The sequence below is a fragment of the Thermomonas sp. genome (genome assembly GCF_047606765.1).
Lineage (GTDB): Bacteria > Pseudomonadota > Gammaproteobacteria > Xanthomonadales > Xanthomonadaceae > Thermomonas.
Window position 1 is genome coordinate 1 of the sequence record NZ_JASGED010000006.1, and the last position, 45,496, is coordinate 45,496.

At 64.6% G+C, this 45,496-nt stretch carries 44 protein-coding genes, 1 pseudogene and 1 riboswitch; of the genes and pseudogenes, 31 read left to right on the plus strand and 14 right to left on the minus strand.

Translation table 11 applies throughout. The features are described from left to right. The coding region (hrpA, locus tag QM612_RS00430) for an ATP-dependent RNA helicase HrpA (RefSeq protein WP_415251925.1) at window positions 1-1,707 on the minus strand (1,707 nt) is incomplete at its 3' end. 100 nt (window positions 1,708-1,807) lie between these two features. On the opposite strand from hrpA, the gene QM612_RS00435 reads away from it, so the two are divergent. After that, window positions 1,808-2,365: a Dps family protein gene (locus tag QM612_RS00435; protein WP_415251926.1), complete on the plus strand. Its 558-nt coding sequence runs from the start codon at window positions 1,808-1,810 to the stop codon at window positions 2,363-2,365. Between the two features lie 43 nt (window positions 2,366-2,408). On the opposite strand, the gene QM612_RS00440 is transcribed toward QM612_RS00435, so the two are convergent. The 3 genes from QM612_RS00440 to QM612_RS00450 all read right to left on the minus strand — a co-directional run bounded on the left by QM612_RS00440 (window position 2,409) and on the right by QM612_RS00450 (window position 4,291). Then, on the minus strand, window positions 2,409-3,197 hold the full coding sequence (locus tag QM612_RS00440) for a cobalamin-binding protein (protein WP_415251927.1): 789 nt from the start codon (window positions 3,195-3,197) through the stop codon (window positions 2,409-2,411). Window positions 3,198-3,456: 259 nt separating this feature from the next. Further along, window positions 3,457-4,101: a pyridoxamine 5'-phosphate oxidase gene (gene pdxH, locus QM612_RS00445; protein WP_415251928.1), complete on the minus strand. Its 645-nt coding sequence runs from the start codon at window positions 4,099-4,101 to the stop codon at window positions 3,457-3,459. Next, window positions 4,088-4,291, minus strand: coding sequence for a dodecin family protein (locus QM612_RS00450; RefSeq protein ID WP_187571279.1), 204 nt, complete (start codon window positions 4,289-4,291; stop codon window positions 4,088-4,090). The genes pdxH and QM612_RS00450 overlap by 14 nt, the downstream gene beginning before the upstream one ends. A gap of 96 nt (window positions 4,292-4,387) precedes the next feature. Between QM612_RS00450 and QM612_RS00455 the strand changes: the two genes are divergently transcribed. The 4 genes from QM612_RS00455 to hemE all read left to right on the plus strand — a co-directional run bounded on the left by QM612_RS00455 (window position 4,388) and on the right by hemE (window position 7,589). Continuing rightward, window positions 4,388-4,921, plus strand: coding sequence for a shikimate kinase (locus QM612_RS00455; protein WP_415251929.1), 534 nt, complete (start codon window positions 4,388-4,390; stop codon window positions 4,919-4,921). Next, the gene (gene aroB, locus QM612_RS00460) at window positions 4,918-6,015 is read left to right on the plus strand and encodes a 3-dehydroquinate synthase (protein ID WP_415251930.1); all 1,098 of its coding nucleotides are present in this window, start codon (window positions 4,918-4,920) and stop codon (window positions 6,013-6,015) included. Before QM612_RS00455 ends, aroB begins: the two co-directional genes overlap by 4 nt. 223 nt (window positions 6,016-6,238) lie before the next feature. Next, entirely contained in the window at window positions 6,239-6,493 is a 255-nt protein-coding gene (locus QM612_RS00465) for a hypothetical protein (RefSeq protein ID WP_415251931.1), read from the plus strand. Window positions 6,494-6,515: 22 nt separating this feature from the next. Next, window positions 6,516-7,589 carry a uroporphyrinogen decarboxylase gene (gene hemE, locus QM612_RS00470; RefSeq protein WP_415251963.1) on the plus strand — a complete coding sequence of 358 codons (1,074 nt, stop codon included), beginning with the start codon at window positions 6,516-6,518 and terminating at the stop codon, window positions 7,587-7,589. A 97-nt stretch (window positions 7,590-7,686) separates the two neighbouring features. On the opposite strand, the gene QM612_RS00475 is transcribed toward hemE, so the two are convergent. Next, the gene (locus tag QM612_RS00475) at window positions 7,687-11,211 is read right to left on the minus strand and encodes an ATP-binding protein (protein ID WP_415251932.1); all 3,525 of its coding nucleotides are present in this window, start codon (window positions 11,209-11,211) and stop codon (window positions 7,687-7,689) included. A 155-nt stretch (window positions 11,212-11,366) separates the two neighbouring features. On the opposite strand from QM612_RS00475, the gene QM612_RS00480 reads away from it, so the two are divergent. Genes QM612_RS00480 through QM612_RS00490 form a run of 3 tightly spaced genes read left to right on the plus strand, consistent with a single transcriptional unit; the run spans window position 11,367 to window position 13,079 of the window. Next, entirely contained in the window at window positions 11,367-11,963 is a 597-nt protein-coding gene (locus QM612_RS00480) for a YceI family protein (protein WP_415251964.1), read from the plus strand. Continuing rightward, window positions 11,944-12,522, plus strand: a complete 579-nt coding sequence (locus tag QM612_RS00485; RefSeq protein ID WP_415251933.1) for a cytochrome b — start codon at window positions 11,944-11,946, stop codon at window positions 12,520-12,522. Before QM612_RS00480 ends, QM612_RS00485 begins: the two co-directional genes overlap by 20 nt. Then, on the plus strand, window positions 12,519-13,079 hold the full coding sequence (locus QM612_RS00490; RefSeq protein ID WP_415251934.1) for a YceI family protein: 561 nt from the start codon (window positions 12,519-12,521) through the stop codon (window positions 13,077-13,079). The genes QM612_RS00485 and QM612_RS00490 overlap by 4 nt, the downstream gene beginning before the upstream one ends. 135 nt (window positions 13,080-13,214) lie before the next feature. Here QM612_RS00490 and QM612_RS00495 read toward each other — a convergent pair whose 3' ends face one another. Continuing rightward, entirely contained in the window at window positions 13,215-13,448 is a 234-nt protein-coding gene (locus tag QM612_RS00495) for a glutaredoxin family protein (RefSeq protein ID WP_415251935.1), read from the minus strand. 69 nt (window positions 13,449-13,517) lie between these two features. Here QM612_RS00495 and QM612_RS00500 point away from each other — a divergent pair, with 69 nt between their 5' ends. Together QM612_RS00500 and QM612_RS00505 are read left to right on the plus strand one after the other, a co-directional pair. Next, complete coding sequence (locus QM612_RS00500; RefSeq protein ID WP_415251936.1) at window positions 13,518-14,900, plus strand: L-serine ammonia-lyase; 1,383 nt, start codon at window positions 13,518-13,520, stop codon at window positions 14,898-14,900. 89 nt (window positions 14,901-14,989) lie between these two features. Next, on the plus strand, window positions 14,990-17,179 hold the full coding sequence (locus tag QM612_RS00505; RefSeq protein WP_415251937.1) for a putative bifunctional diguanylate cyclase/phosphodiesterase: 2,190 nt from the start codon (window positions 14,990-14,992) through the stop codon (window positions 17,177-17,179). Window positions 17,180-17,197: 18 nt separating this feature from the next. Here QM612_RS00505 and QM612_RS00510 read toward each other — a convergent pair whose 3' ends face one another. The 3 genes from QM612_RS00510 to metX are packed head-to-tail and all read right to left on the minus strand — an operon-like array spanning window position 17,198 to window position 20,645. Continuing rightward, window positions 17,198-18,283: a homoserine dehydrogenase gene (locus QM612_RS00510; protein WP_415251938.1), complete on the minus strand. Its 1,086-nt coding sequence runs from the start codon at window positions 18,281-18,283 to the stop codon at window positions 17,198-17,200. Then, a complete protein-coding gene (locus QM612_RS00515) occupies window positions 18,280-19,500 on the minus strand; it encodes an O-succinylhomoserine (thiol)-lyase (protein WP_415251939.1) in 1,221 nt (406 codons plus the stop codon). The genes QM612_RS00510 and QM612_RS00515 overlap by 4 nt, the downstream gene beginning before the upstream one ends. Then, window positions 19,497-20,645, minus strand: coding sequence for a homoserine O-succinyltransferase MetX (gene metX, locus QM612_RS00520; RefSeq protein ID WP_415251965.1), 1,149 nt, complete (start codon window positions 20,643-20,645; stop codon window positions 19,497-19,499). Before metX ends, QM612_RS00515 begins: the two co-directional genes overlap by 4 nt. Window positions 20,646-20,679: 34 nt before the next feature. Further along, a riboswitch (SAM riboswitch) is annotated at window positions 20,680-20,808 on the minus strand. 102 nt (window positions 20,809-20,910) lie between these two features. Between metX and QM612_RS00525 the strand changes: the two genes are divergently transcribed. Then, the gene (locus QM612_RS00525) at window positions 20,911-21,699 is read left to right on the plus strand and encodes a M23 family metallopeptidase (RefSeq protein ID WP_415251940.1); all 789 of its coding nucleotides are present in this window, start codon (window positions 20,911-20,913) and stop codon (window positions 21,697-21,699) included. A 9-nt stretch (window positions 21,700-21,708) separates the two neighbouring features. Here the strand turns inward: QM612_RS00525 and QM612_RS00530 are convergent, their stop codons facing one another. Then, window positions 21,709-23,796: a tetratricopeptide repeat protein gene (locus QM612_RS00530; protein WP_415251966.1), complete on the minus strand. Its 2,088-nt coding sequence runs from the start codon at window positions 23,794-23,796 to the stop codon at window positions 21,709-21,711. A gap of 265 nt (window positions 23,797-24,061) precedes the next feature. Here QM612_RS00530 and QM612_RS00535 point away from each other — a divergent pair, with 265 nt between their 5' ends. The 4 genes from QM612_RS00535 to QM612_RS00550 all read left to right on the plus strand — a co-directional run bounded on the left by QM612_RS00535 (window position 24,062) and on the right by QM612_RS00550 (window position 26,417). Further along, window positions 24,062-24,487: a hypothetical protein gene (locus tag QM612_RS00535; protein ID WP_415251941.1), complete on the plus strand. Its 426-nt coding sequence runs from the start codon at window positions 24,062-24,064 to the stop codon at window positions 24,485-24,487. Between the two features lie 361 nt (window positions 24,488-24,848). Further along, complete coding sequence (locus QM612_RS00540; RefSeq protein WP_415251942.1) at window positions 24,849-25,379, plus strand: antirestriction protein ArdA; 531 nt, start codon at window positions 24,849-24,851, stop codon at window positions 25,377-25,379. 254 nt (window positions 25,380-25,633) lie between these two features. Next, a complete protein-coding gene (locus QM612_RS00545; RefSeq protein ID WP_415251943.1) occupies window positions 25,634-25,849 on the plus strand; it encodes a transcriptional regulator domain-containing protein in 216 nt (71 codons plus the stop codon). A 91-nt stretch (window positions 25,850-25,940) separates the two neighbouring features. Next, complete coding sequence (locus QM612_RS00550) at window positions 25,941-26,417, plus strand: DUF2285 domain-containing protein (protein ID WP_415251944.1); 477 nt, start codon at window positions 25,941-25,943, stop codon at window positions 26,415-26,417. A gap of 26 nt (window positions 26,418-26,443) precedes the next feature. On the opposite strand, the gene QM612_RS00555 is transcribed toward QM612_RS00550, so the two are convergent. Beyond that, window positions 26,444-26,827, minus strand: coding sequence for a cytochrome c (locus QM612_RS00555; protein ID WP_415251945.1), 384 nt, complete (start codon window positions 26,825-26,827; stop codon window positions 26,444-26,446). A gap of 89 nt (window positions 26,828-26,916) precedes the next feature. After that, window positions 26,917-27,204, minus strand: coding sequence for a DNA -binding domain-containing protein (locus tag QM612_RS00560; protein ID WP_415251946.1), 288 nt, complete (start codon window positions 27,202-27,204; stop codon window positions 26,917-26,919). Between the two features lie 457 nt (window positions 27,205-27,661). Between QM612_RS00560 and QM612_RS00565 the strand changes: the two genes are divergently transcribed. The 9 genes and pseudogenes from QM612_RS00565 to QM612_RS00605 all read left to right on the plus strand — a co-directional run bounded on the left by QM612_RS00565 (window position 27,662) and on the right by QM612_RS00605 (window position 35,607). Continuing rightward, the gene (locus tag QM612_RS00565) at window positions 27,662-27,934 is read left to right on the plus strand and encodes a helix-turn-helix transcriptional regulator (RefSeq protein ID WP_415251947.1); all 273 of its coding nucleotides are present in this window, start codon (window positions 27,662-27,664) and stop codon (window positions 27,932-27,934) included. Then, window positions 27,935-28,768, plus strand: a pseudogene (locus QM612_RS00570) (replication initiator protein A); the annotation flags it as partial. It abuts the gene before it with no gap. A gap of 239 nt (window positions 28,769-29,007) precedes the next feature. Then, window positions 29,008-30,492: a DNA cytosine methyltransferase gene (locus QM612_RS00575; RefSeq protein WP_415251948.1), complete on the plus strand. Its 1,485-nt coding sequence runs from the start codon at window positions 29,008-29,010 to the stop codon at window positions 30,490-30,492. After that, the gene (locus QM612_RS00580; RefSeq protein WP_415251949.1) at window positions 30,489-31,007 is read left to right on the plus strand and encodes a DUF2840 domain-containing protein; all 519 of its coding nucleotides are present in this window, start codon (window positions 30,489-30,491) and stop codon (window positions 31,005-31,007) included. The genes QM612_RS00575 and QM612_RS00580 overlap by 4 nt, the downstream gene beginning before the upstream one ends. After that, a complete protein-coding gene (locus QM612_RS00585; RefSeq protein WP_415251950.1) occupies window positions 31,004-31,549 on the plus strand; it encodes a S26 family signal peptidase in 546 nt (181 codons plus the stop codon). Before QM612_RS00580 ends, QM612_RS00585 begins: the two co-directional genes overlap by 4 nt. Window positions 31,550-31,587: 38 nt before the next feature. Further along, the gene (locus QM612_RS00590) at window positions 31,588-31,920 is read left to right on the plus strand and encodes a DUF736 domain-containing protein (protein WP_415251951.1); all 333 of its coding nucleotides are present in this window, start codon (window positions 31,588-31,590) and stop codon (window positions 31,918-31,920) included. A gap of 3 nt (window positions 31,921-31,923) precedes the next feature. Beyond that, the gene (locus QM612_RS00595) at window positions 31,924-32,730 is read left to right on the plus strand and encodes a lytic transglycosylase domain-containing protein (protein ID WP_415251952.1); all 807 of its coding nucleotides are present in this window, start codon (window positions 31,924-31,926) and stop codon (window positions 32,728-32,730) included. Then, window positions 32,727-33,305 carry a hypothetical protein gene (locus QM612_RS00600; RefSeq protein ID WP_415251953.1) on the plus strand — a complete coding sequence of 193 codons (579 nt, stop codon included), beginning with the start codon at window positions 32,727-32,729 and terminating at the stop codon, window positions 33,303-33,305. The genes QM612_RS00595 and QM612_RS00600 overlap by 4 nt, the downstream gene beginning before the upstream one ends. A 1,069-nt stretch (window positions 33,306-34,374) precedes the next feature. After that, window positions 34,375-35,607, plus strand: a complete 1,233-nt coding sequence (locus QM612_RS00605; protein ID WP_415251967.1) for a DUF3363 domain-containing protein — start codon at window positions 34,375-34,377, stop codon at window positions 35,605-35,607. On the opposite strand, the gene QM612_RS00610 is transcribed toward QM612_RS00605, so the two are convergent. Further along, entirely contained in the window at window positions 35,604-36,065 is a 462-nt protein-coding gene (locus tag QM612_RS00610; protein ID WP_415251954.1) for a MarR family winged helix-turn-helix transcriptional regulator, read from the minus strand. The genes QM612_RS00605 and QM612_RS00610 overlap by 4 nt on opposite strands. Window positions 36,066-36,164: 99 nt before the next feature. Here QM612_RS00610 and QM612_RS00615 point away from each other — a divergent pair, with 99 nt between their 5' ends. Then, window positions 36,165-37,370, plus strand: coding sequence for an MFS transporter (locus QM612_RS00615; protein WP_415251955.1), 1,206 nt, complete (start codon window positions 36,165-36,167; stop codon window positions 37,368-37,370). A gap of 55 nt (window positions 37,371-37,425) precedes the next feature. Further along, on the plus strand, window positions 37,426-38,346 hold the full coding sequence (locus QM612_RS00620; RefSeq protein WP_415251956.1) for a LysR family transcriptional regulator: 921 nt from the start codon (window positions 37,426-37,428) through the stop codon (window positions 38,344-38,346). Between the two features lie 15 nt (window positions 38,347-38,361). Here the strand turns inward: QM612_RS00620 and QM612_RS00625 are convergent, their stop codons facing one another. Then, entirely contained in the window at window positions 38,362-39,240 is an 879-nt protein-coding gene (locus QM612_RS00625) for a LysR family transcriptional regulator (RefSeq protein ID WP_415251957.1), read from the minus strand. 173 nt (window positions 39,241-39,413) lie between these two features. Here QM612_RS00625 and QM612_RS00630 point away from each other — a divergent pair, with 173 nt between their 5' ends. From QM612_RS00630 to QM612_RS00650, 5 genes are all read left to right on the plus strand, one after another. Beyond that, window positions 39,414-40,940, plus strand: a complete 1,527-nt coding sequence (locus QM612_RS00630; RefSeq protein WP_415251958.1) for an MFS transporter — start codon at window positions 39,414-39,416, stop codon at window positions 40,938-40,940. 37 nt (window positions 40,941-40,977) lie between these two features. Further along, window positions 40,978-41,652 (plus strand): NADPH-dependent F420 reductase, encoded by a 675-nt coding sequence (locus tag QM612_RS00635; protein WP_415251959.1) that lies wholly within the window; start codon window positions 40,978-40,980, stop codon window positions 41,650-41,652. Between the two features lie 16 nt (window positions 41,653-41,668). Then, window positions 41,669-42,637, plus strand: a complete 969-nt coding sequence (locus QM612_RS00640) for a LysR family transcriptional regulator (protein WP_415251960.1) — start codon at window positions 41,669-41,671, stop codon at window positions 42,635-42,637. A gap of 179 nt (window positions 42,638-42,816) precedes the next feature. Beyond that, a complete protein-coding gene (locus QM612_RS00645) occupies window positions 42,817-44,805 on the plus strand; it encodes a conjugal transfer protein TraG (RefSeq protein WP_415251961.1) in 1,989 nt (662 codons plus the stop codon). A 10-nt stretch (window positions 44,806-44,815) separates the two neighbouring features. Further along, complete coding sequence (locus tag QM612_RS00650; protein ID WP_415251962.1) at window positions 44,816-45,277, plus strand: CopG family transcriptional regulator; 462 nt, start codon at window positions 44,816-44,818, stop codon at window positions 45,275-45,277. Window positions 45,278-45,496 lie beyond the last annotated feature (219 nt).

Sequence of the window (45,496 nt, forward strand, 5' to 3'; positions counted from 1 at the left end):
CTGCGACTGGGTCATGTCCTCGTGCGCGGTGCGGTAGGCCTCCCACAGTTTGAGGATGCCGACGAACTCCGATTTGCCATCGGCAAACTGCGCATGCGCGGCATCGGCGGCGGCGCGCGCGTCGGCCGGGCGTTCGCGCGGGTCGGCGATGCCGAGGAAGCTGGCGATCACCAGCACCTCGCGCAGCACGCCGTGCGCCTGCGCGGCCACCAGCATGCGCGCCAGCTTCACGTCCACCGGCAGCTTCGCCATCGTCCTGCCGATGGCGGTTAGCTTGCGCTGTGCATCGACAGCCCCAAGCTCGCTCAACTGCTGCCAGCCATCGGCGATCGCGCGCGAATCGGGCGGTTCAAGAAAGGGAAACTTTTCGATTTCGCCCAAACCCAGCGCCAGCATGCGCAGGATCACCCCGGCCAGCGCGGCGCGGCGGATTTCCGGATCGGTGAACGCCGGCCGCGCGAGGAAATCGGCTTCGGCATACAGGCGGATGCACACGCCCGGCGCGATGCGCCCGCAGCGGCCCGCACGCTGGTTGGCGCTGGCCTGCGAAACGTCTTCGATGTGCAGGCGGTCGAGCTTCTGGCGCGGGCTGTAGCGCTTGACCCGCGCCACGCCGGGATCGACCACGTAGTGGATGCGCGGCACCGTCAGCGAGGTTTCCGCCACGTTGGTCGCCAGCACGATCCGCCGCTGCGGGCCGGGATGGAACACGCGATCCTGGTCCTTCGCCGACAGCCGCGCGTACAGCGGCAGCACTTCGGTGTGGCGGTATTTGCGTTTCTCCAGCGCTTGGTGCGCGTCGCGGATTTCGCGTTCGCCGGGCAGGAAGATCAGGACATCACCGATGCCCTTTTCCCGCTGGATTTCGTCGCAGGCGGCAACGATGCCGTCCAGCAGCGTGCGCTCGCCTTCTGCCTCACCCTCGCCTTCCAGCGAGCGATAACGCACCTCGACCGGATACCCGCGCCCTTCCACGCTGACCACCGGCGCGCCGCCGAAATGCGCGGCGAAGCGGGCGGTATCGATGGTGGCCGATGTCACCACCAGCTTCAGGTCGGGCCGCCTTGGCAGCAGTTGCTTGAGGTAGCCGAGCAGGAAGTCGATGTTGAGGCTGCGCTCGTGCGCTTCGTCGATGATGAGGGTGTCGTATTTCGACAGCCAGCGGTCGTTCTGAATTTCCGCCAGCAGGATGCCGTCGGTCATGAACTTGATCGCAGTGCTTTCGCCCACCGCGTCATTGAAGCGCACCTGATAGCCCACCGCGCCACCCAGCGGCACCTGCAATTCCTCCGCCACGCGGCGGGCGACGGAGCGCGCGGCGATCCGGCGCGGCTGGGTGCAGCCCACCATGCCTGCAGCGCCGCGTCCGGCCAGCAGGCACAGCTTGGGCAATTGCGTGGTCTTGCCGCTGCCGGTTTCGCCGGCGATCACCACCACCTGATGTTTGCGGATCAGCGCGACGATTTCCTCCGCATGCGCGGCGATGGGCAGGGATGCATCCACCGTGGCCGTTGGCAATGCGGCGGCGCGGCGCTCACGCTCGGCAATGGACGCCTGCAATTTCGACAGGAAGGCATCGCGCAGGGCGGCATCGGCAGGCTTCGTGTTCCATTTCGACCACAGGCCCAGCAGCCGGCCACGGTCACGCGCCAGCGCGCCATCGATGGCACGCCGGGCTTTTCCGGGACTGTTGGTTGGTAACTCCATGGTCATCGTGGAAGGCAACACTCGATCTTCATTTCCCGCACACACCCAAGCCCGTTATTGTCACCGTTTCTCCCACGCAACACCTGCACAGGAGCCTGCCATGGCCAAGAAAAAGTCCGCCGCAAAACCTGAAAAGGCCACCAAGCCCGCAGCCGCACCCAAGGCGAAGGCCGATGGCGCGCCCGCCATCGACATCGGCATCAGCGCTGGTGACCGCGCCAAGATCGCCGCCGGCCTGTCGCGCTTCCTCGCCGACAGCTACACCCTGTATCTGAAGACCCACAACTTCCACTGGAACGTCACCGGGCCGATGTTCAACGCCCTGCACACCATGTTCGAAACCCAGTACACCGAGCAGTGGCAGGCGCTGGACGAGATCGCCGAGCGCATCCGCGCGCTGGGTTTCAACGCACCCGGCAGCTATGGCGAGTTCGCCAAACTCACCTCGATCCAGGAAGAGCCGGGCCTGACCGATACCGCCGACTGGCGGCAGATGGTGGAGCAACTGGTCGCCGGCAACGAGGCCGTTTGCCGCACCGCGCGCAAGGTGCTGGACGAAGCCGACGATGCCGAAGACGCGCCCACCGAAGACCTGCTGACCCAGCGACTGAACATCCACGAAAAATATGCGTGGATGCTGCGTTCGCTGTTGCAGTAACCGATGCCTGCGTGCGGGCGATCCATCCGGGTCGCCCGCTTTCTCAGCCGGCCCAGTTCCGCACGATCCGCGCGATTTCCGCCACGCCTTCGGTCAATGCCGCAGGGCCGGGCTGCAGGATCACCGGCGACTTGATTTCAAACAGCTGCCCCTCGCGCACGGCGGGGATCGCGTCCCAGCCGGGGCGCGCGGCCACTTTTTCCGGGCGAAACTTCATGCCGCACCACGAGCCCAGGATGATGTCCGGCGCGCGGCGGATGACTTCGCCTGCATCTTCGAGGATGCGCGCCTTCGCCAGCGGCTGCGCGGCGCGCTCCGGGAAAATGTCGTCACCACCTGCGATGCGGATCAGCTCGGCCACCCAGCGGATGCCGGTGATCGGCGGTTCATCCCATTCCTCGAAATACACCTTGGGCCTGCGCGGCAGCGTGGCGGCATCGCGTTCGATGGCGTCCAGTCCGCGCCGCAGTTCATCGGCATAGGTGTTTGCGCGTTCGCTCGCGCCAACCAGTGCGCCCACCCGACGCACGTAGTCGAGGATGCCTTCGACACTGCGATGGTTGGAAATCCACACTTCCACGCCACGCCGCACCAGTTCGGCGGCGATGTCGGCCTGGATGTCGGAAAAGCCGACCACGAAATCCGGCTGTAGCTTCAGGATTTCGTCGATCTTCGCGCTGGTGAAGGCGCTGACTTTCGGCTTCTCCCTGCGCGCCTGCGGTGGCCGCACGGTGAAGCCGCTGATGCCAACGATGCGATCCTGCTCGCCCAGCGCGTACAGGACTTCGGTGGGTTCTTCGGTCAGGCAGACGATACGCTGGGGGCCACTCATTCTCTTTGCTCGTCATTCCCGCGAAGGCGGGCATCCATGGACTTTGATTCGACAGGAAAGCAAAAGCTAACGTCCTTGGATTCCCGCCTTCGCGGGAATGACGTTGACCAGGGAAGGTCTGAACAAGCCGTCATTCCGGCGAAAGCCGGCCGCTTCTGACAAACGAATGTTTGTCCAATCCAGCTGTTTGGTAAGTCACTGAAAAAGCTGGATCCCGGCTTTCGCCGGGATGACGTTTCGAGAGTTGTTCAGAGCTTCCCTAGGGGTACAACATCCGCTTCGACCACGTGCCGTTTGCATCGCATGCGTGCAGCCAGCGCTCATGCAGGCGGAACTGCGCGCCGTACCAGAACTCCACCGCACGCGGCAGCACGCGCAAGCCTGTCCAGCGCGGCGGGCGTGGTACGTCGCGCCCTTCGAACTCGCGTTCGTAGTTTGCGATGCGTGCCTCGAACGTCTCGCGTGCATCAAGCGGTTCAGACTGGATCGACGCCCATGCACCGATCTGGCTGCCGCGCGGACGGCTGGCGAAATAGGCGTCGGCTTCAGCGTCAGGCACGATTTCGACCGCACCTTCGACGCGCACTTGCACGCCATCACGCACGCGCGGCCAGTGGAACAGCAGCGCGGCCTGCGGATTGGCCTGCAACTCGCGGCCCTTGCGCCCGTCCATGTGGGTGTAGAACACGAAGCCGCGCGCATCCAGCGATTTCAGCAGCACGGTGCGCGCCGACGGACGCCCATCGGCACTGGCCGTGGCCAGCGTCATCGCGGTGGAGTCCGGCTCGCCGGCGGCTTGCGCCTCGGCGAACAGGGCATCGAATGTGGCAAGGATCTCGTCAGGCAGCGTGCTCATGCGCGCATTGTCGCGCGCATGAGGCGCACGCGCATCACTCCACCACAAAGCTGACCCGCAGGTTGACCCGCCATTCCTGCACGTTGCCGGCGTCGTCGGTGACCACCTTGATTTCGTTGACCCACGCGCCCTTGATGTTCTTGACCGATTCTGCGCACTTCTTCAGGCCGTGCTTCACGGCGTCTTCCATGCTGGTTTTCGACGAAGCGTTGAGTTCGATGACCTTGGCGACGGACATGGCGTATTCCTCCTGGTGATCCGGCGCGAAGTGGCCGGAATGACCAGCTTCGCGCCGCGCCGGTTAAGGTCGCGCAACGGCTGCTAGCATGTTGCGATGCGCAACCGCAGGCACATCGTGTTGATCGGCCCCATGGGCTCGGGCAAGAGCACGCTCGGCCCGGCGCTGGCCGCGCGGCTGGAGCTGGGTTTCGTCGATCTGGATGCACGGATCGTGGCGGATGCCGGTTGCAGCATCGCCAGGATTTTTGCGGACGAAGGCGAGGCCGGTTTCCGCATTCGTGAATCCCGCGCGCTGGCCGAAGCCCTGGCCGATGCGCCTGCCGTCATCGCCACCGGCGGCGGCGCGGTGCTGGCGCAGGCCAACCGCAATGCGATGCGCGCTGCCGGCACCGTGGTGTATCTGCATGTCGATGCGGATACCCAACTTGCGCGGCTGGCCTTTGATACCACCCGCCCGCTGCTGCAAGACGGCGACCGCGCGCAGAAACTGGCCGCGTTGCAGGCCATCCGTGAACCGCTGTACCGCGAGGCGGCGCATCTCCTGTTTGACACCGCATACCTGATGCCGGAGGCCGCGGTCGCGGCGCTGGCCGGCCTGCTTGCATCCGACGAGGCAACACATCCATGAGCGATTCGCTGCATACGGTCGAAGTCAGCGGTGCCGCACCCTATGCCATCCACATCGGCCCCGGCCTGCTGAAGGACGGCGCGCTGCTGGCCGCGCCGCTGCGGGGCCGGCATGCGCTGATCGTCAGCGATGCCAATGTCGCACCGCTGTACCTGCATCGGGTCGAGGCCGCACTGCGCGCCGAAAAGCCGCAACTGCGCATCGGGCGGCATGTGATCGGCGCGGGCGAAGCAGAAAAAACCCTGGGCAACTTCGGCACCGTCATCGAAGCGCTGGCCGAACTCGGCGCAACCCGCGACGCCACCGTGATCGCGCTGGGCGGTGGCGTGATCGGCGACATGGCCGGCTTCGCCGCCGCCTGCTGGATGCGCGGCATCGACTGCGTGCAACTGCCGACCACCTTGCTTGCGATGGTGGATTCCTCGGTCGGCGGCAAGACCGCGGTCGATATTCCACAGGGCAAAAACCTTGTCGGCGCCTTTCATCCGCCGCGCGCGGTGATTGCCGACACCTCCGCGCTGCGCACCCTGCCGCCGCGCGAACTGCGCGCGGGGTTGGCGGAAGTCATCAAGTACGGCGCGATCATCGATGCCGATTTCCTCAACTGGCTGGACGCAAATGCAGACGGCCTGCTGGCCGGCGACGACGTGCTGCTGGCCCGCGCCATCGCCCGCAGTTGCGCGCACAAGGCGGCGATCACGCAGCGCGACCCATTCGAACGCGGCGAGCGCGCCCTGCTCAATTTCGGCCACACCTTCGGCCATGCCATTGAGGCTGAGCAAGGCTACGGCGATGGCCTGAATCACGGCGAGGCAGTGGCGGTGGGCATGGTGCTGGCGGCGCGGCTTTCGGCTGCGCTGGGGATGGCATCACGGGAGGATGCCGAAGCCCTGCGCACGCTGCTGCTGCGCTATGGCCTGCCGGTGGACGTGCCTGCCGGGCTGTCGCCGGAGGCGCTGGTGGCGCGGATGCGGCTGGACAAGAAAGCACAGGCCAGCGGGCTGCGCTTCGTGCTGTGGGAGAGCGCAGGCCGCGCGCGCGTGGTCGCCGATGTGGACGAGGCGAAAGTGCTGGATGTGTTGCACGAGGCGTAATGCCTTTCCCTTCTCCCCTCGGGGCGAGGACGGGCTGCTCGCGCGTCATTGGCGCACGCTCGTCCGAGCGCCCTGCGCGCCACGCGCAGGGCCGGGGCGCGGAGCGAGGTGGCGCGCAGCGCCGGATGAGGGTTCGGGCATCGACCGGATTCGTCCTGCGCCGAACCCTCACCCTAACCCCTCTCCGTAGGGAGAGAGGCTTGAACACCGTACAATTTCGCGCATGCGCCTTTTGCTGCAACAACGCCCCGACGGCCACGAAGCCCCGCGCTTCGTCCAGCTCCAGCTCCAGCCCGACCTGCTGGGCGGCTGGACGCTGCTGCGCGAAACCGGGCAGATCGGCGGGCGCAGCAGCCTGCGCAAGGAACTCTACGCCGACCAGAACAGCGCGATCACCGCGCTGGAAGCGGCCCGCGACCAGCAGATCAAGCGCGGCTTCCAGCTGGTCTTTGCCCAAGGTGCAGATGCGCCCCGCTGACGGATTTCCCGTGACTCAATCGATCAACTCCGCGTCCAACCACCCCGCTTTCAACAGCCGCTTCCTGCGCGCCCTGCGCCGCGAAACCGTGGACGCCACGCCGGTCTGGCTGATGCGGCAGGCCGGCCGCTACCTGCCGGAATACCGCGCCACCCGCGCCGCTGCCGGCAGCTTCCTGGCGATGGCGAAGAACCCGGAGCTGGCCTGCGAAGTCACCCTGCAACCGCTGCGCCGCTTCCCGCTGGACGCCGCGATTCTCTTTTCCGACATCCTCACCGTGCCGGACGCGATGGGGCTTGGCCTGTATTTCGTCGAAGGCGAAGGCCCGAAGTTCGAGCGCCCGGTGCGTGATGCCGCCGCCATCGCAAACCTTGCAGTGCCGGACATGGAAACCGAGCTGCGGTACGTGTGCGACGCGGTGCGCACGATCCGCCGCGAGCTGGATCCGGCCATTCCGCTGATCGGTTTTTCCGGCAGCCCGTGGACGCTGGCCTGCTACATGGTGGAAGGCGGCGGCAGCGACAACTTCGGCAAGGTGAAGGCACTGGCGCTGAACGACCCGGCGGCGATGCACCGCCTGCTTGAAGTGGTCACCGATGCCGTCATCGCCTACCTGTCCGCGCAGCGCGCGGCGGGCGCACAGGCCTTGCAGGTGTTCGACACCTGGGGCGGCGTGCTGTCGCCTGCGATGTACCGCGCGTTTTCGCTGCCCTATCTCACCCGCATCGCCCGCGAACTGAAGCGCAACGATGTGCCGGTGATCCTGTTCGGCAAGGGCAACGCGCCTTATCTGGATGACCTGTTCGCCAGCGGCGCGGATGCCATCGGCGTGGACTGGACGGTGACGCTGGAAGACGCCGCACGCCGCGCAAATGGTCGCGTGGCGCTGCAGGGCAATCTTGATCCTGCAATGTTGTACGGCAACCCGGACGCGATCCGCGCGCAGGTGCAGGCGACGCTGGACAGCTATCGCGACGGCAACGGCGGTTCGCGCGAGGGCCACGTCTTCAACCTTGGCCACGGCCTGTCGCCGGACATGAACCCCGAACACGTCGCCGCGCTGGTGGATGAGGTGCATCGGTACAGCGCGCGTTGATTGTTGCCACGCGCAACCTGTAGATGCGGAGCTTGCTCCGCATGGCGTGTCGAAAATGTGCCGAGCAAGCTCGGCACCTACACGATCCTCGACCGCATCAGTCTGTAGCGGTGGAGCTTGCTCCACCAATGAGCGCCTCCAGCGCCTCCACCAGCATTGCGCCGGTCACCGGCTTGCGCAGGAAGCCGTCGAAACCGGCATCCATCGCCTGTGCTTCGGCATCGCGATCGGAGCGCGCGGTCACGGCCAGCAGCGGCATCGCCACGCCCTGCGCGCGCAGCATGCGCGCCAGTGCCAGCCCATCCATGCCCGGCAGGTCGAGGTCTAGCAGCGCGGCATCGAAGGCATGCGATGCCGTTTCCGCCAGTGCGGCCAATCCATGCGCAGCATGCGTCACCGCATGGCCCTGCGCCTGCAGCAAGCCGGTGATGACCTGCGCGACGATGGCATCGTCCTCGACCAGCAACAGATGCAATGTGCGCGATGCCGCGTCGGTCGAAGCCGTGACCATGTTCTCCACCCGCGACAACACCGCATGCGGCAGCGGCAGCTCGACGATGAAGCGCGTGCCCTTGCCCGGTTCGCTTTCCACCGCGATGCGCCCGCCCATCGCGGCGGCAAGCTCCTGGCTGATCGCAAGGCCCAGCCCGCTGCCACCATAGCGTGCAGCGGTACGCGCGCCATCGGCCTGTTCGAAGCGGCGGAACAGGCGGCTGCGCTGTTCCTCGCTGAGACCGGGGCCAGTGTCGGTCACCACGAAGCGCACGCCCTGTGGCTGCAATGCAAATGTTTCCAGCGCGACGTGGCCGGTTTCGGTGAACTTGATCGCGTTGCCCAGCAGGTTCAGCAGGATCTGTTCGAGGCGGGTGCGGTCGCCGTGCAGCGCATGCGGCGCATCCGCCGCCAGCGCATCGACAAAGGCCAGGCCCTTGCGTTCAGCGACCGGCGCCATCAACCCGGCCACTTCGTCCAGCAGCGGTTTCAGGGCGAAATCCGCATTCGAAAGTTGTAGCTTGCCGGCCTCGATGCGGGCCAGATCCAGCGCGTCATTGACCAGCCGCAGCAGGTGTTCACCGGCGCGGCGGATGGCATCGACATGGCTGCGCTGGCGCGCATCAAGTTTGCTTGCCTGCAGCAGTTCACTCATGCCCAGCACGCCGGTCATCGGCGTGCGCACTTCATGGCCCAGCGTGGCAAGGAAGCGCGACTTGGCTTCCGAGGCTTGTTCGGCAAGCTGCCGTTTCTGCTCCGCCAGTTGCCACGCATGGCGGCGCTTCAACCGCTGCCGGTACAGCCATGCCAAAAGTGCAAGTGCGCATGCGCCCAGCAGCACGAAGCCCACGCGCGCCCAGGCGCTGCGCCACCACGGCGGCGGCACCGCGAAGGTCATCACCTGCTCGGCAGCGGCATTGCCGGCGGCATCCTGTGCGCGCATGCGCAGCGTGTAGCGGCCCGGTGCCAAGCCGGTGAACACGCGCTCGCCACTGTCGCCCAGCGCGACCCACTCCTTGTCGAAGCCGTCGAGCCGTGACCAGTAGCGATTGCCGGCGGGATCGTCGAATACCAGCAGGCGCGCGCGGATGCGCAACTCGCGATCATCGCGCGCAAGCGTGGCGGCGCTGGTCATCGGCAACTCGTGCCACTGACCATCTCGGCGCACGGCAATGCCGTCGATGCGCAGCGTTGGGCGCAGCGGCTTCGGTTCCGGCGCATTGGTATCGACCAATAACAGACCGCCATCGGCGGTCGCCGCCAGCAACGCGCCGTCGGGCCGCAACAACGCCGCGCGATCGATGAACTCCTCGCTGCTGCTGCCGTCCTGCATGCCGACGTGGCGCAGGTTGCGGCGCTGCGGTTCCCATCGATACAAGCCGCGCGAGGTGGTGACCCAGACGCGATGCCGCGCATCGACGATCAATGCAGCAGCCGCCACCGCCGGCATGCCGTGGTTTGCATCGACGCGCTGTGCCAGCCGCCAGCCGTTGCCCATGCGCTGGTACTGCTCCAGCCCCGACAGGCGCTGCAGCCAGAATGTGTCCGCACCATCGAAGGCCAGCGCATGCGCAGCCGCGCTGCCCGCTGCGCTGAGTTGCACGAAACGGCCTGCCTTGGCATCGAAGCGCAACACGCCACCGCTGCCAGCGATCCACGGCGCACCATCTGGCGCGAGCACCATCGCATCGATATCGGCATCGCCCAAGCCGGATTGTTCGCCTGCGGGCAGATCGCGCAACACCGCGCCGCTTGCCGGGTCACGCTGCTGCACACCGCCACCCGCCACCGCCAGCCACAGCGTTGCATCCGGCGCGATGGCGACGAAGCCGACCCGCCCCGCCGGCACCGGTGCCCGCGCATCGCTTGCTGTCCATTCGTCGATGGCACCATCTGCGCCGATCCGCAGCAGGCCCATGTGATGCCCGATCCACAGCCGCCCTGCCGGGTCTTCGGCAATCGCGGCAGGCTTTACCGTGCGCAATCGTTCCAGTGCGTCAGGATCCAGCGACCGCACCACGCCCATCGGGCCGAGGTGTTCCACCCTGCCGTTCAAACCACCCAACCACGCGCCACCATCGCGCGCCAACCCAAGTGCGCGATAGACCGCGCCTTGCAGGCCATCGCCCGCGCCGTCCAGCTTCGCAAGCTGTCGCCAATCGGAACGCAGATAGCCCAGGCCGCGCCCCGCCACCGGCACCCACAGCGCACCACCGCGCTCGACTTGCAGGCTGCTGATTGCATGCGGAATGTCGGGGCCACCGGTCGCAACCGGCACCGGCGCATCATTGCCGCGTTGCCGCCACAGCCCGCGCTGGCTGCCGATCCAGTAATCACTGCCGCTGCCGCTGGCGATGGACAGCATCGCATTGGGACGATGGAACATCGGCGACCAGTCCGGCTGCGACCACTGCCCCGCCGCATGCCGCCATACGCCCTGCGACGTGCCGACCCACAATCCATCTGCCTGCATCGTCAGCGAATACACGATCAATGCACCCTCGGCACCCGGCAGCGGCACCGCGCGAAAACCCTCCGCATCCTGCTGCGCCAATCCTTCGTCAGTGCCGACCCAGAGCAGGCCATCGGCATCCACGGCCAAGGCCAGCACCGTGTCCGAAGGCAGGCCCGCGTCCACCGAAAAATGCCGCAGGCGACCATCGGCATCCATCCGCCCCAGGCCACCGCCAAACCCGCCCATCCACACCACATTGCCCTGCCGCGCCAAGGCCCAGACATCGCCATCGCCCAGTTCCGGATGCGTGGCCTTGCGGTAATGCACGAAGTGCTGGCGCGCCGCATCCAGCATGCTGACGCCGCCGCCCTCGGTCGCCGCCCACACGCGATCCTGCGCATCCACCAGCAATGCCTGCACGTTGTTGCCGGGCAGGCTGGCGGGATCATTCGGATCATGCCGCCAGATGCGCATGCCCACGCCGTCGTAGCGCGCCAGGCCATCGGCGGTGGCGATCCACAGATAGCCGGCGGCATCGTGCGCCAGGGCCTTGATCGCGGTTGAAGGCAGGCCCTGCACCGGGCCGACCACGCGAAAACGCGGGCGCTCGGGCACCGCCGCCAGCGCGCAGGCGCAGGCCAGCCACAGCAGCAGCGTTGCGAATCGAACGTTCATGCGCCCCCCTCTCCCGCCGCCATGCTCGCAATGCCACGTTGCGTGCGCAAGCGCGCGCCATTCACGCCGTGCGCGCATAGAATCCGGCCATGCACGCTCGCCGCCGCCACCTGCTGCCGTTCACCCTGCCCGCGCTGCTGGCCTGCACCCAGACCATGGCGGGCGACGGCACGGCCACGACACCGCGCTACGTGTTCGATCCGGTGCATACGCGGGTGATGTTCAGCATCGACCATGCCGGGTTCTCGAACGCCATCGGCACCGTTTCCGGCAGCGAAGGCAGCCTGCATTTTGATCCCGAACACTGGGAACGCACGCAACTGGATGTCAGCGTGCCAATGACCAAGCTGGACATGGGCGATTCCGGCTGGACTGCATCGGTGTTTGCGCCGCGCTTCCTCAACGTGAAACGCTACCCGCAGGCACGCTTCGTCGCAACCGAGGTGAGCCGCACCGAAGGCAAGCACGGGCGCGCCTGCGGCCGGTTGACCCTGCACGGCGTCACCCGCCCGCTGTGCATGGAACTGACACTCAACCGGATCGGGCGCTATCCGCTGCCGCCGTTCCGCCGCACCGTCGGTTTTTCCGCCAGCGCCACGCTCAAGCGCAGCGACTACGGCATGAAATCGTGGCGCTCGCTGGTGGGCGACGACGTCGTGCTTCGGATCGAAGCCGAGCTGTACCGTCAGGAGGACGCAACCGAAACCAGCCCACCAATCCGGGAGCCCGCGCATGCTGAAGAACAGCCGTGACCAATGGGGCAGCGTCAGCAAGTGCCTGCACTGGCTGATCGTGCTGCTGATTTTCGGGCTGGCGGTGGTCGGGCTGACGATGGGCGAATTGCCGCGCACCCCGAAGTATTTCTGGGTCTATACCGCGCACAAGTCGATGGGCATCACCGTGCTGGTGCTGATGCTGCTTCGGCTGGGCTGGCGCCTGTATGCCGGCGCACCCGCGCCGGTGGCCGGCACGCCACGCTGGCAGCATGCCGTGGCATCGGTCACCCACTGGGCGTTGTATCTGGTCGCGCTTTTGGTGCCGCTGTCCGGCTGGATGTATGACTCCGCCAGCGGGCTGCGCCCGTTCCGCTGGTTCGGCCTGTTCGACGTGCCCAAGCTGGTTGCCCCAAACGAACAACTTGCCGAAAACGCGCATGCCGCGCACGAGCAACTGTTCTGGCTACTGGTGTTGCTGGTCGCTGCGCACGCCGGCGCTGCGCTCTACCACCACATGTTCCAGCGCGATCACACCCTCAAGCGCATGCTGCCGGGATACAGGGCATCGCGCACCACCACATCGGAGCACCCATGAAAATCCGCACCATCGCCTTTGCAAGCGTGCTTGCCGCGATGCTGACCGCTGCGCCTGCCATCGCCACCGATTACGTGCAGACCAAGCGCGCCGGGCTGGCCTTTGCCGGCAAGTACGACGGCGAGTTGTTCACCGGCCAGTTCGGCGGCTTTACCGCGAAGCTGCACTTCGACCCCGAAAAACTGGACGAAGCCAAACTCGAAGTCGATATCCAGCTTGCCGGCACGCATACCGGCAATGACGAACGCGATTCAACGCTGGTCGGCAACGACTTCTTCAACGTGGCGAAGTTCGCGCAGGCCCGCTTCGTTGCCACCACGTTCCGCGCGCTGGGCGAAAACCGCTACGCCGCCGATGGTAGCCTGACCCTGCGCGGCGTCAGCAAGCCGGTGACGCTCACGTTCACATGGACACCGGGCGAACGCCCGCTGCTGGTCGGCAGCGCCACCGTGAAGCGGCTGGACTTCGACGTGGGCGGTGGCGATTGGGCGGATACGGACACCATCCCGAATGCCATCGCGGTGGCAACCAAGGTGGAGTTCAAGCCTGCGAAGTGATGCATGCCGCAGGTGCCGAGCTTGCCCGGCATGGAAAAACGTGCGCTAGTAGGTGCCGAGCTTGCTCGGCAAATCGACATGCGGAGCAAGCTCCGCATCTACAACGACTCATGTCATGCGGAGCAAGCTCCGCATCTACAGCCCGGTGTGCAGAAAGTCGCGCAGCTTCTCGGCATCAAACGGCCAATCCAGTTCCACGCCGCGCGCATCGTCGCGCAGCACCGGCACGCGCAGGCCGTAGCGTGCCTCCAGCGCTTCATCATCGTCGATGAACACGCTGTCGAACGCAGGCGCGCGTGCCTGCGCCAGTGCGTCCAGCGCAAGGTCGCAGAGGTGGCAGTTGTCACGCTGGTAGAGAATCAGGGCCATACGCCCGCGTCCGTCGGTTTGCCGCAGTCCGCCCTAGAATAATCGCCTTCCCTTGCCTGGCTGCGCCGCATGGCTGTTTCCACCTTCGACCTGTACAAGATCGGCATCGGGCCGAGTTCCTCGCACACGGTCGGGCCGATGCGTGCGGCGGCGCGTTTCGTCCAGCGCCATCTGGCTGAAACCGGCAAGCTGGGCGACGTGACCCGCGTGCGCGCCGAGGTGTTCGGTTCGCTGGCGCTGACCGGGCGCGGCCACGGCACCGACAAGGCGGTGCTGATGGGGCTGGAAGGCCACTGGCCCAACCGGATCGACCCCGACATCATCCCCGCCGCGCTGGAACGCATCCGCAGCACGAAGGCCATCCGCCTGCATGGCGCGCGTGAGATCGCCTTCAACGAAAAAACCGATCTGGTGATGAACAAGCGGCAGAAGCTGCCCTTCCACACCAACGGCATGCGCTTCATCGCCTTCGATGCGGGCGGTGGCGTAATCGCCAGCCGCGATTATTACTCGGTCGGTGGCGGCTTCGTGGTCAATGCCGATGAGGCTGCGGAGGATCGCATCGTCGCCGATGAAACCCCGCTGGCCTTCCCGTTCCACACCGGCGAGCAGCTGATGGCGCAATGCGAGCGCAACGGCCTGTCGATTGCCGCGCTGATGTTCGAGAACGAAAAGGCATGGCGCAGTGATGCCGACATCCGCGCCGGCCTGCGCGAGCTGTGGCATGCGATGCAAAGCTGCGTGACGCGCGGCATCCGCGAAAGCGGCACCCTGCCCGGTGGCTTGCATGTCACCCGGCGCGCGCCATCGCTGCATGCCGAACTCTCATCGCGCCCCGAAGCGGCGATGCGCGACCCGCTGACCGTGCTGGACTGGGTGAACCTGTACGCACTCGCAGTGAACGAGGAAAACGCCGCCGGTGGCCGCGTGGTCACCGCGCCGACCAACGGCGCTGCCGGCATCATCCCGGCAGTGCTGCATTACTACGACCGCTTCTGCCCCGGCGCGAACGAACAAGGCGTGTTCGACTTCCTGCTGACCGCAGCAGCCGTCGGCATCCTCTACAAGGAAAACGCCAGCATCAGCGGTGCGGAGGTGGGCTGCCAGGGCGAGGTGGGCGTGGCCTGCTCGATGGCCGCAGCCGGACTCACGGCGGCACTGGGCGGCACGCCGGGACAGGTGGAGAACGCCGCCGAAATCGGCATGGAACACAACCTTGGATTGACCTGTGACCCCATCGGCGGGCTGGTGCAGATCCCCTGCATCGAACGCAACGCGATGGGCGCGGTGAAGGCGATCAACGCCAGCCGCATGGCCCTGCGCGGCGACGGCAAGCACAAGGTCAGCCTGGACAAGGTCATCCGGACCATGCGCGACACCGGCCGCGACATGCAGGACAAGTACAAGGAAACCAGCCGGGGCGGGCTGGCGGTGAACGTCATCGAGTGCTGATACCGCTCGTCCGCCGGGATTAGCCTCCCAGCAGGCCTCCCACCAAAGGAGGATGGCGACGGGCGTGATTGCGGGGCTAGACTGCCCCCATGCGAGCCTTGCCGGCGAGCGTGTTGCAGGGGGCACTGCTGACCGGGCTGTACTTCGCCGGGGCGGTGATCGCGATCCTGTATCTGCGCACCCCGGCGGATGTCACCCTGTTCTGGCCCGCCGCCGGCATCGGTTACGTGGCGGTGTTGCGCTACGGGCTGAAGTACGCGGCCACCATCGCCATCGCGCAACTCCTGCTGCACCTGCTGGTCATCCCGGTACCGGCGCAATTCCTGCCGTTTTCGATTGCCAGCAACGCGGTCGGCACGCTGGTCGCCGGCGCCTATGTGCAAAACCGCCACGATCAGATCCGCTTCCGCATGAGCGACGGCCTGCTGCTGTTGCGCGGTGGCCTGGTACTGGCACTGGTCAGCGCCGGGATCGGCACACTGGGCATGCTGTATGCGCGGATGGTGCATGCCGACGAAATGCTGCGCGTGCTCATCCAGTGGTGGCTGGGCGACCTGCTGGGCATCACCTCGGTGGCACCGGCACTGCTGCTCCTGTTCTATCGCAAGCATCGCAGGACGGCCGACGCCATGCCCGCCGAGGGCGGCATGCGCGAACGCGCGACCTGGCTCGCCGTCCTGTTGTGCGTGCTGGCCGGCGGGCTTGCGGTGATGCGCAACGGCAGCATGTACCCGCTGGCGCTTGCCACGCTGCCACTGGGACTGTTGCTGTGGTCGGCGGCGCGCTTTCCGCCGGCGTTCACCGCAACCGCGACGATGGCGGTGACGGTGTTCCTGGCCCTGGTGCTGGGGCTTGGGTTGAGTGGCTTCGACCGGCCCGAATCGATGCGCGATACCGGCTTGATGATGGGCACGCTGACGGTGAACTCGGTGATCCCGATGCTGCTGGTCGCGTCCTATCAGGAACGCTTCAACGCGATGACCGCGCTGCACGTCCGCGCCACCCGCGACCCGCTGACCGGCCTGCTCAACCGCGACGCCTTCGAGGATCAGGCGCGCAACCAGCTCGCCAACGCGCAATCACCGCTCACCCTGCTGTACGTTGACCTCGATCATTTCAAGCTGGTCAACGATTCGGCCAGCCATGTCGCCGGCGACGAGGTAATCCGCAACATCTCGGCGCTGGTACATGCGGAGTTCGGCACCGATGCGCTGATTGCGCGCAGCGGTGGCGACGAGTTCTCGGTACTGGTGCCGCAATCCACCTCGGCGGCGCTGATGCGTGGTCGCAATCTGCTGGCGGAAATCGAAACCATGCGCGTGGCATGGCAGGGACAGAACCTGGGCACCACTGCCAGCATTGGCCTGGCCACCAGCCAACCGCCGCACATGGCCTTCGACGAACTGCTGTCGCAGGCGGACGCGGCCTGCTTCGAAGCCAAGGAACACGGCGGCAACCGCCTGTTTGCCACCGAACCGAATGCCGATGACCTGCGCACGCGGGCGCGACTGATGCACAGCGCCATCGCCGCACGCGAAGCGCTGGACCAGCGCCGCTTCGACCTGTGGTGCCAGCCCATCGTCGATCTGCGCCAGCCGCAGGCGCGCCAGGCGCATTTCGAGGTGCTGCTGCGCTGGCGCGACGATGATGGCAACCTGCGTCCGCCAGCGGAATTGATTACCGCCGCCGAACGCTACCGGCTGGGCCCGCGGCTGGATCGCTATGTGCTGGATACCGTGCTGGGCTGGCTGGAAGCACATCCACACGCGGCGGGTGAAGTCGGCCAGTGCAACATCAACCTGAGCGCGGCCACGCTGGCGGACGAGGAGTTTGGCGATTACTTCGCCGGCCGCCTGCACCGCAGCGCACTCAGCCCGGAGCAGTTGTGCCTGGAAATCACCGAGACCAGCGTGGTGCGCGACATGAACCGCACCCGCCGCTTCATCGGGCGCATGCGCGACCTGGGTTGCCGCTTCGCGCTGGACGACTTCGGCACAGGCTTTTGCTCGTTCGGCTATCTGCGTGACCTGGATGTGGACTATCTGAAGATCGACGGCAGCTTCGTCCGCAACCTCGACCAGTCCGACCTGTCGGAAGCCGTGGTGCGTTCGATCACCGAAATCGCCCATCTGCTGGGCATGCGCGCCGTTGCCGAACACGCGGAAACCCATGTGCAACTGGAACACCTGCGCGCGCTGGGCGTGGACTATGCGCAGGGCTACGTGTTCCAGCGCCCGATCCCGATCGAGGAGTTCTTCGGCATCGCCCGCGCGGCGTAATGCGTTCGCTTGGCGCGCTCAACTCGATTGAATCGCCAGCACGTCGTCCAGCAATGCAGCCGCAGTGACTTGCGCACCCGCACCCGGCCCCTGGATCACCAACGGGCGCTCGCTGTAACGATCCGACCAGATCGCCACCTTGTTGTCGGTGCCGGCACCACCTGCCAGTGGATGATCGGCGGGCAGTGATTCCAGCCCCACCGTGGCCTGTCCACCAGCTTGCAGGCGCGCGATGAAACGCAGCTTCTCGCCATTCCTGCGAGCTTCGGCATGGCGTTCGCGCAGTGGCGCATCCAGTGCTGGCAGCGCCGCATCCACCTGTTCGCGTGGCAAGTCTGCCAATGCATCCGGCACCAGTGACTGCACCTGCACGGCCTCTGCATCCAGCAAAAAACCGGAGGCACGCGCAAGGATCAGCAGCTTGCGGCGCACGTCCTCGCCGGAAAGGTCTTCGCGCGGGTCAGGCTCGGTATAACCGGCATCGCGCGCCTGCCGGACATAGCCCGAGAACGGACGCAGGCCGTCGTATTCGTTGCACAGCCATGCCATCGAACCGGACAGCACGCCGGCCATCGCATGGATGCGGTCGCCGCCCGCCTGCAGTGCGCGCAAGCTGCGCAGCAGCGGCAGGCCCGCGCCCACGGTGGCGCTGTCGCCATAGCGGGTGCCAGCGGCTACCTGCGCCGCACGGATCGCCTGCCAGCGCGCCAGTGACGTGCCCTGCCCCAGCTTGCAGGCAGTGACGACATGGATGCCGTTGCCCAGCCACCTTGCATGCCGGGTGGCGACCTGTTCCGACGCCGTGGCATCAATGACGATGCGCACGCCACCACGCCCCAGCGCGTCTTCCACCACATCCAGCGAACCGGGCGTTGGCGCGTTGCGCAGCAGCAGGTCATGGTTGTCGAGCGGCAGCCCATCGCGATTGCCGATGGCATGCCGCGAATTGCCGACATGCACCAGCGACAAGCGTTCGCCCAGCGGCGTCTGCGACCAACCTGCCAGCCGCGCCAGCACCGCGCTGCCCACCGTGCCGGTACCCAGCAGCGCCACCCGTGCCGGCTGCACGCTGGCACCGCGCAAGGTGGCGACGCACGCACTCACGGCGCGGCCTTGCGCTCTTTTCCGCGAACGGCCTGCACGCGCGCAAGCGCGGCTTCGATGTCGGCCAGCAGATCATCGGCATGTTCGATGCCCACCGACAGCCGCAGCAGGCCATCGGAGATGCCGGCAGCGGCGCGTGCTTCCGGCGTCATCGCCGCATGCGTCATGGTGGCCGGATGCGCGACCAGACTTTCCACGCCGCCCAGCGATTCGGCCAGCGTGAAGTACGAAAGGCCATCGACGAAAGCGCGCACTTCGGCTTCGCCACCTTCCAGTTCAAGGCTCAGCATCGCGCCGAAACCATGCTGCTGGCGCGCGGCCAGCGCATGCCCCGGATGCGAGGCCAACCCCGGATAATGCAGCGCGCGCACCGCCGGGTGCCCGTGCAGCAGATCGACCAGCGCCTGCGTGTTTTCCTGATGCACGCGCAGGCGCGCATCCAGCGTGCGCAAGCCGCGCAGGGTGAGGAAGCTGTCGAACGGCGAACCGGTCAGGCCCAGGCAATTCGCCCACCACGCCAGTTGCTCATGCTGCGCGGCATCCTTCGACACCACCGCGCCGCCCACCACGTCACTATGGCCGTTGATGTACTTGGTGGTGGAATGCAGCACGAAATCCGCGTCGAAGTCGGCAATCGGGCGCTGCAGCGCCGGTGACAGGAAGGTGTTGTCCACCAGCGCCAGTGCGCCGGCCTTGTGCGCGGCATCGATCACGAAGCGCAGGTCGGTGATGCGCAGCAGCGGGTTGGACGGGGTTTCGATCCACACCAGCTTCGGCGATGCGCGCAATGCATCGGCCAGCGCGCGCGGATCGGTCAGGTCGCAGGTGACCAGCGTGAACGCACCCTTTTTCGCCAGCGCGTTGAACAGACGCCAGCTGCCACCATAGCAATCATGCGGCACCACCAGCGTGTCGCCCGGCTGCAACAGCGCGTTCAGCACCAGTGCCACCGCGCCCATGCCGGTGGCCGTCACAACGCCGCCTGCGCCGCCTTCCAGTTCGGCCAGTGCTTCGCCCAGCAGGTCGCGGGTGGGGTTGCCGCTGCGGGTGTAGTCGTACTGCCGCTTGTTGCCGAAGCCGGCAAAGCTGAAGTTGCTGGACAGCACCAGCGGCGGCGTCACCGCGCCATAGGCAGTGTCACGGTCGATGCCGGCGCGCACCGCGCGGGTGGCGCGATGACAGTCAATGGCGGCATGCGTGGTGGCGTTGGTGCTCATACGGAAACTCCAATGGACTCTAATGCGGGGGCGGGAATGGGTGCGGGGCGGCTTGCGCCGTGCAGTTCTGCGGCAAGCAGCGCGTCGATGCGGTCGGTTTCCTTCAGGAAGGCATCGTGGCCGTAGGGCGAACGCAGCACGCGCAGGCGCGCGCCGGGGCCGATGCCTTCCACCAGCGCGGCGGCATCGGACATCGGCACCAGACGGTCGCCTTCCACCGCGATCACCGATACCGGAATCTTGATCGACGCCGGATCGACGCGATGCAGGTCGATGGATTCGGACAGCCGCAGCCATGCGGTGGCGGACACGCGGGCAACGAACTTCGCGCCGGCGGCGTCCAGATAATCTTCCGCCGCAACGCGCACATGGCCGTTGCTGACCGTGGGCGGCGCGTCGAAGCGTTCCTCGAACTCCTCCGGCGTGCGGTAGCTCAGCATCGCGAACTGCCGCGCCAGCGACAGCCCCTGCTCGTCCGCACACTGCAACTGGCCCAGCGCAACCGCCTTGCGTTGCAACGCGCGCCATGCGGCGGCATACGGATGCGGGCGATGCGCGCCGCTGACCGCGACCAGCTTGCGCAGCCGGGCCGGGTGCCGCGATGCAAGTTGCAAGCCGGTCAACGCGCCATAGGAATAGCCAACGAAGGCTTCCAGCACGTCGATGCCAAGGGCATCCAGCAGCATGGCGATGGCATCGGCCTGATCGGCGGTGTCGATGGGCGCGTCGATGCTGCCGTCCGCGCCCACGTAATCAAACGCGAGGATGCGCAGCTTCGCCGGATCCAGCGTGCGCCCTGCATCCAGCAGGCCTTGCGCCCAGCCGGGGCTGGCATCGAACGCATTGGCGGCAACGTGGCGGTTGGCGGAAATGCCGCCAGCCACGAACACCACCGGTGCATCCGCCGGGCCAACCAGTTCATAGCGCAGGCGCAATTTGCGCACGCCGGCATGGCGCGTTGCCAGCACCGCATCCAGCACGCCACAACAGGCGCTGTCGGTGTCTTCGGCCATCACGCGCGCACCGTCAGCACCCGTACCCTGGGGCTGGATCTGGCTGGCTTGGTTGCGTTCGGCAAGGCTCACGGCAGTACTCCCGATGGACTGCCATCGAAGTTCTGCGGGGGAGCCGAAAGAAACCGGCAGGTGCCGGTGCTGCGGGCCGTTTGGTGCGGCATCGCAACCATCTTCCGGTGGACGCTCAGGTCCCCGCAGGATTTGGCACCGCGAGGGATCGGCCGCGCTGCGGTCGATCCATCAGGTTGCCCCGGCGTCCTTGGGCCTGTCCCTCAGCCGGTCTCGATGGATGGGCGCAGTTTGGTGCCGGCACCCACGCCTGTCAATCGCTTTATCCCGATGAAGCGATGTTAATAACCAATCGTCATGACACGGATCGGGGATACTGCCCGCCATGCGCACATTCGCCCTGCTGCTGGCCGGCCTGCTGCTTGCCCCGTCGCCCACGACGGCGCAGGACGAGACGGCCAGCGTGGTCGCCCATCTGCGGATCGAACCCGGCGATGGCGACTACCTCGCATGGGCCGACAACCTGCTGGCCGGGCCAGTGGAAGTGCGGCTGGAAAGCAGCGGCAGCGCCCCACCCAGCGAACCGATGCTGCCCGCGCGTGCGTCCATTCCCGCAGGCGGCAGCGCGTTGGTGGCGCGGCTGAAACCGGCCAGTGGCCGCAACGGATTGATGCAGCTGCGCCTGACCGGCGTACCCGGCAGCTCGAACGCACGTCCGCGCGATGTCGAATACCTGCCGCCGCTGCGCGAACCGGAGATGCGCATCGATCAGGGCTTCGAAGGCGCGTTCAGCCATCACGACGACGAGAACCGCCATGCGCTGGACTTCGCCACCGGCATCGGCACACCCGTGCATGCGGCGCGCGCCGGCACGGTGATGCAGGTCGAAGCCGGCTTCCACGGCAACGGGCTGGACTATCGCCGCGATGCCGCGCGCAGCAACTTCATCCGCATCCTGCACGACGACGGCACGATGGCGCTGTACGCGCACCTCGCGCATGACGGTGTGCTGGTGCGGCCGGGCCAGCAGGTGCAGGCCGGTGAACGCATCGGCATGTCCGGCAATACCGGCTACAGCACTGCGCCGCACCTGCACTTCGTGGTGCAGGTCAATCGCGGCGGACGCCTGCAGTCTGTCCCGTTCCGCATGCACGGCGTGCTGACGACCCACTGACCGCCGCTTTTACTGAAGCGATGTGCGCAGTGCCGCCGCCTGCGCCTGCATCCCGAGTTTGCCGTACACATCGGCCAGCCGCTGCGCGGCGGTACGGGTGCGGGCATGCTCTGCGCCGAAGCGCGCCTGCAGCCGCGCGTGGCTGTCTTCCAGCACGCGCCGGGCTTCGGCCAGACGCCCCAGTTGCGCAAGACATTCGCCGCGATTGCTGTCGAAGATGGCGGCAAACGGATGATCCACACCAAGGCGCACGCGCACCTGCGCGGAAAGCGTGTCGAACTCGGCCAGCGCTTCACGCAGGTTGCCGCGCTTCATCAAGAGCATGCCAAGGTTGTTGCGCGGCGCGAACGTGTCTGGCGCACCCGGCCCGCCCCGGCGCTGCTGCGCCGCAAGCAAACCGCGCAGCAACTGTTCCGCGCCATCCAGATCACCCTGATCCTCCAGCCCGTAGGCCAGCACGCTGCGCGCCACCAGCGCCTTGTCATCGCCCTCGGGGCGGTTGGCATCCAGCCATGCACTCGCACGCCGCACCAGCGGCACGCCTTCGCCGGAATTGCCATGTTCGATCAGGAACGACCCCAGATTGAGCTGGCTCATCACCGTGCCGGGATGGTTTTCGCCCAATACCGCAAGACGGCCTTCGGCAGCGCGGCGGAACGCGGCCTCTGCCTCCGTGGCATGGCCCAGCTTGTTCTCCACGATGCCGAGCTGGTTCCACGCGAACAGTGTCTGCGGATGCCGTTCGCCGAACACGCGGGCATGCCGCTGCGCGGCATCGCGCACCACGTCCAGCGCGGCGGCGTAATCGCCATCAAGCTGCAGGGCGGATGCAAGTTGCAGTTGCAAACCCAGCGTACGCTGCGCGTCCTCGCCCAACTGCTTGCGCGCCTGCGGCAACAATTCACGCAATGCGGTCACGGCTTCCTTCTGCTTGCCGGTTTCGCGCAGCAGTTCCGCAGCGGATTCCTCCACCGCGATGCGCAGCGTGGGCGTCAGTGCATCGCCACGCGCACGCAATGCTGCCAGCCCGCGCTCACCGGCTTCGTAGTCACCGGCCACGATGGCGCTGCGTGCGCTTCCCAGCAGTAATTCATCACGCAGCGATGCCGATACGCCTTCCTGCTTCAGCGCGGCATCAAATGCCGCACGCGAACGCGCACCGTCACCCAAGCCCAGCCATGTCACGCCCAGCACCTGCTGCAGGCGCGCGACCGCACCTGGCGACAGCGAGGAATCGTCGAGTTCCGCCGCCGCCACGTCGAGAATGTCGCGCACCCGCAGGTCACGGCCCTGCGCGCGTTCGGGATCGGCCTCGGTCAGCATGTTTTCGACGAAGCCATTCACCGCCGCCAATTCACTGGCACGCGCCTGCGCCTGCGCCAGCGCGGCGCGTGCATGTTGCGCGGCGATGACGCTGACGATGGTCGCCGCCAGCAGCGACACGAACACCATGCTGGCGGCGATGGTGAGGGCGCGATGCCTGCGCACGAAACGCGCAGCGCGATAAGCCAGCGTCGGCGCATGTGCGCGCACCGGGCGCGAGTCCAGCACTGCTTCCAGATCGTCCGCCAGTTCCGCAGCGGTTGCGTAGCGCTGGTCAGGTTCCGATGCCAGCGCCTTCATCACCACCAGATTCAGGTCACCGCCGGCATCGCGGTTCAAACGCCCCAGCGGCTGCGGGTCTTCGCGGCGCACGATTTCCAGCGCCTCGAACAGTGTCGAGGTGGACAGGCGCGGATGCGGCAACTGGCCGGACAGCAGTTCGTAACCCATCGCACCCAGCGCATACACGTCACTGCGCGCATCCACGTCGCGCGCATTGCCGGCCAACTGCTCCGGACTCATGTAGGGCAAGGTGCCCATCACCTGCCCGGCGTGGGTCATGCCTTCGCCGTCGCCTTCGTCGCCATGCAGGCGGGCGATGCCGAAGTCGAGGATCTTCGGCTGGCCGTGTTCATCGACCAGCACGTTGGATGGCTTCAGGTCGCGATGCACGATGCCGCGCTGGTGCGCGTAATGCACCGCACGCGCCAGCTTCGCCAATAACGTGATGCGCGCGCGCAGGTCGGGGCGTTCGCGTTCCAGATGGCCGCGCAGATCGGGGCCGCGCGCCGCGCCGGGCGATGATGATAACTACATTTACTCCATAGCCCTCCAAAATGAGCCATGAAGATCGGTCGGAACCCGCTGAAATGAAAGCGGGTTTTCGGCCGAAAACATTTGGTTTCGCGTTTTACGCACGCTTGTTCGCCGAAGCCACGTTCCCCATCGACAGCGTAGAGAGGGACCGGCATCATAGGCACGTCGCCGCGCGAAGGAGCAAAACACGAGCAAACCGCGTCAGCCGGTAAGGAGCAGAGCCATGGCCGTTGTGATGCTGATGAGCGTTATCCTGATCGCGATGCTTTGCGTCGCGGCCTATACGCTCGCGGTCTATGCGCTGCCCTTCATGCTTGGATTGACGGCCGCGCAGTTCGCTTATCACACCGGCTCCGGCTTGATCGGCGCGGGATTGGTCGGCTTGGTCGCGGCCGGTGCCGCCTTCGGCATCCTGGCACTTCTCTTTGACTCATTACGCTCCCCGATCCTGCGCCTCGTCGTGGCGCTGATCTTCGCAGCGCCCGCCGCCGTGGCTGGTTATGCGCTTGTCCACGGTGTCACCAAGGAATCGGTCCCGTCCGAAATCTGGCGGCAAATCTTCTGCATTATCGGCGGCGGCTTTGTCGGGATTTCCGCCTTGCTGCGACTGGCAGCACCTTCGGCCGGTGGGCCTGCGCCCGTTCGCTAAACCAACGACATAATATCAAATTGACCCGGCGCTAAAGCGCCGGGGCTTTGTCACTGGCGGCCCTCCGGCTCACTACGGCGCTATTTGGGGGGCGCGTTCGCCTCCGGGCCGGCGCGGCTGCCGCCGCGTCTCATCTGATCGTTATGAAGAAGATTGCTAAGGGCGCTGCCCTCGCGCGGCGCAAGAAAACTCTTTGGCCTTTCGCGGCATAAACGGCCCGCTCCCCGCAAGCGGGTCCCCTCCATTTATTCCACGGTGCCAAAGACTTTCCTGGCACCTTACTACCCCGGTCTCGCCGACGGGCAAGGGTTCAGGAGCGGCGCTTCGCTGCTCTGAACCCCAAACCCGAAGGAACAGAGACATGACCAGCGCAGCCGATAGCAATCCCCGCATCTATGTTGCCTGCCTTGCAGCCTACAACAACGGCTATCTGCATGGTGCCTGGATCGACGTGGATCAGGACGCCGACGAGATCAGGGACGAGATTTCCGCCATGCTCGCGCGTTCGCCGATCAAGGGCGCGGAAGAATATGCCATTCATGACTACGAGGGCTTTGAAGGCGTCACCATCAGGGAATACGCCAGCATCGAGAGCGTGGCGCGGATGGGCGCGTTCATCGCCGAGCATGGCGCGCTAGGTGCGGGTTTGCTGGAGCAATTCGTCGGCGACATCGACCAGGCCGAAACCGCCTTGCAGGACTGCTATCATGGACAGCACGCCAGCCTTGCCGACTACATGGAGGAGTTGACTGTCGAAAGCGGCGTCACGATCCCCGAAGCTCTGCGCTATTACATTGATTGGGAGGCGATGGCGCGCGACGCCGAAATGAGCGGCGAGTTTTTCATCATCGAAACCGCGCGTGACGAGGTGCATGTTTTTTCCAACTGCTAGGGGCTGATTTGCTTTGCCTGCACCGCCAGGCAAAGCAAATCCAAGGCGTCCCGCAATTATTTAGATGCGCGCGAGAATACCCAATTTGAACGACTGGCCAAATCGGGAAAGCACCGTTAATAATAGTTAAACAGCAAGGTTCTGACCGACACGAACAACATTTCGCGTCATACCGGCTACTTCCCGTTTCTACAGTTTCGGAAACTCTCTATCCGGGCGTTGTCTCGTTCGCCCGTGAGTAGAGAGGGTGCGCCATGCTTCGCGTTGATTGGCGTGCGCCGGGGGCTTACGGGCACGCGAAAGCCATTCCCCCCGCCGGTTTCGCCTGGGAATATCTTCGTCGCCATGAGGATTATCATCGCGACTTTCAGACCATATCACACATGAAGGAGCCGACCGCGAGCGAGCTGGACGCATTCTCGCAACGATGGGGGTTGCGATTTCCCGTGCGACCCCGAAACCCCACCTGACCGGCAATCCCTGTTCTGGATTCCGAGCCTTCAGCCGCAAGCGGTTCTCCTGTCTCCGGTGCAGCATCGTGACGGGAAAACGGAGCCTATCGTGACGCTGGCGCATCTGTCCGGCCTCGACCTACGGCACGCGGCGGACGGATGGCATGGCCTCTGGCATGTCGATGGCGTCACGCATCAATTCTGGCTGCCCCAGGCCGTGCCCGATGCAGCCGGCTTCTATGCCGTATCCCTACCGATGGATTCCTATATGGAGCTTCGCGCCCATGCCGCCCGCCGTCTTTGGCGATCCCTCAATGGGCGCGCGCCTGGCGCAGACTTCCGCACCATGCCGACGCAGCTCCGGCGGTTTCATATCCTGTCCCTGCGCGCGCTCGACGCCCGCTTGCGAGGCGAGAGCTATCGAACCATTGCGGAGGTGTTGCTTGGTTTTCGCGGTAGCAAAGAAGATTGGGAGGTCGATCCACGCAAGAACCAAGCTCGTCGTCTGGTAGCCCACGGGCTGAAAATGATGCGGGGCGGCTACCGCCTCTTGCTGCACTATCCGATCAAGCCCAATAACCAATAACAATCAGGTATCCAACGACGGTATAGTCATCTGCTTCTGGAAATTACTCCAGTCATATACTCGTTTAGATCGCGAAAACCCTGAACCGTCCATGTGAACGCAGGCAGTCTTACGCCATTTTCTCGCAACGTCCTCGGAATACGGTCTCCGTTTGGACGGAGTATTACAGATGAAACAATGACGCCGGGATAATCGGCTAGGCGTCTCTTGAATGCAGGCGTTGTAAGATCAGGCGTGGGAGGAACGCTTCTTCTGGCCAACGGGCCTGTGCCTCGAATATCAGTTCCATGGCACATGGCGCATCTCTGCACAAAAATCCGCTGCCCATTCGCGCTGTCTGCAAAGGAAGCGGAAGGGATCGAAAGCGTTGTTATGGCAAACGCGGCGAGAAGCGTTTCTTTGATCTTCATTGTGTTCCGTGCGTCCTATGCTCATCGCACCACATACAGAAAATTTCGCGAAATTCAAAAAGCGTAGGTTTTATAAATCTCGCAAACCTTCAGTTACCTTTTGCTACCGCCTGCTCCAAGATTCGGCGATAGCCTACGCGTGAAAGCCATTCGGCGCGGGCGAGGTGACTTTCCCAACAATGCCGCGTCCGCGCTTCCTCGCCAACCGGATCACGATGCAGGACAATCCGCGCGACTTCCTGCCAATCCGCACCTTCCGCTTTCGCATCGAGAAGACGCCAATAGGTGACGTGGTGCTGTTCGTCGTAGGGCGTAACGTCGTTCCCGCGCGGCGCTTCGTCATCCACATCGGGATCGAGTTCTACAGGCACTCGCATGGCCATTCCCCTTATCGAGAGGGTTTGTCTGCGGTGCGCCCCCGCAAACATCCTCTCTGACTCTTGGTGATCGGGGAGTTAGTAACCGTGACTAGACGGCCCCATGGCCTTTAGTTCGAAGAACCTGTTGCATACGCCACAGGCTCCCCGACCATAGGGTCAAGGAGTGTGGTGCCGTCACGGCCGACACCAACCGCTAGTCAGGGGTTACTACGCCCCCGGAGCAGCGCGTCACTGCTCCTTAGCCAGCCTTACCCGAAACAGGCGGAAATGTCTTTGCCTATTCGATGTGACCGGCAAGGAGCCGCTGAAAACTCACGTCTTTTCGTTCTGATAGGGGGTGCCGCCAGCGCATAGGCGCAAATGCGGCACGCTACCCGTCGCCGATCCCTCGCCATGGTTCGCCACAGCCCGCCGAAGTTTTCGGCGGCCACATCGACGAACCAGAGGTGATCCTATGGCCATCCGCCGCAATGCGGACCTGCCGCCGCGCCTTTTGCGCACCCAGGAAGCCGCGCGCTTTCTCGGCTTGTCCATCCGCACCCTAGAGAAACATCGCACCTACGGCACCGGCCCGACCTATCGCAAGATCGGCGGCCGCGTCCTCTACACCGTCCGCGACCTTGAAGACTGGAGCGCGGTCGGCACCCGGAAATCCACGCGCGACAAGAACGCCGGCACCGTATTTCCCGCGCGTCCGCTCACGCCCAAAGAGCTGGGCGATTGCTGAATGCTGCGCGATGACGACCATAGCCCCGCGCAGCCGGCCGAGGACAGCGAACGCAGCCGCCTCGACCCCTTCGTAGTCGCGACCGGCGACGCCGCCCCGCGCGACCAGCGCGACTTGATGGAGCGGCCGTTCTTTTCCCTGGCGAAAACGCCGCGCACCAAGCCGATTTTCTACAAAGCCGCCGATGTGGAGGTTCAGGTGTTCGGAATGCCCGAACACGGCATGGCGACCATATGGGACGCCGATGTTCTGATTTGGGCTGCCTCGCAGATCGTCGCGGCCGAGAACGACGGCCTGCGCACGTCGCGCTTTTTCCGCTTCACGCCCTATCACCTGTTGCGCGCCATCGGCCGACCGACCGGCAACCATCAATATCTGTTGCTGAAAGCCGCGCTCGCGCGCCTGCAATCGACCGTCATCGCCACCACGATCCGCAACGGCACGCATTGGCGTCGCCGGCAATTCTCATGGATCAACGAGTGGGAGGAAATGACGACGCGCGCCGGTCGCGTCGAGGGCATGGAGTTCGTCCTGCCCGAATGGTTCTACAACAGCGTCATTGATCGCTCGCTCGTCCTCACCATCGACCCGGCCTATTTCCGGCTCACGGGCGGGATCGAGCGGTGGCTTTACCGCGTCGCCAGGAAGCACGCCGGCCACCAGCGCCATGGCTGGATTTTCGAGGTCGCGCATCTTCATCAGAAATCCGGCAGCCTCGCGCGGCCGTCCGATTTTGCGCTCGACCTACGCCGCATCGCAGCCCGTCAGCCGCTCCCAGGCTACCGGCTCCAGATCGAGCGAGAAGACGGCCGCGAGTTGCTGCGCATCCGCCCCGAAAATTTGTCCACAGTGCCTGTTGAAAAGGGTGTGAATACCATCGGCAGATCAGGCGCACGGGGTATCGGCACATCAGGCGCACCACTATCGGCAGATCAGGCGCACGAACCACAGCTAACGCTTTGGCCTGAAACGCGGAATCCGACCGCTAACTTATCTAACAGAGAATCTAACTCTTTTTCTTTGACGCGCGCGCACGCGATGCGTGGTGCCGGTTCGACCCGAAGGGGCGAGCCATGATGCGCGCGCTCGACCTGTTCAGCGCAGCGGCGGGAGGATGGTCGCTTGGCCTTCACCGTGCCGGCTTCGTCACCGTCGCCGCCTGCGAAATCATCGAATGGCGGCGCATCCTTTACGCAGAGAACAATCCCCATGTCAGACTCTACGACGACGTGCGTGCCGTTACGGCAGCTCGACTTGTTTCCGACCTTGGAATCCTTCCCGACATCATCGTCGGCAGCCCGCCGTGCCAGGACATCAGCACCGCCAACACAAAAGGGAAAGGCATCGACGGCGAGCGTTCCGGCCTCTACCTCGAAGCCGTCCGCCTTGTCGGAGATTGCCGACCTCGCTGGTTCGCTTTTGAGAATAGCCCTAATCTCCGAACTCGCGGCGCTGACCGGCTTCTCGATGCACTGGAAACGCTCGGCTACGCCTGCGAACCGTGCGTGGTGGGTGCTGAAAATGTCGGCGCCAACCATGTTCGCAAGCGATCATGGCTCATCGGCTACGACCCCGAACAGCTTGCCCGGCATTGTTGGAACGCCAATCAGCAAGATCGGTCGACGATCAGGCGGGTTCGCAAGCAATCGACACCCGACAATGACCGAAGCATTGCACCACGCTTCGCTTCCGACGCCAGTGGCTCAATCTCAGCAAGGCGGCATACGTCTGGAGGGCGGATCAGCGGCGCGGAAAGCCTTGAAGGAATCGGGGTTGCTCGACCTGTTCCGCAATCGCCCACTCCCCACGCCGATGGCGACGGACGGAATGACGAATGGCGCGGGCGGCGGAGCGGCATCGACATATCCGCTACGGATGATCCTCGCGACGCCGAGGAAATCGGATGCGGATCGGGGTGGTCGGGGCGATGTGTTGAGCCAGTTGCAGGGTCATGCCAGCCACCATGCGGGCATGATGCCGACCCCGGTGAAGCCGAACGGCGGTCGCAGGTTGAATGCGCAGGAGATCGAAACGGGCAAGCGGTCGAACGGCGCGAAAGCGCAGATCGACACGCCGAACCTGCTCCGTCACGCCGCGGCGATTCTGCCGACGCCGACGAAACGGGACAGCCGCATGGACAGCTGGAGTCCGGCCTACGAGCGGCGGAAATCGCCGACGATGGACGCGGTGATGAGCGGGGCGATGATAGCCTCGACGCCGACAGCGACGGCGAACCAATTGGCGCCATCGTCGATCCAGAAATGGGCGGGAGCGCGGGCGCTGGCGGTGATGTTGCAGAGCCGTGGCCTGACTGGAACGGCGGCTTTGCCCATCACCTACGGCTGGATGATGGGCTTTCCGCCTGGGTGGCTGACACGCGCATTGCGCTCGGCAGTCGCAAAGGGACTTCTGCTGCCAGCCTGATCGTCGAAGCCTTCGGCGACGCCGTTCTCCCGCAAATCCCCGAAGCTATCGGCCGCGCCATCCTGCGCACCGAAGCCGCGCTCGACGCGGTGTTCCTGCGCGCCTCTCACGACATTCCCGGAGACGAACAATGACCCGCCGCGCCCATCGCAGCGCGCACGGCCGTCCGCTGCCGGACGGACCCGCGCCCTTCACCACATTGGTCGAGCTGACCTTCGACAAACGCAAGGTCGAGCACTGGATACGCTTCGGCCGCAAAAGCTACGAACAGATCATCGACCGTCGCCGCAGCGTCGTCGGCTTCGCGCCGGAGAGCATCTTTGCCTTCGTCCGGTGGGCGAACGGCGAGCACGGCACGATCATTTCCCGCATCGACATTGTTCGCGCCATCGGCCGGGGCGAGCCTTATCAAACGCTGCCCTTCGTGCGCCCTGGCGGCGAAATCCTCTTGCGTCTCGACGGCTGGCAGAAGGTTCAGAGCGCGCTTGCCGTCATCGACGCCGTGGAAGCCCTGGGCCTCGATCCGACCGACGTATCGCCGGACTACTGGCGGCACGCGCACAACCGCCTATCCGCCAATCTGGAGCCGAGCGCCTACACGCCGGAGCGACATGCGGCATGGATCGGGCGACGGAGGATCGGCCCATGACGCGCGCCGGCCTCCTTATCGCAACCGCGCTCGCAGCCATTGGCGTCGGCTATCCTGGCCTCACGCCGATGCCGATCAAGCTCATCTGGAACGCATCGGCGAGCGCGCCAATCGGCTTCTACACAATCGACTTCGACGGCCCGTTCGAGGTGACTGATCTTGTCGCCGTCGATGCGCCCGAACCGCTCGCGACCTTTCTTGACGAGCGCGGCTATCTGCCGAAGGGCGTGCCTCTGTTGAAGCGCGTGCGCGCCGTATCCGGCCAGACTGTTTGCAGGTCCGGGCATGTCGTCACCGTCGATGGCATCATTGCCGGCGTCGCGCTCGACCGTGACCGGATCGGCCGCGAGTTGCCCGTCTGGCAGGGCTGCCAGCGCATCCATACCGGCGAAATCTTCCTGATGAACTGGCAGGTCCGCGACAGCCTCGACGGCAGATATTTCGGGCTGATTTCCACCGACCAGATCATCGGTCGCGCGGTCCCGCTCTGGACCGATGAGGAAGGCGTCGGCCGCTACGAGTGGCGCGCGCCGACGCGCTGACTTCGCACTTCCCCCAACCGACCAGAAGGAGACTGCCAATGCCTGCCAATATCTTTGAACCCACCGCCAACGGCTATGCCGGCCGCGTCCGGCTGTTCGGAATCAACGAGGCTATCGCGCTCGTCGAAACCGAACCGAGCGACGCCGACAATGCGCCGGCCTACCGCGTCCATCTCGACGACGAGGACGGTCCCGAAATCGGCGGCGGCTGGAAACGTGTCGGCGAACGCGCCGGAGATTACATCGCCCTGGAGATCGACAGCCCGCTTTTCCCCGCGCTGTTTCGCCCGGCGCTGTTCCAGGCCGACGACGAGGGGCGCACCTTCCGGCTCGCCTGGAAGCGGCCACGGGCGCGCGAGGACCGGAGCTGATCGGTGCGCGGTCCTCTCATCCCTCTGTTCGCGGCAAATCCGTCTCATCCCTTCGTCCCGCTCGACGACCGGACGGCCGGCGCTTCGCGCGCACCCTTTACCGAAGCGAGCACGCTGGCAGGCTGGCGTCGTGGCGGAGACAGGGCGGCATGGCGTTGCGCCGTTCTGTTGCTCGCGGGCGCGTTTTCCATCTGCGCCGAGCCGGGCGTCGTGGTCGCGCAATCCGCGCCGGTCACGCGCCCGGTTGCCATCGATCCCCATGCGGATCACATCGCGGAGGCGGCGCAGCGGTTCGGCATTCCCGAACGCTGGATTCGCGCCGTGTTGCGCGCCGAGAGCGCGGGCGACAGGCGCGCGGTTTCGTCGGCCGGCGCGATGGGATTGATGCAGGTCATGCCCGACACCTGGGCGGGCTTGCGCGTCCGCTATCGGCTCGGCCGCGATCCCTATCAGCCGCGCGACAACATCATGGCTGGCGCCGCCTACATGCGCGAATTGTGGGATCGCTACGGCAACGTCGCTGCGATGCTCGCCGCCTACAACGCCGGCCCCGGCCGCTACGACGAGCACCGTTCGACCGGCCGCCCGCTGCCCGCCGAGACACGCGCCTACGTCGCCGCGCTCGCGCCGATCCTTGGCGGCGCGGTGGCGTCCGATTCACCAGCGCGGCGGGCTGCGCCGCCGCCCGACTGGCGCGAAGCACCGCTTTTTATCGTGCGGCCGAACGACAGCCGGGCGACCGTCGCGCCGTCATCCAACGCGCAATCCGGCGACCTGTTCGCCGCCGTTTCGGAGCGGGACCGGCGATGAAAATTGCCTATGCCGACCCGCCCTATATCGGCTGCGCGCACCTCTATCGCGATCACCCCGACTATGCCGGCGAGGTCGATCATGTGCGCCTGATCGAGCGGCTGGAGCACGACTATGACGGCTGGATATTGCACGCCGCCGCAACGCCGCGCTCCATCGCGACGCTTGCGCCGCTGGTCGAGCGGACGGGCGCACGGTGGATGGCCTGGGTGAAGGGGTTCGCGGCGTTCAAGCGCAATATCCCCGTCGCGTTTGCGTGGGAGCCGGTCATCGTGAAGGCCGCGCGAAAGCCCGTCGTCAGCAAGCGGCTGGTGATGCGGGACTGGATTCAGGAGAGCATCACGTTGCGCCGTGGCCTCACTGGCGCGAAGCCCGAAGCGGTTTGTCATTGGGCTTTCGAGATGGTCGCGGCGCGTCCCGACGACATGCTCGACGACCTGTTTCCCGGCAGCGGAGCGGTCGCGGAAGCGTGGCGCACATGGCGGCTCAAATTCGCTTTGCCGGGCGAGCCGGTGGCGCGGATCGCTGCATCTATCGGTGTGCAGGATCAGGCAGCAGATGGAGCAGAGCCATGAGGGCCGGAGGGGCAGAAAGGGGCGAAGGAGCGGAGGGCAAGATAAAGGAAACCGGCACTAGGTCGGCCGGATTTCTGAAATTGTTGTTGTCTGCACACTGGTTAGATGGGCCGCGAGCGGCACCATGCTTTTTGATCCCGCGTGCCGCGATCTTGTGCAAAGCCTTGGCTTTGCTGGGTTTCGGCCGGCACTACGGCCGCCGAAAGCCCGATTTCCTTGATTTTTGGCCGGAGGCGCATCCTTGAGCGCCGACGACGAAAACCGCTTCCGGCCGAAGCCCGGTCGCATCCGATCCGACGCGCGGCCGGGCAAGACCAAGAGCTTTTTCAGCCAGGCCAAGAAGATCGCCCGGCAGCATAGCGCCAGCCCGTCCAGATCGTCGCCACGTTCAGCACAGCGCCCCGGCAAAAGCCCGACCGGCAAGAGCGGCAAAGCCTCGCGTTCGACCAAAGGACCGGGCCTGCAACGCGGGCGCGGTGCGGCCTTCGTTCGCACCCGCACCTTGTCGGGCGGCTGGCGTCACAGCGCGCCTGGAATGCGCCGCGTCGTCGTCAAGACCCGCTACGTCAAGGACGCCGGCCGGAACGGCAAGGCCGCGGCCCATCTGCGCTATATCCAGCGCGACGGCACATCGCGCGACGGAGAGCGCGGCCAGCTCTATTCCGCGACCGAGGACCGTGCCGATGGCGACGCCTTCGTTGAGCGCGGCAAGGAGGATCGGCATCAGTTCCGGTTCATCGTCTCGCCGGAGGACGGCGCGGACCTGACTGACCTCACCGCCCACACGCGCGACCTCATGAAACAGATCGAGGCCGACCTTGGCACGCGGCTCGATTGGGTTGCGGTCAATCACTACAACACTGGCCACCCCCATGTGCATGTCATCGTCCGGGGCAAGGACGACCTGGGCGAGAATCTTGTCATCAACGGCGACTATCTCGCCAACGGCATCCGCGAGCGGGCCAGCGAGCTAGCGACGCTGGAGCTTGGTCCCGTGACCGAGATCGAGCAGAGCCGCAAGCTGTCTGCCGAAATCGACCAGGACCGTTTCACCCGCATCGACCGCGCCATGACGGAGGAAGCCGACGAGCGGTTCCTTGACCTTCGCCATGAACCTGCCGAGCCGAGGCGGCAGTTCAATCGAACACTGCGCCTGCGCCGTCTCGCCAAGCTGGAGAAGATGGGACTGGCAACCCCACATGCGCCGGGCGTTTGGGAGTTGAGCAAGGACATGGAGCCGACTTTGCGCGAGCTGGGCGAGCGCGGCGACATCATCCGCAACATGCACAAGGCGCTAAAGGCCGATGGCCTGGAGCGCGATCCCATGACCTTCCATATCCATGACGGGCCGCCGGAGGCGCCCGTCATCGGGCGCGTCGTCGATAAGTATCTGTCCGACGAGCTGGGCGAAAACCTGACCGTCGTAGTGGATGGCGTTGACGGCCGGACTCATCATGTCACCGGCATCGACCCGGCCCGCGTCGAGGATGCCCGCATCGGTAGCGTGGTCGAGATCGGACCGGCCGACACGACGCAGCGACCGTCTGACCGGACCATTGCCGCCATCGCCGAGGATGGCGTTTATCGGCCGAGCCGCCATCTGGAACGGGCGAAGTTCGAGGGTCGCGTTCTAGGCGGCGACTATGAGGGCTATGTCGATGCACATGTGCGCCGGCTGGAGGCGCTACGCCGCGCCGGGATCGTCGAGCGGATCGACACGGATCAATGGCGCATCCCCGAAGATTTCGAGAGCCGCGCCACGGCCTACGATGGCAGCCGCAACCGGCAGGCCAGCGTTCGCGTGCTTTCGGTGCTCGACCTTGAGAAGCAGATCGGCGCGGACGGGGCGACCTGGCTGGACCGGCGCTTGGTGTTGCCCGACGCATCCGACCTTGCATCGGCCGGCTTCGGCCAACAGGTGCGCGAGGCGATGGACCAGCGGCGCGAACATCATATCGACCAGGGCGACGCCAGCCGCAGCCGAGACGGCCGAACCTTCTACCGGCGCAATCTTCTCGCCACCCTGCGCGAGCGCGAGGTTGCCAGCGTCGGCGCGGAGATCGCCGCGAGCAAGGCGCTACCGTTCCGCGCCGCGACAGACGGCGAAACCGTCAGCGGCAAGTTCACCGGGACCGTGCAGCTAACCAGCGGCAAGTTCGCCGTGGTCGAGCAGAGCCACGAGTTCACCCTTGTCCCATGGCGGCCGGTCATCGACCGCCAGCTCGGCCGCGAGGTCATGGGCGTCGTGCAAGGCGGATCGGTTTCATGGCAGTTGGGGCGGCAGAGAGGTCTTGGGCTTTAGGCATCCTGTGAAAGTGTTTTTGCGATGGTGCTTAGCCAGCGTCGCACCCCAGCTTGCTCGCCGTCCGAGAAATCATCGACCAAACGGGCCTCTGTTGCGTGAACCCGCTGACGACAGGCCGCGAGGAGTTCATGACCTGCCGGGGTCACTTCGATCTGCCTGATACGGCCGTGCGAAGCATGGGCATGGCGGCTAATCAAGCTCCGCTTTTCGAGATTTCCAATAATGACCGTGATGGTTGGAGGCGTCAGTAGGCAGAGGCGCGCCAGATCGGCGCTTGAACATCCTGGATAGGCCGCGAGCATGGTGAGGACCGTAAACTGCGGCGGCGTCACATCCAGATCGGCAAGCGCCCTCTCCATGGCGAGACGAAGCGCGTTTGCGGCCTGACGCAGCAAATATCCCAGATGACCGTCAAGGCCACGCTTGCCTTCACCTACCTCGGGAACGGCAACCATCGGAATCTCCTTGCGCATGGTATTAGAGTTCGAATATTATATTCGAGTTCTAACACTACAAGAAAGGCTGGGCGACCACCAGCCCGCAAAGGGAAGCTTATGGGCACCGATTCCGACACTCCGACGCTGCCAATCTGGATCGTAGTGGGCTGGGCGACAATCTTTCTGGTTGGCACCGACCTGTTTGTTGTGTCGCCGTTCCTGCCGTTGATCGGAAAGGAAATCGACCGCTCACCGCAATCGCTGACCGTCTTGGTAAGCGTCTTTAGCGTTGTCTATGCGGTCGCCAGTCCAATTCAGGGCTGGGTCGCCGAGCGGCTCGGTCCTAAAGCTGTTTTGATCTTTGGCGTTTCGGCGCTTGCCATCGCCAACGCCTACACCGGAATTGCACCTGATTTTCCGAATCTGGTCGTAAGCCGGACAATGGCCGGCTTTGCCGCCGCCTCGATTTCACCGATGGTCTATACGCTGACGGCGAACAACGCCGAGCCGGCGCGCCGAGCCTCAAGGCTCGCAATCGTCAATTCAGGTTTGGTGATCTCCCTGATTCTCGGTGCGCCCGTGGGCCTGATGCTGGGAAGCCTAACGGAATGGCGTTGGGTCTTCCTGGGCCTCGCCGTTCTTCTGATCGTGATGATTCCGATAAACGTAATGACGTGGGCGCAAGTGCCAGCCAAGGCGAGCCGATCAGGCACGATAAAGAGCGCCGAACGCCTTGCCGATTCCTGGCCCTTTCTCGCCGGCATGATCGCGTGGGCGGCAAGCGTCTATATGACATACACATTACTTGGCACGGCTCTCGAAACACGGTTGCAGCTTGGCGTGTGGACGACGAGCTTGATCCTCTCAGCTTTCGGCCTCGGCGCGACGGTGGGTGTGCTATCAGGTGGAAAACTGGCCGACCGGATCGGCGCACCATACGTCGTTCGCCTCTCATTCGTCGCCATAGCAATCATGTTTTGTATGAGCGCGGCAGCATTCCATTTTGGAGTTGTGACGCCATTCACGATCACGCTCTTTCTGATCGCCCTGTTTGCTTACGGATTCTTTCCAGCCATTCAGGCAATGGCGGCAAATGCTTTTGCAGCGAGGCGAGCGACCGTTCTCGGTCTGTTGAGTAGTTCGCTCTACGTTGGGATCACGCTCGGCTCCTTTGTGGGCGGGGTAATTTTCGACACTTTTGGGATGGCCTGCGTTCTCATCGCGTCGGCCATAACAGCAGTTGTCGGTTTGCTGGCGACATGGGCGCTGGCTGCAAAAGATCGCACGCAAAACGAAGATGCGACAATCAGGGTTCGTCCGTGAGGGCGATATGCGACGGAGGCGGCATTCAGCATCGACGACAGATCGTCAATGGAGAGTGCCGACCTCGTTGGGATCGCGCATTCCCCTCGCGTCGCTGATCCAGACGCTCGCTGTCGCGGAATATCTCAACTTCCGCCATGCCGCCAATGCGCTTGGCGTCAGCCTGTCGAGCGTGAGCGCCCGCGTGAAGACGCTGGAGGAAGACCTTGGCATCCTCCTGTTCGAGCGACACGCGCGCGGCGTCCGGCTCACCGAAGCCGGTCGCCATTTTGTCGAGCTTGTCGCGGCCGGCGTCGATCAGCTCGACCATGCTGTGAAGACGGCCGGCATGGCGTCATCGGGCGAATGCGGCCGACTGCGCATCGGCGTCCATGCCCTGATTCCCCGTAGCTTTCTTGCGGGCTTGATCGGGCAATATCGGGACGATCATCCCGGCGTCGAAATCGAAATGTCGGAGAGCACGGCCCGCGAGGCGGTAATGCAACTGCGCGCCGACCGGCTTGATATTGTGTTCGTGGCTGGAAGCCCTGAACTGCCGGATTGTCATTCGCGGAGGATATGGACCGAACCGCTGGTCGCGGTGCTGCCGGAACGGCATCCGCTCGCTAACCAAGCCGCTGTTACCTGGGCCGATCTAGCTGGCGAGACGTTCCTTGTCCGCCATAGCGGCACCGGCCCGCAGGTTCACGACCATATCGTGCTGCGCCTCGCCGGGCGTTGGCCGGCATCCTCGATCCAGCGCTTCGACGTTGAACGCGGCACGTTGCTGTCCATGGTCGGACAGGGCTTCGGCATCACCATCGTCGGTGCGGCTACATCGCTGCTGCCAACGTCAGGCGTGGTCTTCCTGCCGTTTGCCGACGAGCCGGAGCCGGTTCCGTTCTCGGCCGTGTGGTCGCCGTTTAATCAGGGCACGGCGTTGCGCAATCTGCTCGACCTAGCGACCAAGATGGGTCGGTCGATCCGGGCAGATTGATTATTGAGCCTCCCATTATGCTGACAAGAGGCTGATTTGCCTGTTGCTGCTTCTGCGATGTTCACTGAACGCCGCCGTGATCGCACGAAGCGTTTCACGCGTTTTGGGGTCGGTCAGGGACGAGTGCAGAATGATGGACAATGAAGGAATTGCCGGCAGGTTGAGCATTTGACTGACCTCGATCATGTCAGGCGTCGCCAATCGGCAAGGGAACGCAGCAACCGCAAGACCTGCCGACAATGCCGCCGTCACCGCCGAGGTGCCACCAACGAATACCTCGTTCCACGGGATCGAAGCCGCATCGAGCAAGCGTGTCGCCACTTCCCGAACCGTGCAGCATGAAGGATGACTTGCGATCCGTAACGGCTCGCCAGCGCGATGCTCAAAATCCGATGACGCAAACCAGCCGAAATGTTCCGGGCCAAGCACTTCTCCATCCCGCCGGTCGTCGTCGCTACGCACGATCACAGCGTCCAGCGTTCCGTCTTCATAGGCATCCAGCAATGTGCGCGCGTTATCGACCAGCACCTCGACCGCGAGGCAAGGATCGAGCGATTTGAGCTTCGCAAGCAAGGTCGGAACCTCTGGTCCCATGATGTGGGCAGCGATTCCGAGCCGGAAGCGGCGTCTTTCCGCCGTGAGAGCCGCAAACGCACGTTCATGGGCTGCAAGGAACTCCCGTGCGGGCGGCAGGAAGGTTTCGCCCTGCGCCGATAGACGCACCTGCCTTGGAGTGCGTTCGATCAGCTTCTTGCCTAGTCGGTCTTCCAGTCGCTTCAGCTTCACGCTAACCGCGCCCTGCGTCGAGCCAAGAGCCTCGGCAGCGCGGGTGAAGCTCTGAAGGTCGGCGATCATCACGAAAGCCCGGACGGCATCAACCTCAAGCACACTCATCTATCTATCCGCTTTTGTTGTCACTGAAATGCTCTGCCATGCGATTGATAAATGAGCATGTCGTCGGCATTTTTGCAAGCGAACCGCATCGTCGCGCGCAGGGCGAACCGAGTAACGCATATCGCCGTAGGTGATGAGCCGCCTTGTGCTGCAAGCAACAGCAAGGCCAAGATATGAATCCTGCCCCCTCATCCAAAAACAGTTTTGCGCTCACCGCCGTATGTCTTTCGGCGCTCATGCTCGGACTGGAAATAACCAGCATCCCCTCCATTCTGCCGACGTTGGAAAGCGTTCTCCCAGCCGATTTCCGGCAACTGCAATGGATCATGAATGCCTACACCATCGCCATGTGCGCGGTGCTGATGGCGATGGGCGCTTTGGGGGATCGGTTCGGCCGCAAGCGCATCTTCATGTCGGGCGTGGTGGTCTTCGGGATCGCGTCTCTTATCTGCGGGCTGGCGACCAGCGCGCCGCTCCTGATCGCAGCGCGCTTTCTGCAAGGATTGAGCGCCGCCGCCATGCTTGCCTGTCAAGTCGCGGTGCTGTCGCACCAGTTTCGCGACGGCGCGGAACGCGGCAAGGCGTTCGGTTGGTGGGGCATCACCTTCGGCGTCGGTCTAGGTTTCGGCCCGATAGTCGGCGGGGGAATTATCACGCTGGCAAGCTGGCAATGGGTATTTCTGATCCATGTCGCAATCGCAGCGATCACGGTCTTCTTCGCTCATAAGGGTATTGAAGAATCCTCCGATCCCAAGGCGACCCGGATCGACCTTGCAGGCATGGTCACGCTGTCGGTTGCGGTCTTCGGAATAGTCTATCTCCTGACGCAAGGGCAGGAATTGGGGCTGGCGAGTGCGCCTGCGCTGGCGATCCTGGCGGTCAGCATCGCGAGCTTCGTGGTGTTTGTCGTGGTCGAGAACCGCATTGCGCGGCCAATGTTCGATTTCTCCGCTTTGCGTATTCGCAGGCTTTCGGGCGCGTTGCTTGGTTCCAGCGGCATGAACTTTAGCTTCTGGCCCTTCGTGATCTATCTGCCGATCTATCTGCACGCCGTCTTGGGCTATGACGCCATCGCGGCGGGGCTGACCGTGCTTGCCTACACCGTGCCGACCATCGTGGTTCCGCCGCTGGCTGAACGCCTGCTGCTTCGTCGGGGGCCTGGTGTCGTCATTCCGTTCGGGTTGTTCACCATCGGCGCGGGCTTCATCCTGCTCCATTTCGTCGCCACAAGTGACCATGCGAACTGGATGACGCTACTTCCCGGCTGCATCGTTGCCGGGATCGGCCTCGGCTTCACCAATACGCCTGTCACCAACACGGCAACTGCGGCTGTCCCGCCGGAGCGGGCCGGTATGGCGTCGGGCATGGATATGAGCGCGCGGTTCATTTCACTGTCGGTCAATATCGCGATCATGGGTCTTATCCTGTTGGGCGGGGTCTATGCCCATCTTGCCCAGGCGCTCCCGCAACCCGCTGTCGAAAGCACGCTCAGGGCATTGGCGGACGCCGTATCGGCGGGAAATCTTGCTGCCGCCGAAACCCACGGGTTTTCCATCGCCAATGCCCGCGATGCGCTGGCGCATGGCATCGGCTGGGTCACGCTCTACGGCGCAGTCTCGGCGTGGACCCTCGCGCTGATGAGCTTCCTTGTCTTCGGAGGGAAGAAGTCGATGCAGGCGGAAGAAGCCTTGCCGCGCTGAAATCAAACGAACGCCACAGGCACGGAAGGAAACAGAGATGAAAATCGGGATCATTGGTGCGGGGCGAATGGCGCAGGCGGTGGGATTGCTGGCGGTCAAAGCCGGTCATCAGATCATGTTGAGCAATTCCAGAGGCCCGGAAACGATTCGGCACATCGGCCAGCAGATCGGTTGCGAGGTTGGGACCGTGGATGACGTTGCCGCATTCGGTGAAATGGTTGTCGCAGCGATTCACCTGCAAATGTCAGCGGCCATTCCGGCTGCGCCGCTGAATGGAAAGGTGGTGCTGAATCCGCAAAACTACTTCCCCTATTTTGGTCCGGTGGCGGAGTTGGACAGCGGCGAGCTTACGACCGCCGAGGTGCTGGCGAGGCTTCTTCCCGGCTCCAGGGTGGTGAAAGTCCTCAACTCCATTCTGGTGGAGGATGTTGTTCCCGACGCGCGCCCATCCGGGGCGAAGGATCGGCGCGCGCTTCCGATAGCCGGGGATGATGCCGGTGCAAAAGCCACCGCCGCAACATTCCTCGATCAAATTGGCTACGATTCGGTCGATGCAGGAGCTTTGGCCGATGGATGGCGTTTCGAGCGCCGCCGGGCTGTCTATTGCGTTCCGCTGGACAAAGCCATGCTGGAGGGACGCTTGGCGGCGACCAGTCGCGACAGCTTCGTGCCGGACGGTAACTGGCGATTTGACCGAGGCATCCGCACCTAGTTGAACGGAGATAGCCATGCGGCGGCGGCGTTCAGCACCGATGATTGATTGCCGGTCGGGAACACCGATAGCGCTCGGATCACGCATTCCGCTTGCATCGCTGATTCAAACGCTCGCCGTTGCCGAGCACCTGAACTTCCGCCATGCGGCCAATGCGCTCGGCGTCAGCCTGTCGAGCGTCAGCGCCCGTGTGAAGACGCTGGAGGAAGACCTTGGCATTCTCCTGTTCGAGCGTCACGCACGCGGTGTCCGGCTGACAGAGGCCGGGCGTCACTTCGTCGAGTTGGTCGCAGCCGGTGTCGATCAACTCGACCATGCGGTGAAGACGGCAAGCATGGCGGCATCCGGGGAATGCGGTCGTCTGCGTATAGGCGTCCACGCGCTGATCCCGCGCAGCTTCCTTGCGGGCCTGATTGGTCGGTATCGGAACGAACATCCCGGCATCGAAATCGAAATGACGGAAAGCACGGCGCGCGAGGCGGTGATGCAGCTTCGCGCCGACCGACTCGACATTGTGTTCGTGGCCGGCAGCCCCGAATTGCCCGATTGCCATTCGCGACGAATATGGACCGAACCGCTGGTCGCGGCGCTGCCGGAGCAGCACCCATTCGCCAACCGGAATGCTGTCACCTGGGCCGATCTAGCTGGCGAGACATTCCTTGCTCGCCATGGAGGCACTGGTCCGCAGGTTCACGACCATATCGTGCTACGCCTCGCAGGGCGTTGGCCGGCGTCCTCAATACAACGCTTCGATGTTGAGCGCGGCACGTTACTTTCCATGGTTGGCCAGGGCTTCGGAATAACTATCGTCAGCGCAGCCACTTCGTTGCAGCCCACGTCCGGCGTTGTTTTCCTGCCGTTCGCCGACGAGCCGGAGCCGGTCGCATTCTCGGCTGTCTGGTCGCCATTCAGTCAAGGGACGGCGCTGCGAAACTTGCTCGAATTGGCAAACAAAATGGGCCGAACAATCGCAGCGCCGGAATAGGTTGCGATTCGTTACCGTCAGGTCCGTAAGAACAACAAGGTGGATCACCGCCTAAGCGCTACCTATCCTATTTGCCGCCGATAGTATCCGGCGACCCTCCCAACCTTCATCGCCTGTTGCCAGTCGCAAAATCGTCCATTCTCTGATCGGCTCCGACATTTTTGCCGATTGGAGCCTGTATGCGTGGAGGCCGGATTCTTTGGGGACAGATCGCTGTCGTCTTCACCATCGTTCTGGTGACGACGTGGACGGCGACGGAATGGACAGCATGGCGGCTCGGCTTCCAGGGGCAGCTAGGCAATCCATGGTTCGAGCTGGCCGGCTGGCCGATCTACTACCCGCCCGCGCTGTTCTGGTGGTGGTATGCGTTTGACGCTTACGCCCCGACGATCTTCGTCGAGGGCGGCGTCATCGCGGCGTCGGGCGGCATCATATCCATCGTCGCCGCCATCGCCATGTCCATCATGCGGGCGCGGGAGGCGCACAACGTCGCGACCTACGGCTCGGCGCGATGGGCGGAAGACAAGGAAATTTGCACGGCCGGATTGCTCGGCCCGGATGGCGTCGTGCTCGGCCGGCACGATGGCGACTATCTGCGCCATGACGGGCCGGAGCATGTTCTTTGCTTCGCGCCGACACGATCAGGCAAAGGCGTCGGCCTTGTCGTGCCGACGTTGCTGACCTGGCCGGGCAGTTGCATCGTCCACGACATAAAAGGCGAGAACTGGACGCTGACAGCGGGCTTCCGCGCGAAGCATGGCCGCGTTCTGCTGTTCGATCCGACCAACGCCAGATCGTCCGCCTACAATCCGTTGCTGGAGGTACGGCAAGGCGAATGGGAGGTCAGAGACGTTCAGAATATCGCGGATATTCTCGTCGATCCCGAAGGCTCGCTTGACCGCAGGAATCATTGGGAAAAGACCAGCCACAGCCTGCTAGTCGGCGCGATCCTGCATGTTCTCTATGCGGAGCAGGACAAAACCTTGGCGGGTGTGGCCAACTTCCTGTCCGATCCGAAGCGCCCCGTCGAGGCGACCTTGCGGGCGATGATGGACACGCCGCACCTGGGCGAAGCCGGCGTTCATCCTGTCATCGCGTCGTCGGCGCGTGAGCTGTTGAACAAGTCGGAGAACGAGCGCAGCGGCGTCCTTTCCACGGCAATGTCGTTTCTCGGCCTCTACCGCGATCCCGTCGTGGCGCGCGTCACGGCGCGGTGTGACTGGCGCATTGCCGATCTTGTCGGCAGCAAGAAGCCGGTCAGCCTCTACCTTGTGGTCCCGCCGTCCGACATCAACCGCACCAAGCCGCTTATTCGCCTGATCCTCAATCAGATCGGCAGGCGGTTGACCGAGGAATTGAAAACCTCCGGCACGCGGCATCGGCTGCTGTTGATGCTGGACGAGTTTCCGGCGCTCGGCCGACTGGATTTTTTCGAGAGCGCGTTAGCTTTCATGGCTGGCTATCGCCTCAAGAGCTTCTTGATCGCGCAGAGCCTCAACCAGATCGAGAAGGCTTACGGCGCGAACAACAGCGTGTTGGACAACTGCCATGTCCGCGTCGCCTTCGCCGCGAACGACGAAAGGACGGCGAAGCGCATCAGCGACGCGCTCGGCACCGCGACGGAGCTGCGCGACTCCACCAACTATGCCGGCCATCGCCTCGCGCCCTGGCTGGGGCATCTCATGGTTTCCCGGCAGGAGACAGCACGGCCGCTGCTGACTCCCGGCGAGATCATGCAGCTTCCGCCCAGCGACGAAATCGTAATGGTCGCGGGCACGCCGCCCATCCGCGCGACCAAGGCCCGCTATTTCGAGGATTCGCGGTTCATGGAACGCATCCTGACCCCGCCCGATCCGGCAGCCGGTCCCGCCGCCGCTAATCCATCATCCGATGATTGGTCGGGCCGTATCGTCGCCGCAACGAAAGCGACGGCTTCGGCCACGACCAGCGGGACCGAAGGCGATCCCGCGAATGCCGGCATCCGCCGCGAGCCGGAATTGCCGGAGCATGAGGAAATCGTCGCGCCGCCGCGTCCGCCCGAACAGGAGTCCGACATTCTGGACGACGAGCCGGACGTTGACGCCGCCAAAGCGCGCGCCCTGCGCCAGCGGATGCGGATGGTCGCGCGGCAAGCGTCGCTGGACCCTGGCGACGGCATCGAGCTTTGAGGACACACCCATGACCACCCGAACCCGCATGAACGTCTATTTCGACCCGGAATTGCTCGCCCAGGTCGAGGCGCTGGCGCTGCGCCGGCAGGTGTCGAAATCCGCCATCGTCGAGGCGGCCGTCGCGTCCTTCCTGTCCGGCGACGCATCGGATCGGCTGGAGGCAGCCATGTCGCGCCGTCTCGACAAGATCGGCCGCGAGATCCATGCGCTCGACGAGGATCTTGCCGTGCTCGGCGAAACCGTTTCGCTGTTCGTCAACATCTGGCTCGCTTCCACGCCGACGCTGCCGGAGAGCGCGCAGGCGGCAGCCCGCGCGAAGGGAGCCGAACGGTTCGAGGTATTCATGCAGATGCTCGGCAAGCGTCTGGCGACAGGCGACGGCTTCCTGAAAGAGCTTTCGCGCGACGTTGATTCGCTTCGCGATAGTCCTGCGCAAGAACAGTTCGAGGCGGATGACGGCGAAGCCTGAATTTTCAAACCGTCCTATTCGCCGCCGATGGCCGCCGATCACCGCACCCACTTCGATACTTGTTGAATCAGCCTGATTTCAGGCTCTTTTAATGGTTCTTCACCGAAGTCCGGGGATTGGCATCAAAAAGGAACGGCAGATCCGGGTGAAGATGTTTGTGTCGAGCAAACGTCCAATCCGGAGCCACCGTTCCCATGTCAGATGGTAAAGCCTGCCTCC

Excerpts from the sequence above, each read along its gene's own strand:
- QM612_RS00485 (WP_415251933.1), top strand. The coding sequence starts at position 11,944 with ATGCTGAAGAACAGCCGTGACCAATGGGGCAGCGTCAGCAAGTGCCTG.
- QM612_RS00580 (WP_415251949.1), top strand. The coding sequence starts at position 30,489 with ATGACCCGCCGCGCCCATCGCAGCGCGCACGGCCGTCCGCTGCCGGAC.
- QM612_RS00465 (WP_415251931.1), top strand. The coding sequence starts at position 6,239 with ATGCGCCTTTTGCTGCAACAACGCCCCGACGGCCACGAAGCCCCGCGC.
- QM612_RS00625 (WP_415251957.1), bottom strand. The coding sequence starts at position 39,240 with ATGAGTGTGCTTGAGGTTGATGCCGTCCGGGCTTTCGTGATGATCGCC.
- QM612_RS00480 (WP_415251964.1), top strand. The coding sequence starts at position 11,367 with ATGGCGGGCGACGGCACGGCCACGACACCGCGCTACGTGTTCGATCCG.
- QM612_RS00630 (WP_415251958.1), top strand. The coding sequence starts at position 39,414 with ATGAATCCTGCCCCCTCATCCAAAAACAGTTTTGCGCTCACCGCCGTA.
- QM612_RS00605 (WP_415251967.1), top strand. The coding sequence starts at position 34,375 with ATGACGGAGGAAGCCGACGAGCGGTTCCTTGACCTTCGCCATGAACCT.
- QM612_RS00615 (WP_415251955.1), top strand. The coding sequence starts at position 36,165 with ATGGGCACCGATTCCGACACTCCGACGCTGCCAATCTGGATCGTAGTG.
- QM612_RS00505 (WP_415251937.1), top strand. The coding sequence starts at position 14,990 with ATGCGAGCCTTGCCGGCGAGCGTGTTGCAGGGGGCACTGCTGACCGGG.
- QM612_RS00585 (WP_415251950.1), top strand. The coding sequence starts at position 31,004 with ATGACGCGCGCCGGCCTCCTTATCGCAACCGCGCTCGCAGCCATTGGC.
- aroB (WP_415251930.1), top strand. The coding sequence starts at position 4,918 with ATGAGCGATTCGCTGCATACGGTCGAAGTCAGCGGTGCCGCACCCTAT.
- QM612_RS00435 (WP_415251926.1), top strand. The coding sequence starts at position 1,808 with ATGGCCAAGAAAAAGTCCGCCGCAAAACCTGAAAAGGCCACCAAGCCC.
- QM612_RS00635 (WP_415251959.1), top strand. The coding sequence starts at position 40,978 with ATGAAAATCGGGATCATTGGTGCGGGGCGAATGGCGCAGGCGGTGGGA.
- QM612_RS00560 (WP_415251946.1), bottom strand. The coding sequence starts at position 27,204 with ATGCGAGTGCCTGTAGAACTCGATCCCGATGTGGATGACGAAGCGCCG.
- QM612_RS00440 (WP_415251927.1), bottom strand. The coding sequence starts at position 3,197 with ATGAGTGGCCCCCAGCGTATCGTCTGCCTGACCGAAGAACCCACCGAA.
- QM612_RS00455 (WP_415251929.1), top strand. The coding sequence starts at position 4,388 with ATGCGCAACCGCAGGCACATCGTGTTGATCGGCCCCATGGGCTCGGGC.
- QM612_RS00610 (WP_415251954.1), bottom strand. The coding sequence starts at position 36,065 with ATGGTTGCCGTTCCCGAGGTAGGTGAAGGCAAGCGTGGCCTTGACGGT.
- QM612_RS00450 (WP_187571279.1), bottom strand. The coding sequence starts at position 4,291 with ATGTCCGTCGCCAAGGTCATCGAACTCAACGCTTCGTCGAAAACCAGC.
- QM612_RS00490 (WP_415251934.1), top strand. The coding sequence starts at position 12,519 with ATGAAAATCCGCACCATCGCCTTTGCAAGCGTGCTTGCCGCGATGCTG.
- QM612_RS00535 (WP_415251941.1), top strand. The coding sequence starts at position 24,062 with ATGGCCGTTGTGATGCTGATGAGCGTTATCCTGATCGCGATGCTTTGC.
- QM612_RS00650 (WP_415251962.1), top strand. The coding sequence starts at position 44,816 with ATGACCACCCGAACCCGCATGAACGTCTATTTCGACCCGGAATTGCTC.
- QM612_RS00500 (WP_415251936.1), top strand. The coding sequence starts at position 13,518 with ATGGCTGTTTCCACCTTCGACCTGTACAAGATCGGCATCGGGCCGAGT.
- QM612_RS00600 (WP_415251953.1), top strand. The coding sequence starts at position 32,727 with ATGAAAATTGCCTATGCCGACCCGCCCTATATCGGCTGCGCGCACCTC.
- QM612_RS00565 (WP_415251947.1), top strand. The coding sequence starts at position 27,662 with ATGGCCATCCGCCGCAATGCGGACCTGCCGCCGCGCCTTTTGCGCACC.
- QM612_RS00475 (WP_415251932.1), bottom strand. The coding sequence starts at position 11,211 with ATGAACGTTCGATTCGCAACGCTGCTGCTGTGGCTGGCCTGCGCCTGC.
- QM612_RS00495 (WP_415251935.1), bottom strand. The coding sequence starts at position 13,448 with ATGGCCCTGATTCTCTACCAGCGTGACAACTGCCACCTCTGCGACCTT.
- QM612_RS00540 (WP_415251942.1), top strand. The coding sequence starts at position 24,849 with ATGACCAGCGCAGCCGATAGCAATCCCCGCATCTATGTTGCCTGCCTT.
- QM612_RS00640 (WP_415251960.1), top strand. The coding sequence starts at position 41,669 with ATGCGGCGGCGGCGTTCAGCACCGATGATTGATTGCCGGTCGGGAACA.
- QM612_RS00590 (WP_415251951.1), top strand. The coding sequence starts at position 31,588 with ATGCCTGCCAATATCTTTGAACCCACCGCCAACGGCTATGCCGGCCGC.
- QM612_RS00525 (WP_415251940.1), top strand. The coding sequence starts at position 20,911 with ATGCGCACATTCGCCCTGCTGCTGGCCGGCCTGCTGCTTGCCCCGTCG.
- QM612_RS00575 (WP_415251948.1), top strand. The coding sequence starts at position 29,008 with ATGATGCGCGCGCTCGACCTGTTCAGCGCAGCGGCGGGAGGATGGTCG.
- QM612_RS00645 (WP_415251961.1), top strand. The coding sequence starts at position 42,817 with ATGCGTGGAGGCCGGATTCTTTGGGGACAGATCGCTGTCGTCTTCACC.
- QM612_RS00545 (WP_415251943.1), top strand. The coding sequence starts at position 25,634 with ATGCTTCGCGTTGATTGGCGTGCGCCGGGGGCTTACGGGCACGCGAAA.
- QM612_RS00555 (WP_415251945.1), bottom strand. The coding sequence starts at position 26,827 with ATGAAGATCAAAGAAACGCTTCTCGCCGCGTTTGCCATAACAACGCTT.
- QM612_RS00515 (WP_415251939.1), bottom strand. The coding sequence starts at position 19,500 with ATGAGCACCAACGCCACCACGCATGCCGCCATTGACTGTCATCGCGCC.